Annotated in this window: 52 protein-coding genes and 1 pseudogene (1 of these 53 cut by a window edge); 27 read left to right on the top strand and 26 right to left on the bottom strand. The window is 71.6% G+C overall.

Going from position 1 to position 53899, the window contains the following annotated elements:
- Window positions 1-123 precede the first annotated feature (123 nt).
- The gene (locus ACFYOH_RS04930) at window positions 124-891 is read right to left on the bottom strand and encodes an RNA-binding S4 domain-containing protein (protein WP_388621271.1); all 768 of its coding nucleotides are present in this window, start codon (window positions 889-891) and stop codon (window positions 124-126) included.
- 325 nt (window positions 892-1216) lie between these two features.
- On the opposite strand from ACFYOH_RS04930, the gene ACFYOH_RS04925 reads away from it, so the two are divergent.
- Window positions 1217-1912 carry a uracil-DNA glycosylase gene (locus ACFYOH_RS04925; RefSeq protein WP_388621269.1) on the top strand — a complete coding sequence of 232 codons (696 nt, stop codon included), beginning with the start codon at window positions 1217-1219 and terminating at the stop codon, window positions 1910-1912.
- 59 nt (window positions 1913-1971) lie between these two features.
- Here the strand turns inward: ACFYOH_RS04925 and ACFYOH_RS04920 are convergent, their stop codons facing one another.
- A complete protein-coding gene (locus ACFYOH_RS04920) occupies window positions 1972-2583 on the bottom strand; it encodes a GntR family transcriptional regulator (protein ID WP_388621267.1) in 612 nt (203 codons plus the stop codon).
- Here ACFYOH_RS04920 and ACFYOH_RS04915 point away from each other — a divergent pair.
- A pseudogene (locus ACFYOH_RS04915) lies at window positions 2534-2854 on the top strand (cytosine permease); the annotation flags it as partial. The gene ACFYOH_RS04920 and the pseudogene ACFYOH_RS04915 sit on opposite strands and share 50 nt — an antisense overlap.
- 5 nt (window positions 2855-2859) lie before the next feature.
- Complete coding sequence (locus ACFYOH_RS04910) at window positions 2860-3582, top strand: aspartate/glutamate racemase family protein (protein WP_388621265.1); 723 nt, start codon at window positions 2860-2862, stop codon at window positions 3580-3582.
- A gap of 47 nt (window positions 3583-3629) precedes the next feature.
- Here the strand turns inward: ACFYOH_RS04910 and ACFYOH_RS04905 are convergent, their stop codons facing one another.
- Both ACFYOH_RS04905 and ACFYOH_RS04900 read right to left on the bottom strand, forming a co-directional pair.
- Entirely contained in the window at window positions 3630-4085 is a 456-nt protein-coding gene (locus ACFYOH_RS04905) for a GNAT family N-acetyltransferase (protein WP_388621263.1), read from the bottom strand.
- Window positions 4082-4525, bottom strand: coding sequence for a RidA family protein (locus ACFYOH_RS04900; RefSeq protein ID WP_388621261.1), 444 nt, complete (start codon window positions 4523-4525; stop codon window positions 4082-4084). Before ACFYOH_RS04900 ends, ACFYOH_RS04905 begins: the two co-directional genes overlap by 4 nt.
- A 728-nt stretch (window positions 4526-5253) precedes the next feature.
- Between ACFYOH_RS04900 and ACFYOH_RS04895 the strand changes: the two genes are divergently transcribed.
- The 4 genes from ACFYOH_RS04895 to ACFYOH_RS04880 all read left to right on the top strand — a co-directional run bounded on the left by ACFYOH_RS04895 (window position 5254) and on the right by ACFYOH_RS04880 (window position 9175).
- Window positions 5254-6027: a nucleotidyltransferase domain-containing protein gene (locus ACFYOH_RS04895; RefSeq protein ID WP_388622312.1), complete on the top strand. Its 774-nt coding sequence runs from the start codon at window positions 5254-5256 to the stop codon at window positions 6025-6027.
- A gap of 148 nt (window positions 6028-6175) precedes the next feature.
- Window positions 6176-8026, top strand: coding sequence for an FUSC family protein (locus tag ACFYOH_RS04890; protein ID WP_388621259.1), 1851 nt, complete (start codon window positions 6176-6178; stop codon window positions 8024-8026).
- 162 nt (window positions 8027-8188) lie between these two features.
- Window positions 8189-8845 carry a DUF899 domain-containing protein gene (locus ACFYOH_RS04885; RefSeq protein WP_388621257.1) on the top strand — a complete coding sequence of 219 codons (657 nt, stop codon included), beginning with the start codon at window positions 8189-8191 and terminating at the stop codon, window positions 8843-8845.
- Window positions 8846-8998: 153 nt separating this feature from the next.
- Window positions 8999-9175 carry a hypothetical protein gene (locus tag ACFYOH_RS04880; RefSeq protein WP_388621255.1) on the top strand — a complete coding sequence of 59 codons (177 nt, stop codon included), beginning with the start codon at window positions 8999-9001 and terminating at the stop codon, window positions 9173-9175.
- Window positions 9176-9199: 24 nt separating this feature from the next.
- Here ACFYOH_RS04880 and ACFYOH_RS04875 read toward each other — a convergent pair whose 3' ends face one another.
- From ACFYOH_RS04875 to ACFYOH_RS04865, 3 genes are all read right to left on the bottom strand, one after another.
- Entirely contained in the window at window positions 9200-11212 is a 2013-nt protein-coding gene (locus tag ACFYOH_RS04875) for an ABC transporter ATP-binding protein (RefSeq protein ID WP_388621253.1), read from the bottom strand.
- 146 nt (window positions 11213-11358) lie between these two features.
- Entirely contained in the window at window positions 11359-11745 is a 387-nt protein-coding gene (locus ACFYOH_RS04870; protein ID WP_388622311.1) for a hypothetical protein, read from the bottom strand.
- 179 nt (window positions 11746-11924) lie between these two features.
- Window positions 11925-12671 (bottom strand): ATP-binding protein, encoded by a 747-nt coding sequence (locus tag ACFYOH_RS04865; protein WP_388621251.1) that lies wholly within the window; start codon window positions 12669-12671, stop codon window positions 11925-11927.
- A gap of 248 nt (window positions 12672-12919) precedes the next feature.
- On the opposite strand from ACFYOH_RS04865, the gene ACFYOH_RS04860 reads away from it, so the two are divergent.
- From ACFYOH_RS04860 to ACFYOH_RS04850, 3 genes are all read left to right on the top strand, one after another.
- On the top strand, window positions 12920-13780 hold the full coding sequence (locus ACFYOH_RS04860; RefSeq protein ID WP_388621249.1) for a helix-turn-helix domain-containing protein: 861 nt from the start codon (window positions 12920-12922) through the stop codon (window positions 13778-13780).
- On the top strand, window positions 13781-14035 hold the full coding sequence (locus tag ACFYOH_RS04855; RefSeq protein ID WP_388621247.1) for a DUF397 domain-containing protein: 255 nt from the start codon (window positions 13781-13783) through the stop codon (window positions 14033-14035).
- 97 nt (window positions 14036-14132) lie between these two features.
- Complete coding sequence (locus tag ACFYOH_RS04850) at window positions 14133-14942, top strand: SAM-dependent methyltransferase (protein WP_388621245.1); 810 nt, start codon at window positions 14133-14135, stop codon at window positions 14940-14942.
- A 103-nt stretch (window positions 14943-15045) separates the two neighbouring features.
- On the opposite strand, the gene ACFYOH_RS04845 is transcribed toward ACFYOH_RS04850, so the two are convergent.
- Window positions 15046-16467 carry a PLP-dependent aminotransferase family protein gene (locus tag ACFYOH_RS04845; protein ID WP_388621243.1) on the bottom strand — a complete coding sequence of 474 codons (1422 nt, stop codon included), beginning with the start codon at window positions 16465-16467 and terminating at the stop codon, window positions 15046-15048.
- A 46-nt stretch (window positions 16468-16513) separates the two neighbouring features.
- Here ACFYOH_RS04845 and ACFYOH_RS04840 point away from each other — a divergent pair, with 46 nt between their 5' ends.
- Window positions 16514-17032 (top strand): carboxymuconolactone decarboxylase family protein, encoded by a 519-nt coding sequence (locus ACFYOH_RS04840; RefSeq protein ID WP_388621240.1) that lies wholly within the window; start codon window positions 16514-16516, stop codon window positions 17030-17032.
- Between the two features lie 183 nt (window positions 17033-17215).
- Here the strand turns inward: ACFYOH_RS04840 and ACFYOH_RS04835 are convergent, their stop codons facing one another.
- From ACFYOH_RS04835 to ACFYOH_RS04820, 4 genes are all read right to left on the bottom strand, one after another.
- The gene (locus ACFYOH_RS04835) at window positions 17216-18703 is read right to left on the bottom strand and encodes a glutamate synthase subunit beta (protein WP_388621238.1); all 1488 of its coding nucleotides are present in this window, start codon (window positions 18701-18703) and stop codon (window positions 17216-17218) included.
- A 201-nt stretch (window positions 18704-18904) separates the two neighbouring features.
- Window positions 18905-19384, bottom strand: a complete 480-nt coding sequence (locus tag ACFYOH_RS04830) for a DUF1772 domain-containing protein (protein WP_388622309.1) — start codon at window positions 19382-19384, stop codon at window positions 18905-18907.
- Window positions 19385-19497: 113 nt separating this feature from the next.
- Window positions 19498-20193 (bottom strand): DUF2293 domain-containing protein, encoded by a 696-nt coding sequence (locus ACFYOH_RS04825; protein ID WP_388621236.1) that lies wholly within the window; start codon window positions 20191-20193, stop codon window positions 19498-19500.
- 44 nt (window positions 20194-20237) lie between these two features.
- On the bottom strand, window positions 20238-20618 hold the full coding sequence (locus ACFYOH_RS04820) for a hypothetical protein (protein WP_388621234.1): 381 nt from the start codon (window positions 20616-20618) through the stop codon (window positions 20238-20240).
- 232 nt (window positions 20619-20850) lie between these two features.
- Here ACFYOH_RS04820 and ACFYOH_RS04815 point away from each other — a divergent pair, with 232 nt between their 5' ends.
- Complete coding sequence (locus ACFYOH_RS04815) at window positions 20851-21483, top strand: uridine kinase (RefSeq protein ID WP_388621232.1); 633 nt, start codon at window positions 20851-20853, stop codon at window positions 21481-21483.
- 34 nt (window positions 21484-21517) lie between these two features.
- On the opposite strand, the gene corA is transcribed toward ACFYOH_RS04815, so the two are convergent.
- On the bottom strand, window positions 21518-22645 hold the full coding sequence (gene corA / locus ACFYOH_RS04810) for a magnesium/cobalt transporter CorA (RefSeq protein WP_388621230.1): 1128 nt from the start codon (window positions 22643-22645) through the stop codon (window positions 21518-21520).
- Between the two features lie 217 nt (window positions 22646-22862).
- Here corA and ACFYOH_RS04805 point away from each other — a divergent pair, with 217 nt between their 5' ends.
- On the top strand, window positions 22863-23660 hold the full coding sequence (locus ACFYOH_RS04805; RefSeq protein WP_388621228.1) for a methyltransferase domain-containing protein: 798 nt from the start codon (window positions 22863-22865) through the stop codon (window positions 23658-23660).
- Between the two features lie 179 nt (window positions 23661-23839).
- On the opposite strand, the gene ACFYOH_RS04800 is transcribed toward ACFYOH_RS04805, so the two are convergent.
- The gene (locus ACFYOH_RS04800) at window positions 23840-24775 is read right to left on the bottom strand and encodes a carbohydrate kinase family protein (RefSeq protein WP_388621226.1); all 936 of its coding nucleotides are present in this window, start codon (window positions 24773-24775) and stop codon (window positions 23840-23842) included.
- On the bottom strand, window positions 24760-25668 hold the full coding sequence (locus ACFYOH_RS04795) for a pseudouridine-5'-phosphate glycosidase (RefSeq protein ID WP_388621224.1): 909 nt from the start codon (window positions 25666-25668) through the stop codon (window positions 24760-24762). Before ACFYOH_RS04795 ends, ACFYOH_RS04800 begins: the two co-directional genes overlap by 16 nt.
- A gap of 116 nt (window positions 25669-25784) precedes the next feature.
- Here ACFYOH_RS04795 and ACFYOH_RS04790 point away from each other — a divergent pair, with 116 nt between their 5' ends.
- Window positions 25785-26216, top strand: a complete 432-nt coding sequence (locus ACFYOH_RS04790) for a VOC family protein (RefSeq protein ID WP_388621222.1) — start codon at window positions 25785-25787, stop codon at window positions 26214-26216.
- Between the two features lie 48 nt (window positions 26217-26264).
- On the opposite strand, the gene ACFYOH_RS04785 is transcribed toward ACFYOH_RS04790, so the two are convergent.
- Window positions 26265-26819 carry a methylated-DNA--[protein]-cysteine S-methyltransferase gene (locus ACFYOH_RS04785; protein ID WP_388621220.1) on the bottom strand — a complete coding sequence of 185 codons (555 nt, stop codon included), beginning with the start codon at window positions 26817-26819 and terminating at the stop codon, window positions 26265-26267.
- Window positions 26820-26860: 41 nt separating this feature from the next.
- A complete protein-coding gene (locus ACFYOH_RS04780; protein WP_388621218.1) occupies window positions 26861-27730 on the bottom strand; it encodes a glycerophosphodiester phosphodiesterase in 870 nt (289 codons plus the stop codon).
- A gap of 277 nt (window positions 27731-28007) precedes the next feature.
- Here ACFYOH_RS04780 and ACFYOH_RS04775 point away from each other — a divergent pair, with 277 nt between their 5' ends.
- The 6 genes from ACFYOH_RS04775 (at window position 28008) to ACFYOH_RS04750 (ending at window position 36353) form a co-directional block, all read left to right on the top strand.
- A complete protein-coding gene (locus ACFYOH_RS04775) occupies window positions 28008-28874 on the top strand; it encodes an MHYT domain-containing protein (protein WP_388621216.1) in 867 nt (288 codons plus the stop codon).
- Between the two features lie 40 nt (window positions 28875-28914).
- Window positions 28915-31053, top strand: a complete 2139-nt coding sequence (gene uvrB, locus ACFYOH_RS04770; RefSeq protein ID WP_388621214.1) for an excinuclease ABC subunit UvrB — start codon at window positions 28915-28917, stop codon at window positions 31051-31053.
- Window positions 31054-31210: 157 nt separating this feature from the next.
- Window positions 31211-31789, top strand: coding sequence for a TerD family protein (locus ACFYOH_RS04765; protein ID WP_388621212.1), 579 nt, complete (start codon window positions 31211-31213; stop codon window positions 31787-31789).
- Between the two features lie 60 nt (window positions 31790-31849).
- A complete protein-coding gene (locus tag ACFYOH_RS04760) occupies window positions 31850-33940 on the top strand; it encodes a TerD family protein (protein WP_388621210.1) in 2091 nt (696 codons plus the stop codon).
- A 222-nt stretch (window positions 33941-34162) separates the two neighbouring features.
- Window positions 34163-35164 carry a TerC family protein gene (locus ACFYOH_RS04755; RefSeq protein ID WP_388621208.1) on the top strand — a complete coding sequence of 334 codons (1002 nt, stop codon included), beginning with the start codon at window positions 34163-34165 and terminating at the stop codon, window positions 35162-35164.
- Window positions 35165-35252: 88 nt separating this feature from the next.
- Window positions 35253-36353, top strand: a complete 1101-nt coding sequence (locus tag ACFYOH_RS04750) for a calcium:proton antiporter (RefSeq protein ID WP_388621206.1) — start codon at window positions 35253-35255, stop codon at window positions 36351-36353.
- A 65-nt stretch (window positions 36354-36418) separates the two neighbouring features.
- Here the strand turns inward: ACFYOH_RS04750 and ACFYOH_RS04745 are convergent, their stop codons facing one another.
- Window positions 36419-37690: an MFS transporter gene (locus ACFYOH_RS04745; protein ID WP_388622307.1), complete on the bottom strand. Its 1272-nt coding sequence runs from the start codon at window positions 37688-37690 to the stop codon at window positions 36419-36421.
- A 211-nt stretch (window positions 37691-37901) separates the two neighbouring features.
- On the opposite strand from ACFYOH_RS04745, the gene aroQ reads away from it, so the two are divergent.
- Entirely contained in the window at window positions 37902-38375 is a 474-nt protein-coding gene (gene aroQ / locus ACFYOH_RS04740; protein ID WP_388621204.1) for a type II 3-dehydroquinate dehydratase, read from the top strand.
- A 22-nt stretch (window positions 38376-38397) separates the two neighbouring features.
- On the opposite strand, the gene ACFYOH_RS04735 is transcribed toward aroQ, so the two are convergent.
- The 5 genes from ACFYOH_RS04735 to ACFYOH_RS04715 form a co-directional block, all read right to left on the bottom strand.
- A complete protein-coding gene (locus ACFYOH_RS04735) occupies window positions 38398-39156 on the bottom strand; it encodes an amino acid ABC transporter ATP-binding protein (RefSeq protein WP_388621202.1) in 759 nt (252 codons plus the stop codon).
- Window positions 39153-40055, bottom strand: coding sequence for an amino acid ABC transporter permease (locus ACFYOH_RS04730; RefSeq protein ID WP_388621199.1), 903 nt, complete (start codon window positions 40053-40055; stop codon window positions 39153-39155). The genes ACFYOH_RS04735 and ACFYOH_RS04730 overlap by 4 nt, the downstream gene beginning before the upstream one ends.
- On the bottom strand, window positions 40052-40936 hold the full coding sequence (locus ACFYOH_RS04725) for an ABC transporter substrate-binding protein (RefSeq protein WP_388621196.1): 885 nt from the start codon (window positions 40934-40936) through the stop codon (window positions 40052-40054). The genes ACFYOH_RS04730 and ACFYOH_RS04725 overlap by 4 nt, the downstream gene beginning before the upstream one ends.
- Window positions 40937-41277: 341 nt before the next feature.
- Window positions 41278-41934, bottom strand: coding sequence for an MBL fold metallo-hydrolase (locus ACFYOH_RS04720; protein ID WP_388621194.1), 657 nt, complete (start codon window positions 41932-41934; stop codon window positions 41278-41280).
- Between the two features lie 45 nt (window positions 41935-41979).
- A complete protein-coding gene (locus ACFYOH_RS04715) occupies window positions 41980-42666 on the bottom strand; it encodes a maleylpyruvate isomerase family mycothiol-dependent enzyme (protein WP_388621192.1) in 687 nt (228 codons plus the stop codon).
- Window positions 42667-42890: 224 nt separating this feature from the next.
- Between ACFYOH_RS04715 and uvrA the strand changes: the two genes are divergently transcribed.
- Entirely contained in the window at window positions 42891-45935 is a 3045-nt protein-coding gene (uvrA, locus tag ACFYOH_RS04710; protein WP_388621190.1) for an excinuclease ABC subunit UvrA, read from the top strand.
- A 162-nt stretch (window positions 45936-46097) separates the two neighbouring features.
- Here uvrA and ACFYOH_RS04705 read toward each other — a convergent pair whose 3' ends face one another.
- Together ACFYOH_RS04705 and ACFYOH_RS04700 are read right to left on the bottom strand one after the other, a co-directional pair.
- Window positions 46098-47009 carry a carbohydrate kinase gene (locus ACFYOH_RS04705; protein ID WP_388621188.1) on the bottom strand — a complete coding sequence of 304 codons (912 nt, stop codon included), beginning with the start codon at window positions 47007-47009 and terminating at the stop codon, window positions 46098-46100.
- Complete coding sequence (locus ACFYOH_RS04700; RefSeq protein ID WP_388621186.1) at window positions 47006-48136, bottom strand: LacI family DNA-binding transcriptional regulator; 1131 nt, start codon at window positions 48134-48136, stop codon at window positions 47006-47008. Before ACFYOH_RS04700 ends, ACFYOH_RS04705 begins: the two co-directional genes overlap by 4 nt.
- Before the next feature lie 261 nt (window positions 48137-48397).
- On the opposite strand from ACFYOH_RS04700, the gene ACFYOH_RS04695 reads away from it, so the two are divergent.
- Window positions 48398-48826, top strand: coding sequence for a Rieske (2Fe-2S) protein (locus tag ACFYOH_RS04695; protein ID WP_388621184.1), 429 nt, complete (start codon window positions 48398-48400; stop codon window positions 48824-48826).
- A 93-nt stretch (window positions 48827-48919) separates the two neighbouring features.
- Here ACFYOH_RS04695 and ACFYOH_RS04690 read toward each other — a convergent pair whose 3' ends face one another.
- On the bottom strand, window positions 48920-49867 hold the full coding sequence (locus ACFYOH_RS04690; protein ID WP_388621182.1) for a hypothetical protein: 948 nt from the start codon (window positions 49865-49867) through the stop codon (window positions 48920-48922).
- Window positions 49868-50150: 283 nt separating this feature from the next.
- Here ACFYOH_RS04690 and ACFYOH_RS04685 point away from each other — a divergent pair, with 283 nt between their 5' ends.
- The 4 genes from ACFYOH_RS04685 to yvcK form a co-directional block, all read left to right on the top strand.
- Entirely contained in the window at window positions 50151-50525 is a 375-nt protein-coding gene (locus ACFYOH_RS04685; protein ID WP_388621180.1) for a hypothetical protein, read from the top strand.
- Window positions 50526-50592: 67 nt separating this feature from the next.
- Window positions 50593-52689, top strand: coding sequence for an excinuclease ABC subunit UvrC (uvrC, locus tag ACFYOH_RS04680; protein WP_388621178.1), 2097 nt, complete (start codon window positions 50593-50595; stop codon window positions 52687-52689).
- The gene (rapZ, locus tag ACFYOH_RS04675) at window positions 52686-53705 is read left to right on the top strand and encodes an RNase adapter RapZ (protein ID WP_388621176.1); all 1020 of its coding nucleotides are present in this window, start codon (window positions 52686-52688) and stop codon (window positions 53703-53705) included. Before uvrC ends, rapZ begins: the two co-directional genes overlap by 4 nt.
- Window positions 53702-53899 carry the 5' end (the start) of a uridine diphosphate-N-acetylglucosamine-binding protein YvcK gene (yvcK, locus tag ACFYOH_RS04670; RefSeq protein WP_388621174.1) on the top strand. Its footprint extends 894 nt past the window's final position, so only the first 198 of its 1092 coding nucleotides appear in the window; it begins with the start codon at window positions 53702-53704; the stop codon falls past the right edge of the window. Before rapZ ends, yvcK begins: the two co-directional genes overlap by 4 nt.

Raw genomic sequence — 53899 nt, 5'->3', positions numbered from 1 at the left:
GGGGCTTGCGGGCCGCTGTCCACGGTGATGCCCGTTGGCCGTGTGGGATCCGGATCCGTGTCGGCCGGTCGAGGGCTTTCGGTCGGCGGTGCGGATCGGTTCCTGCGAGGTGCCGCTTTCGGGTCACCGTCCCCGGGGATGCCCACCGGTCCCGCCGGACCCGGGTCCACCGCGCCTGCCGGACCCGCCGGATCCACCGCGCCCACCGGATCCGCCGCGGCCGCCCGATCTGGGCCCACCGCGGCCCCCGGACCCACTGGGGCTGCCGGGCCCACCCGGGCTGGCGAAACCGCCGGGGGCTGGGGCGGCGCCGAAGGCGCCGGAGGCGCCTGGAAGGCTCGGGCCCGCGAGGCCGCGTAGCCGCTCCATCTCGCGGCGGTCGCGCTTGGTCGGGCGGCCGGTGCCGCGGTCGCGAAGGCCGGCGGGGGCGACGGCCTCACGGGGCGGAGGCGGCGGGGAGTTGTCGATGTAGCACTGGGCGGCCACGGGAGCGCCGACCCGCTTGCGGATCAGGCGCTTGACGATCACGATCCGTTCCCGGCCCTCGTGCCGCAGGCGCACCTCGTCGCCGACGCGCACGGAGTAGGCGGGCTTCACCCGCTCGCCGTTCACATGGACGTGGCCGCCCCGGCAGGCGGTGGCGCCCAGGGAACGCGTCTTGATCAGACGCACGGCCCAGATCCAGCTGTCGATCCGGACCGTCTCACCCTTGCCCGGCCCCGCGGCCTCGGCAGCGGCCACCGCGGCGGCGATCTTCGGATCGGCCGGCTGCTCGGTGGAGGCGCCGGACCCGAGGACGTCCTGTGAGCCCTGGGCGTCCTCGGCGGGGCGGGGCCCGTCCGGTCCGCCGGTCCCACGGTTCACGTTCTCGTCCGCATCCTCGGAAGCCATGCCCCCGACCTTAACTCCCCGGGCCGGGTGAGCCGGAGGCGATTTTCCCTGGACGGTGGGGTGCCGGGTGCCGGGTGCCGGGTGCCGGGTGTCCTGGGTGCCGGTGCAGCGCAGGGCCCGGCTGCTCCCGCCTGGCGGACCCCGGATGAATGCGCCGTGCCTCGCCGGTGCCGTAGTCCCCAGCCCCTCCCGCAGCCGGCTGCGGCGGACATCCGCAGTGCGTGTGGGCGGCGGCCGGCCGCCCGTGCCGGTGGCGATCCGCGGGTTCGCGGCGGCGGCCCCGGGCGCGGCGTGCACGAGCGCCGATGGGGCATACGGTGGCCGTATGGACGACAGAAGCGCCCTCGCCCGGCTCGACCGGCGCGTCGCGGACTGCAGGGCCTGTCCTCGGCTGGTCGAATGGCGCGAGGAGGTGGCCCGGACGAAACGGGCCGCGTTCGCCGACTGGACGTACTGGGGCCGGCCGGTGCCCGGCTTCGGCCCCGCCGACGCACGGCTGGTGATCATCGGGCTGGCCCCCGCCGCGCACGGCGGCAACCGCACCGGCCGGATGTTCACCGGCGACCGCTCCGGAGACGTGCTCTACCAGGCACTGTACGACGAGGGGCTCGCCTCGCAGCCCACGTCCGTCAGCGCCGACGACGGGCTGGCGCTGTACGGCGTCCGTGTCACCGCGCCCGTGCACTGCGCCCCACCCGCCAACAAGCCGGCCCCCGGCGAGCGGGACACCTGCCGCCCCTGGCTGGTCCAGGAGCTGAGGCTGCTGCGCCCGACGCTGAGGGCCGCGGTCGTGCTCGGCGCCTTCGGCTGGCAGGCCGCGCTGCCCGCGTTCAGCGAGGCGGGCTGGACCGTGCCCAGGCCCCGCCCGGCCTTCGCCCACGGCACCCGGGTCGCGCTCGACGGCCTGGACCTCTTCGGCTGCTTCCATGTCAGCCAGCGCAACACCTTCACCGGCCGGCTCACCGCGGAGATGCTCCGCGAAGTACTGCGCACGGCAGCGGAGGCAGCCGGCCTGCGGTGACCGATCTCCAGCCGCCGCCCTTCGCCCGCCATCCGCCCGCCAGAGCCCGCAGTGGTCCTTCAGTCAGCGTCGCTGGGGTCGGTTCCGAACAGGTGCCGTACCGTCGAGCGGTAGTTGGCGCGGACGTGGTCGAGCGCGTGAGCGCGGGCGCGGTCGGGGTCGCCGGAGGCGATCGCCTCGTACAACTCGCGGTGCTCGGTGAGGAGTTGGGGCCATTCCTCGTTCCGCCGGGTGAGCCAGCGCAGGCGGCCGTCGACCGGCTCCATGACCGAGATCAGCAGGCTGTTGCCGGCCAGGGCGCGGATGCCGTCGTGGAAGCGCGTGTTGATGTCCGTGATCGCCTCGGCGTCGCCCTCCTTCGTCGCCCGCGCCGCCTGGTCGAGCAGGTCCCGCAGCTCCGCCAGGGCCCCGGGAGTCACCCGGGACGCCGCCAGCCCCGCCGCGTACACCTCCAGCGCCTCGCGCAGCTCGAAGAGTTCTCTGACGTCGGTCGGATCCAGCCGGCGTACCACCGTGCGGCGGGCCGACTCGAAGAGGACGAAGCCCTCGGCGACCAGCGCACGGATCGCCTCCCGCACCGGCACCCGGGAGACCCCGAACCGCTCGGCGAGCTCCCGTTCCTTCCTCGGCGGCCTCGGCGCCTTCCTGGGCCCGCTGTTCGGCGTGATCATGGTCGACTACTACTGGGTCAAGCGCGGCAAGGTCGACGTCGACGCGCTGTTCGACGCCCGGCCGGGCACCCCGTACCACTACCGCAAGGGCGTCAACCCGACGGCGCTGTGGGCGTTCCTGCCCTCCGCCGCGGTGGCGGCCGTGGTGGCGCTGGTGAAGAGCTTCAGTGATGTCGCGCCGTACTCCTGGTTCATCGGCACGGCACTCGCCGCCGGCCTGTACGCCCTGCTGACCCGCCGGGAGCGCGCGACGACGGCGAGGGAGGTCTGACCGGCGTGCGGATCATCGTCACCAACTGCAACACCACGCAGGAGATGACCGAGGAGATCGTCCGCGGCGCCCGCGCCGCCGCGGGCCCGGCCACCACGGTGACCGGTCTGACCCCCGCCTGGGGCCCGGCGTCCGCCGAGGGCTGGCTCGACAGCTATCTCTCGGCCGCCGCCGTCCTCGACACCCTGCGGACGTACGACGGACCCGCGTACGACGCCGTCGTCCTGGCCGGCTTCGGTGAGCACGGCCGGGAAGGTGTACGGGAGTTGGTGGACGTCCCGGTCGTGGACATCACCGAGGCCGCCGCCCACCTCGCGTGTCTCCTCGGCCGCCGCTACGGCGTGGTCACCACCCTCGACCGCTCCCGCGGCCAGATCGAGGACAGCCTGGAGACGGCCGGTGTGGCCCGGAACTGCGCCGCCGTCGTCGGCACCGGCCTCGGCGTCCTCGACCTCGCCGACGATCCGGGCCGCACCGAGGCCGCGTTCCTGACGGCGGCCGAGCGGGCCCGGGACGCGGGCGCCGAGGTGCTGGTCCTGGGCTGCGCCGGGATGACCGGACTGCAGCAGACGGTGGGGGAGAAGCTCGGGGTCCCCGTGGTCGACGGCGTGGCGGCGGCGGTCAAGCTCGCCGAGTCCCTGGTCGCCCTGGGCCTGACCACCAGCCGCGCGGGCAGCTACGACAGACCGCTGCCCAAGGGGAGGGTGTGGGGACGGCCGGCGCGGTGAGCCGCCAGGTGTGGCTTCCCGTCGCCACAGTGGGAGGCCGGCCGGGCTCAGGGCCGCCAGACGTACCGCACGTCCGGCTCCCGCTCCTCGTTCCCGCTGCCGTCGGTGAACTCGACCGCGGCGAAACCATGGCGCTCGTAGAAGCGGTGGGCGGGTCTGTTGACCTGGAAGGTCCACAGGTTCAGCCCGCCCGGGCTGCGCTCCTTGGCCAGGGCCACGAACCGGTCACCGACACCGCGCCCCCGCCACTCCGGGTCCAGGTACAGCTGCGACAGCAACTCCCCGTCCAGCACCATCAGTCCGACGATCCCGCCGTCGGCGGCCTCCGCCACCCAGGTCTCCCGGAACGGCACCACGACATCCCGGATGTACTCCCGGACCTCGTCGTCGGTGTGCGGCCGGACGACGGTGGGCAGGGCGGTGTCGAAGGACCGCAGATACACATCCGCGGTGGCACGGGCGTCCGCCGCCACGGCCCGGCGCAGCACGACCTCGTCCGTCACCGGTTCCCCTCCGGCTCCGGCACCACGGCCGTGCCCCGTTCCTCCGGCACCACGGCCGTGGCCGTGATCTCCACCAGCTGCCCGGTGTAGCCGAGGCAGGCGACCCCGAGCAGCGTGGACGAGTGCGGACCCGCGCTCAGCCCGGAGGCCTCCACCACCTCCCACACCGCGGACAGTACCGAGGTCTCGCTGCTCACCACGTACACATCCGTCGTGACGACGTGTGCCAAGTCGCTGCCGACGGCGGCCAGTTGCTCCCGGAGGTTGGCGAGCACCTGCTCGGCCTGCCGCACCGGATCCCCCGGGCCGACGATCTCCCCCTTCTCGTCGAGCGGCACGGATCCCGCGAGGAAGGCCAGCTTCGTCCCGGCCTCGACGACGGAGGCGTGGGAGTAGCGGGGCGGTGGGAAGAGGACCGGGACGGTTACGCGCTGGATCACTGGGACTGCTCTCCTGAAACGGCGGTGGACGACTTCCCGACGAATCCCGATGATCGGGCCCCTAGGCCCTGCTCGCATCCGAATTACCAGGACGCCTCCGCCGACGGGACGCCGACGGCGGAGGCGTCGGCGTACGGACGCGTCGGCGTAAGGACCCTCCACTCGCCAACCGTCCTCGCGGGCCACGCGTCCGCCGTCGATGGGTTCCGCCGCGATCCGCGCCGGCACCTCCCGACGCCGCCGGAGCGCGGCCGCCCGCGGCGCCGCGGACCGGCGGGCCGCGGCGGCCGAAACGGCCCGGAACTCCTCGCTGTCCTCGGCTGTCTCGACCCGGTCGAGGCGATACAACCGTGTCCGCGGTGCCGAGTCGAAGTGCGGGTTGCTCCGCAGCAGATCGGGCTCCCCGAGCAGGTGACGGGCCATGCCCGGTATCCATCCCCGAGCGCGCAGCCCCGCCATCGACACATGCGTGCGCGGCTGCGGCGCGACCGCCCGGTCTTCCTGCTGCCGTGGGGCTTCCCCAGCCCGCTCGTGCCCGCTCTCGCCCCTGTGCCTGCCGTCCTGGATCGTCACGACTGCCTCCCCCGTCGTAACACTGCCTCACGATTCCTTGATAACGCGTGCCACTGACAACGGGCTGTGACCAGGTTGTCGAAGCGGGAAGCCTCGCGGAATTTCGGGAGCGGACTCCGTGACGGCTGCGGCAGGCTGAGCCCGTGCCGACGCCCATGCCCTCGCCCCGGTTTCCCGATTCCCTCTTCCTCGACCGTACCGCCGACCGCCTCGCCGCCCTCCCCGCCGTCCGGGCGGTCGCGCTCGGCGGATCCCGGGCCCAGGGCACTCACCGGGACGACAGCGACTGGGACCTGGCGATCTACTACCGGGGCTCCTTCGACCCCGGCGACCTGCGGGCCGTCGGCTGGGAGGGCGAGGTGTCCGAGGTCGGCGGCTGGGGCGGCGGGGTCTTCAACGGCGGGGCCTGGCTGACCATCGACGGACGCCGGGTCGATGTGCACTACCGGGACCTGGACGTGGTCGAGCACGAGCTGGCGGAGGCGCGGGCGGGACGGTTCCGGGTGGAGCCGCTGCTCTTCCATCTCGCCGGCATCCCCACCTATCTGATCGTGGCCGAACTGGCCGTCAACCAGGTGCTGCGAGGCACCCTGCCCCGCCCGGCGGACTACCCGGCCAGGCTGCGCGTCACCGCCGCCGAGCGCTGGCAGGGCACCGCCCGCGCCACCCTCGCCTATGCAAAGGCCAACCACGCCTCCCACGGCCGCCTCACGGAGACCGCCGGGTCCGTCGCGACGGCCGCCGCCCAGGCCGCGCACGGAGTGCTCGCGGCACGCGGCGAGTGGGTGACGAACGAGAAACGGCTGCTGGAGCGGGCCGGGCTGCGGCGGATCGACGCGGTGGTGGGTGCGCTGCGGGCTCAACCCGAGGCCCTCGTCGCCGCCGTGACCGAGGCCGAGGAGATCGTCGCCGGCGCATTGCGTTCATAAAGAAACCGGCCCGCCCGGCCACCTTTCACGTGCCGGAAACGTGAGCGTCCAGTTCGCACCGAGAACGCCCCCTACCGTGGAAGCACAGCCATCCGGCCGCCGTCGTCCGAAGGCAAGGCACGTCCCGCCCGCGTACGACAGGAGTCCCGTGTCCCGGCCCGCCGCCCCCCTCTGGCTCGCCCATGCCCTGCGCGCCCAGCGCGGTCCCGTTCCCTGGAGCGCGGTGACCCGGGGCGCGCTCGCCGCCGGTCCGCTGCTGCTCGCCGGCGTCGGTACGGGACACACCGCCCCCGGCGTCCTCGCCGCCATCGCCGCCATGCTCGCCGGCATCAACGACCGGCCGGGCAGCCGGCGCGCCTCCGTCAAGCGGCTCGGGGTGCCCGCGCTCGCCGGGGCGCTCGGGCTTGTCACGGGGACGTATGCGGGGCATGCGCTGGCCGCCGTTCCGCTGACCCTGACGCTCACCCTGCTCGGACTGCTCGCCGGTGGCATCAGCGCGGTCGGGCCTGTCGCCTCCGCCGCGGGAACGCAACTGCTCGTCGGCGCCGCGATCGGCGCCGGGATGCCGGCGGCCGAGAGCGGCTGGCAGCGGGCCCTCGCCTTCCTCGCCGGGGCCGGTTGGCTGCTTCTGCTGCGGCTCGCACTGCCCACGCCCGGTTCGCTCGCCGGGGACTTCCGGTTCGACGGGGAGCGGGAGGCCGTGGCCGATGTGTACGACGCCGTCGCCGCCCTCCTCGACGCCGTGGGCGGTGACCACGCCACGGCCCGGCGGGCCGCGCTCACCGCCGCCCTCGACCAGGCCCAGGACGCCCTCGCCGGGCCCCGGCTGCGCCGGTACGCCAGTTCCGCCGCGGAGCGCCGGCTGCATGCGCAGTACGTGGCCGCCCTCCCGCTCGCCGAGGCCGCCACCGCGCTGTTCTGGGCGGGGGAGCCCGTCTCCCCGCGGACCGCGGCAGGGCCCCGGCGGCTCGCCGCCGCCGTCCGCGGCAACACCGGCACCGGCCCGCTGCCCGCCCCCCATCGCTCGGCCCCCGCCCTGCGCGCCCTCGACGACGCCCTGCTGCGCGCGGCCGAGGCCTTCGACCGGGCCGAGGACGCACCACACCGGCCGCTCGCCCGCCGCCGGGACGTACGACACGCCGTACGCGCCGCGCTCGGCACCGGCGGACGCGAGTACGGGCTGCGGGTCGCCCTCTGCTTCGGGGCCAGCGCGGCCATCGCCCAGGCGCTGCACCACGCCCGCTGGTACGGACAGCACCAGCACTGGTACTGGCTGCCCGCCACCGCCGTGTTCCTCGTCAAGCCCGACCTCGGGCCGCTCGCCTCCCGCGTGCTGTGCCGGGCCGCCGGGACCGTGCTGGGCGCCCTGGTGTTCGCCGGGCTCGCCACGCTGCTGCCACGCCCGGCCGGGCTGATCGCGCTGGTCGCGGTCTGCGGGGCGCTCGTGCCGGTCGCCACCCGGCACTTCGCCGCGCTGACCGCCGTCGTCACCGTCCTCGTCCTCGCCCTGGTCATGGCCGGCGGTGAGCCGCAGGCCTCCCTCAGCCGGATCGGCGAGACCGTGCTGGCCTGCGCGCTCGTACTGGTCGTCGGGCATCTGCCGATGCCGGGGCAGCGCGGCGGCAGGGTACGGGAGCGGCTCGCCACGGCCGGGAGTGCCGCGCACACCTATCTGGCGCACGTCCTCGCCGAGTCCGACGACCGCGCCGAGCGGTGGGCGCTGCGCCGGGAGGCCTACCGCACCCTCGCCGAGGCGCGCACCGCCATCGCGCTCGCCGCCGCCGAACTGCCCGCCCTGGCCCGGCACACCGCGGGCACCGACGCCGTCGCGGACGTCCTGGAGCGACTTGTCGACACGACCACGGCCTGCGCCGTACACCTCGACGACACGGGCCGGCTCACACCCCGGCACATCGGGCAACTCCAGTGCGTGCTGGGGGAGTTGCGGCTTCAGGCAGTCGAAGTACGGCTGCCCGCCGTGCAGCGGATCGAGGTGTAATCCCTCACCCTCGACCGCCCCTCCCGTAAGGGAGTTGGAGTACGGGAGCCGGACGCCGGCGACACGCGGGTCCGGGTGCCGGAAAAAATCTTCGCGCGCGGCGATGAGTTCCACGCCCGGCGGCGGTCACCACCCCGAACCGACCGCAGGACAGGAGGGCCCATGTCGCTACCGGAGATCGTCTCACGCGAGCAGTGGCGCGCGGCGCGCGAGGAATTGCTGCGCAAGGAGGAGGCGGTCAGACGGGCCCGCGAGGTGCTCGGGGAGGAGCGGCGGCGGCTGCCCATGGTCGAGGTCGACGCGGAGTACGTCTTCGAGGGCGGTGACGGCAAGGCCACCCTCCTGGACCTCTTCGAGGGCCGGGCCCAGCTCGTCGTCCACCACTTCGTGTTCGCCCCGGAGTGGGAGGCCGGCTGCCCGTGCTGCTCGGCCTTCCTGGACCAGGTCGGCCATCTCGCCCACCTGCGGGCCCGCAACACCTCCTTCGCGGCCGTCTCCCGGGCCCCGTTCACCCGGATCCTGCCGTTCAAGGCGCGGATGGGCTGGGTGGTGCCCTGGTACTCCTCGTCGTACCCCTCGTCCCACGGCGACTTCAACATCGACTTCGAGGCCACCGTGGAGTCGGACCGGGGCCTGGTCGAGCGGCCGGGCGTCAGCTGCTTCCTGCGGGACCGCGACCGGGTCTTCCACACCTACTCGGTGTACGGCGAGGGGCTGGACGGCCTCGGCACCCTCGCCGGTCTGCTCGACCTCACCGCGCTCGGCCGCAGCCCAGCCGGCAGCGACCGGCCACGCCTTCACGACGAGTACGACTACTGACACGGAGGGTGCGGTTCATGTCTCCATGTGAACGGTTCCGCACGCTCCGCGCCGAACGAGTGTAGGTAATGTCTCAGTCCCGTCACCGAGCGAGGCGTTTCCCTTCTCCTGGGCGTTAACTCCTATGAGTACGACGCTTTCTGGAGGTGCGAGATGGTGAACGGGCGAACGGTGCTCGAGCGCTTTCCCGCCGGTGGTCCGCGGGGCTCCCGGCCCGCGGAGGAGTTCGCGCACGCGCGGCGTCTGGAAGGCCTGCCCGCCGAAGTGGTCATGGACCTCTCGACGGACACCTTCCTGGTGATCGTGCGGGGGACCGAGGCGGCCGAGTGAGCGCGCTGTCGCCGTCGGCCGTGCTCAGGCCGGCTTCGGCGCCGGTACCTGCGCCGTGAACTGTTCCGCCTGCAGCGCGTACAGCTCGGCGTAGACACCGCCCCTGGCCAGCAGCTCCTGAGGCGTGCCGGACTCCACCAGCCGCCCGTGCTCCAGCACATGCACCAGGTCGGCATGCCGGACCGAGGCCAGCCGGTGGGTGATCAGCACGACCGTCTGCCCGCCGCCGGCCAGCGCCCGGATCTTCTCGAACACCTCCAGCTCGGCCCGCGCGTCCAGCGCTGCCGTCGGCTCGTCCACGATCAGCACCCGCCCGCGCCGGTACGCCGCCCGGGCGATGCCGAGCCGCTGCCACTGACCGCCGGACAGCTCGTGCCCGCCGCTGAAGTCGCGGGCCAGCAGCGTGTCCAGGCCGCGCGGCAGATCCGCGACCACCTCCTCGGCCCCCGCTTCGGCGACGGCGGCGGCCAGCCGTTCCTCGGTGATGGGCGCGGCCGAGCGCCCGACGGCCACGTTCACCCGGGCGGTGAACGGCCAGCGTTTGAAGTCCTGGGCCACCATGGCGATCCGCTCGGCGAGCAGCCGCCGGTCGGCCCGCGCCGCGTCGACGCCGTCCCACAGGATCCGGCCGCGGTCCGGGGTGTACAGGCCCGCGAGCAGCTTGACCAGCGTGGACTTGCCCGAGCCGTTCTCGCCGACGAGCGCGATGATCCGGCCGAGCGGCAGCGTGAGGGTGACGTCGTCCAGGGCGGGGCGGGCTCGCAACTCGGCGGAGCCGGCTCGCAACTCACCGGTGGAGGCCTGCAACTCACCGGTGGAGGGGGCGGGCGTGTCACTCGGATAGCTGAAGGTGACGTGCTCGAACCGGATCTCCTTCGGGTCCTCCGGCAGGGCCTCGCCGCCCTTCGGGACGGCCCGCTCGGCCGCCTCCACGTACAGCCGCTGCAGATCCCCCACGAACAGGGCCTCCTCGTGCAGCTGGTTGATCTCCAGCACCAGTGTGTCCAGGCTCGACGCACCCGTGCGGATCGCGATCACCGCCGTACCCGCGACCGACAGGGCCATCGCGCCGGCCAGCAGCAGCGCCCCCAGCGTGGCGTAGGTCGCCAGCGTGGCGAGGCCCGTCCAGCCCGCCGCGATCAGTCCGGTCCGGGCGGCGAGCCGGGCCAGCCGGGCCTGCTCCGCCTCCGCCGTCTCCGACATGGACCGGAAGTGCCGCAGCAGGAACGGGCCGACCCCGTGCACCCGGATCTCCGGGGCCGCGGCCGGCTCGGTGAGCAGATGGCTGATCAGCCGGCCGGCGCGGGCGTGCTGCACCCAGACATGGAAGGACTCGTAGCGGCGCCGGGCGTTGGTCAGCGCGCTCCAGGCGCTCGGCAGGGTCATGGTGACCAGCAGCGGCAGCAGGAGCGGATGCAGCACCGCCAGCACGCCCGCGGCCGCGATCAGCGAGATCAGCGCGCCGATCACCCGGGCGCCGTAGGAGATCATGCGGCGCGCGGACTCGGCGCCGTACCGGGCGGTGTCCAGCAGTTTGTGGAAGGCGTGGTCCTCGATGGCGGCCAGCTCCACGTTCGCCGCCCGCTCCAGATACAGCTCCGTCGCCACGCGCTCCACCTTGGGCTCAAGCCGCCCGATGGCGTAGGTGGAGGCCGCCCGCAGCAGCGCGGCCACGAGCGATACGGCGGCCATGGCGAGCAGTGCGGGGGCCGCCGACCGGAGGCGCTGCTCGATGTCCGGGCCGGTCAGCAGCCTGGCGAGCGCGTTGTTCACGGCCAGCAGGCTCACCGCCTGGGCGGCGCCGCGCAGCGCCTCGGCGGCCAGGACGATCCGCGCGGCCCGCGCGTCGGCCTGCAGGGCAAGCCGCAGACTGGACGCCAGCATGCCGGGCAGCCGGATGACCATCGCCCGGAAGCTCAGTTCCAGGAAGGCGTCCGCATGCTCGTTCCAGCCCATGTCGTACCGCAGCGCTCCCCCGAACAGCAGCCGCTCCGACCCCGACACCACGGGCTCGGGCGTCCCCCGCTTCTTCGTCACATGGCCTCCCGGAGCATGACGGAACGGCCACTATCTCCGGGCGTACGGGTGGCGGGGGAGGGCGCGAGGGGGGAGTGCGGGGGAGCGAAGGGAGTGCAGGGCGAGCCCGCACTGCAGCGGGCGTCACCGCCGAGGCGAGCGCGGCCTCACGCCGCCCGGGACCAGTCCGGAGTCGTCCCGGTCACCCGACACAGGGCCAGGTACAGCGGGATCGGCGGGGTGTACGGAACCGTACCCTCCGGACGGTGGATGAGCCGTGCGGTGCCGGTGACCAGGGCGCCGGGGGCGTAGTGCGCCGGAGAGGGCCAGGGCAGGGCGTAGTCGGAGTCCGACGGAACGATCCACCACCAGCGGGCGCCGTCGGTGTACACACAGCCCAGCCGCGGCAGCCGGGGTACGACGAGCGGGCCGAGGCGGTCGGGCACGGCCACGGCGTCGCAGCCGAGCGGTGCGGTCATGCCCTCCGGCACCGCGAGCCGGCGGGGTGCGTCCGGGACGGACCTGTGTCGTTGCAGCCGCACCAGGGTGTCCAGACCGAGGGACCGCTCGGGGCCCTGGCCGACGGCACTGACGGCAAGGGCGGTACGGGGGGCGCGCGCGGCGCCGGGTCGGAAGGGGCTCGTGACGTCGTGACTGTTGTCGTGCCCGTCTGACTCGTGCCCATCTGACTCGCGCCCGTCCGGGCCGTAGCCGCCGGAGCCGTGCCGTGCGGTCACGGGCGCTCCCCGGCGCGGTGCTGCTCGGGGGCGTGGTGCAGAGACTGGTGGGGTGGCCGGTCCAGGAATCGGTGGCGGTGGGGGTCCGGTGCCCCGGGGCGGTGCTGGGGCTCGGGTGCGAGAGCGGGGAGGTGCCCGGCGGCCCGTTCTCGGCCCTCCGGTGCCTCGTCCTCGCCGGAGTCGTCCGGGCGGCCCGGCTTGGGACGGGCGCCCCAGCCCAGGTCGGCTCGCGGAGCGGCGGTGTCGCGGTCCGCGTCGTCCCCCCGGGTCAGCTCGGCCCATACCAGCAGCCCGGGCCCGTGTTCCTGCGCGCCCCAGGCCCGGCACAGCGCGTCGACGAGGAGCAATCCCCTCCCGTGCTCCTCATCGGGCCGCTGCGGGGACGGGTGGGGTTCGCCCGGGGCGCAGCCCTCGTCGCGTACGGCTATGCGCACGGTGTCGTCGTGATCCTGCAGCTCGCACACCACCCGACTGCTCGCGGTGTGCACGATCGCGTTGGTGACCAGCTCGGATATGACCAGGGCCGCGCTGTCGCAGGTGTCCGCGCACACCGACCAGCCGGTCAGCCGGGCATGCGCGAGGCGTCTCGCCTGGGCGACGGAACCCGGATGTGCGGCCAGCTCGAAGCGGAACCGGCGCCCGGCAGCGCCCCCGTCAGGGGCTGTTCCCGTGGCCGCACCGAGACCGGGGTGGTCTGCGGCGGCGTCTGTTCCTAAGGGCGCGGACGGAATCACGCTTGCCACTATCTCCTCGCCGTGAACACTTGGCAAGTGTCACTCTGAAAGTTGCAGAGTGCTGTGTGACTCGGTCAGGGGCCGTGGCACACTGCTCGCAACAGCACGTCGAGCGGCGCCAATTGGGGTCATCGGAGGTCCGTCCCGGTCTTCGAATGCATCTTCGAATGGCGCCGCAGGGCTGTCGGGAGACATCTGTCAGGAAACTTTCGGTTGTCAGAAGACGTTCGGTGGAGGCGTTCGGTGGAGGTGAGAGCGTGAGCGAACCGCGGTCCGCGCCGACGGTGGGCCAGGTCGTCCTCGGCCGACGCCTGTTGGACCTGAGGGAACGTGCCGGACTGAAGCGTGAGGAGGCCGCCCGCGTCCTGCGTGTCGCGCCCGCCACCGTCCGCCGTATGGAGATGGCCGAGGTCGCCCTCAAGATCCCGTACCTGCAACTGCTGCTGAAGTCCTACGGCGTGGCCGACGACGAGGCCGAACTCTTCGTCCGGCTGGCCGAGGAGGCCAACAAACCCGGCTGGTGGCAGCGCTTCCACGACATCCTGCCCGGCTGGTTCTCGATGTACGTCAGCCTGGAGGGCGCGGCCGGCCTCATCCGCTCCTACGAGCCGCACTTCGTCCCCGGCCTGCTCCAGACCGAGGACTATGCGCGCGGTGTGCTCAAGTCCGGTGCCATCGGCCAGACCAGCCCGGACGACATCGAGCGGCACGTCGCCCTGCGCATGCAACGCCAGCAACTCCTCACCCGTCCCGACGCCCCGCGCTTCTGGGCGGTGATGGACGAGACCGCCCTGCGCCGCCCGGTCGGCCCTCCGGAGGTGATGCGCGCGCAGATCGACAAGTTGCTCGAGGCCACGAAGCTGCCCCATGTGACGCTCCAGGTCGCCCCGTTCGCGAGCGGGCCGCACCCGGGGACGTACGGGCCCTTCGTGCTGTTCCGATTCGCCATGCCGGAGCTGCCGGACATGGTCTACAGCGAGTACCTCACCGGCGCCGTCTATCTGGACGCGCGCACTGAGGTGGCGACCCACCTCGAGGTCATGGACCGCATGGCGGCGCAGGCCGCTACGGCACAACGCACGAAGGAGATCCTCCGGGATCTCCGCAAGGAGCTGTGAATGGATCGCATCACGCCGCGCGGACACGTCTACAACGGCATGCCGGCGCGGGAGTTGGGCAGCGAGGGCTGGCACAAGCCCTGGAGCGGCGGCAACGGAGGGAACTGTCTGGAGGCGATGAAGCTCGCCGACGGCCGGATAGCCGTGCGGCAGTCCACCGACCCGGACGGGCCGGCGCTGATCTACACCACCGCCGAGATGACCGCGTTCATCGAGGGTGCCAAGGCGGGGGAGGCCGACTTCCTGCTGTCCTGACCTTGAACCGCATGTTGCTTCTCGCTCAACTTCCTTATCTTGGTACCGACTTGATCATTCATTGCGCCGAACGCTCATGACGCTCATGGAGTGCCGCATGACAGGGCAGGACCCGACGGCCGTGGCGATCGACACCAGCAAGCCGCATCCCGCGCGGATGTACGACTGGTATCTCGGCGGCAAGGACAACTACCCCGTCGACGAGGCGATGGGCCGTCAGATGCTGGCCCTCGACCCCCGGGTGCCGGTGATGGCCAGGGTCAACCGCGCGTTCATGCACCGCGCCACCCGGTGGCTCGCCCAGCAGGGCGTACGGCAGTTCCTGGACATCGGCACCGGCATCCCCACCGAGCCGAACCTGCACCAGATCGCCCAGCAGGTCGCGCCCGAGGCCCGGGTCGTCTACTGCGACCACGACCCGGTCGTGCTGGCCCACGCCGCGGCCCTGCTGCGCAGCACACCGGAGGGCGCGACCGAGTACCTGCAGGCGGACGTGCGCGATCCGGACGCGATCGTCGCCGGCGCCCGGCGGGTCCTGGACCTCGACCGGCCGGTCGCGCTCTCCCTGGTCGCCCTGCTGCACTTCATTCCCGACGAGGACGGCGCGCACGACCTGGTCGGCCGGCTGCTGGCCGAACTTCCCTCCGGCAGCTACCTGACGATGACCCACGCCACGGCCGACTTCACCCCCGATGAGTCGTCGGCCTCCACCGCGAAGCTGAAGGCGGCCGGCGTCACCCTCGCCCTGCGCTCCCGCGACGAGTTCACCCGCTTCTTCACCGGCCTCGACCTGGTCGAGCCCGGCGTCGAGATCGTCCACAAGTGGCACCCGGAACTGGGCGAGCCGGTCCCGGGCCAGGACGACGGGGTGATCCCGGGGTACGGGGCGGTGGCCCGGAAGCGGTAGACCCGCGCGCCGCGCCTGTTCAGCGCCAGGGCCGGCCACTGAACCGTCCCCGCGCCGCGCGCGCCGGGGGCAACTACGCCGCACGCCGGAGGCGCCCCGCTCCTCACCCGGGAGGCAGCACCCCGCACAGCGCCTCCAGTGCCGCGCCGTAGGCGTGTTCCGCGGCGGCCGCGTACCCCACCACCAATCCGTCACCCATCGTCGCGGCCGCCTGCGGATGCCGGAACGCGTCGAGTCCGTCCACGGCGACGCCCTGCCATGCGGCGGCCTTCACCGTGGACCGCTCGGTGCCGGGCGGCAGCCGCAGCACCGCGTGCAGCCCGGCCGCGATGCCCGTCACCTCGACCTGCGGCGCGTGTTCGGTGAGCGCGGCGACGAGCCGGTCACGCCGGTGCCGGTAGCGCTGCCGCATGCGCCGCACATGACGGTCGTACGACCCGGAGACGATGAACTCCGCCAAGGCCAGCTGGTCCAGGACGCTCGCCCAGCCCTCCCGCTCGCCCTTCGCCGCCAGCACGGGCCCCACATATCGCTCCGGCAGCACCATCCAGCCCAGCCGCAGCGCCGGCGACAGGCTCTTGCTGACCGACCCGAGGTGGATCACCCGCTCCGGATCGAGACCCTGGAGCGCACCGACCGGCTTGCGGTCGTATCGGAACTCGCCGTCGTAGTCGTCCTCCAGTACCACCGTCCCACGCGCGCGTGCCCAGCCGATCACGGCCGCCCGGCGCTCCGGGTGCAGCGGGCCGCCGGTCGGGAACTGGTGCGCCGGCGTGAGCAGCACGGCCCGCTCCCGCCCGAGTACGTCCACTCGCGCGCCGTGCTCGTCCAGCGGCAGCGGCACCGTGCGCACCCCGGCCGTGGTGAGCAGCCCCCGGTGGAAGTCCAGCCCGTACGCCTCCACGCCCAGCGGACCGCGCAGCACCCCGCCCGCGCCCTGGCCGAACAGCAGCCGCAGCGCATGCGCGAAGCCCGAGCAGATCACGATCCGGTCCGGCTCGGTCCGCACGCCACGCGCGCGTGCCAGATATTCGGTCAGAGCCTCCCGCAGCTCACGCCGCCCGGCCGGATTCCCGGGCCCGAACGCCTCGTTCGGCGCTGTCTGGAGCGCCCGCCGATAGCAGGCCGACCAGGCCACCCGCGGGAACGCCGACGCGTCCGGCGCGCCCTGCCGCAGATCGTGTCGCGGGCCACGCTCGCGTGGAGGTGTTTTCACGGGCGTCCGTACGGCGTCCCGCAGCGGCTCCGCCCGGTCGGCGACCCGGGTGCCCGAACCCTGGCGGGCGGTCAGCCAGCCCTCCGCGACCAGTTCCGCATACGCGTCGGCCACCGTGTTGCGGGCCACGCCCAGATCGGCGGCGAGCGACCGGTACGGCGGCAACCGGGTGCCCGGCGCCAGCCGCCCGCCGCGCACGGCCTCGCGCAGCGCCCGGGTCAGCGCGGCCCGCCGCCCACCCGGACCCGACAGCTCCAGATGCAGATCGGCGCCGATCCGCTCCGCGGAATTGACCCACGATTTCGTCATGGAAATGCACCCTACAACCGGTCTATCGGGCCCCTAGGTTGAGGCCATGACGACGAACACGAACACCGCCGCAGCCGACATCACCACCGCGATCGCCGAGGTCGAGGCCGCGCGCACCCGACTGGACTTCGCGAAGTCCGCCCCCAAGGTCTTCCGCGCCATCGTCGGCTTCGACGCCGCCGCCCGCGCCGGCCTGGACCCGGCGCTGGTGGAGCTGATCCAGATCCGCTCCTCCCTCCTCAACCACTGCGCCTACTGCCTGCACATGCACACCAACCAGGCCCGCAAGGCAGGCGAGAGCGAGGACCGGCTGCACATGGTCGCCGTCTGGCGCGAGGCACGGCACTTCTTCACACCCAAGGAACAGGCCGCGCTCGCGCTCACCGAGGCCCTGACCCTCGTCGCCGACGCGGGCGTCCCCGACGCCGTCTACGCCGAGGCCGCGGCCCACTTCGACGAGGAGGAACTGGCCCACGTCATCGCCGTGATCTGCACGATCAACACGTGGAACCGGGTGGCCCTGTCGACGGGGAAGGTGGCGGGGACGGACGAGCGGAAGGGCTGAGCGGCGACGACAGAGGCGGGCGGCGATCGCCCTGCCTCGCCGGCCACTCCACCTGCGGCAGCCGATCTCGCCGGTAACCTCATACCGGCATACCGGCAATCACAATGGCGTATCCCGGCGGTGCGAACCGGACGTCACCACAGCCGAGGACAGCCGACGGCGACAAGTAGCCGTCGGTCACGCCTACACCCTCATCGGCCGATCCCTCGGAGAGACCGGCGCAGGCAACCGTGAACTCCCGGTCAGCCAGCGGTCGACGGCCGCCGCCACCGCCCGCCCCTCCGCGATCGCCCAGACGATGAGCGACTGCCCGCGCGCCGCGTCCCCGGCCGCGAACACCCCGGGGACGCTGGTCGCGAAGCCGTCGTCCCGGGCAATCGTGCCGCGCGTTTCGAGCTCCAGCCCCAACTGCCCGATCAGCCCGTCCTTCTGGTCCGGCCCGGAGAACCCGAGGGCGAGCAGCACGAGATCGGCGGGCAGCGCCCGCCCGGTGCCCGGCACGGGGCGGCGCGACTCGTCGACCTCTACCAGGTGCAGCGACCGCACCCGCCCGCTGCCGTCCCCCTCGAAGTGGAGCGTTGACGCGGCGAACAGCCGCGCGTCCGCGTCCGCCGCCGGTGCCGTACGCAGGTCCCGGGCCTCCTCGTGCGCGGCCGACAGCCGGTAGACCTTCGGGTATGTCGGCCATGGCTCGGTTTCCTCGTCGCGCTCGGTGCCCGGCTGCGCGTAGATGTCCAGCTGGGTCACGGACGCGGCCCCCTCGCGCACCGCCGTGCCCAGACAGTCCGCCCCGGTGTCCCCGCCGCCGACGATCACCACGTGCTTGCCGGCCGCGGACAGCGGTGAAACCTCCAGATCCCCCTCACACACCCTGTTGGCCAGCGGCAGATACTCCATCGCCTGGTGTATCCCGTACAACTCCCGACCCGGCACCGGAAGTTCCCGCCACGCCGTGGCCCCCGTGGCGATGACCACGGCGTCGTACCGTCCGCGCAGCTCCACCGCCCCGACATCCCGCCCGACGGCCGTCGACGTACGGAACTTCGTCCCCTCGGCCCGCATCTGCTCGATCCGTCGCTCCAGATGCCGTTTCTCCATCTTGAACTCGGGGATGCCGTACCGCATCAGCCCGCCGATCCGGTCGTCCTTCTCGTACACGGCGACGGTGTGTCCGGCCCGGGTCAGCTGCTGCGCCGCGGCGAGCCCGGTGGGCCCGGAGCCGATGACGGCGACCGTCTTCCCGGACAGCCGCTCGGGCGGACGCGCCTGGGCGAAACCTTCCTCCCAGGCCCGGTCGGCGATCGCGCACTCGACGTTCTTGATGGTGACGGCCGGCTGGTTGATCGCCAGCACGCATCCCGCCTCGCACGGTGCCGGACACAACCGCCCGGTGAACTCGGGGAAGTTGTTGGTGGCGTGCAGCCGGTCGCTCGCCGCCCGCCAGTCCTCCCGGGAGACCAGGTCGTTCCACTCCGGGATCAGATTGCCCAGCGGGCAGGCGTCGTGGCAGAACGGGATGCCGCAGTCCATGCACCGATCGGCCTGCTTGCTGATGATGGGCAGCAGCGCTCCCGGGACATACACCTCGTCCCAGTCCCGCACCCGCTCCTCGACGGGCCGCCGCGGCCACTCCCGGCGCGGCGTGTTCATGAACCCCTTGGGATCGGCCATGGTCGTCTTCCTCGCGTACGGATACCGCGCGGGTATCGGTGTACGACGGGCCGTACGCCATTCGGGCGGCGTCCTTCGGCACTCTTTCGGCCACGATACGTCCGCCCCGGCCACCGCGCAGAGTGGTGGACAGCGCTTTCTCCATGGCTTGTCAGAGCGGGGGCTTGTCAGGAGCCGGCCGCCCCGGGGCCCGCACGCAGATCAGGCGAGGGCCAGTACGTAGACCAGTGCGGCCGCTGCCGAGGCGCCGGTGCGGACGTGGTTCCAGAACGTCCACTCGCGTACGTACGCCGGCCAGTACTCGGCGGCCTCCGCGGCGCCCGGGGTCAGCCGGGCCAGCCGGTCGTTGCGGGGGACGTTGGCGACGATCGTCAGCCCGAACGAACCGAAGAGATACAGCGCGCTGCCCAGCAGCAGTTCGAGCTTCCCTTCGTCCGGCCACACCACGAACGTCACCACCGCGATCATCGAGCTCAGCACCGCCGAGCCGTTGAACACCGTCATGAAGGCGGGCCGGACGGCGGCGACATTGATCGCGTTCATCGCCGCGACACCCTGCGCGGGCGGCAGCCCGGCGAGCCCCCGCATCACAAAGGTCGAGAACGCGCAGAACACCCCGGCCATCAGCCCGGTGCCGAGTACCCCCACCACGACCAGCACGAAGAACGGCCCGTCGATCATCTCCACGCCCCATCCCGTCTCGTTCCGCCCGGTACGCGCCCGGCAGCACCTCTTTTTCTCCTCCTTCCTTCTCCCCCCACCCCCCACCCCCCCACCCCCCCGCCCCCTCCCGCTCAGCCTGCCTCCGCCCCGGCGTCCTGCCAGGCCCGCAGCACACTCTCCACAGCCGGGGCGATGCGGCGCCGTGCCTCGTACCGTGGCACCCCGCTCATCAGCAGCTGGTCGTACGGTGTGTCCACATGCCGTACGGCCGCCACGACCGCCGAGACCACCGCTCCCTCCGACAGCGCCCGCCCGGCCGCACTGCGCCCGACCCGTCCACTGCCGCGCACGGACGCGTGCGCCGCGACGGCCCGCGCGCGATCGGCAGGGCAGCCCGGAAAGAGCCGCAGGATCTCGGCCGCGAACGCCGCCGCGAACCGCTCGTCCTCCGCCGCCCGGCGCCGCGCGTCCCGCGCCCGCCGCCTGCGCCGCGCCTCCGCGTCCGCCAGGCAGCGGGCCTCGGCCCGGGCCAGCGCCGCCTCCTCCACCAGCACGCCCTGCCGCTCGTAACGTCCCTTGCGCCGGTTGAACCGCACCACGACGACCGACAGCCCGCTCTCCTCTCTCGACCTGCGGGTCAGTGCGGTGTCCCCGCGCGGCAGGAACACCAGGTGCCCGAGGTCCGTGCAGTGCAGACAGCGCGGTGCCCCGTCCTCCAGCACGAGCAGCGACAGCGGCCCGCGCCGGCACGTGGCGCACCGCTTGGGCTTCTGCGCCTGGATGACGACAAGCCGTCCGGGTGAGTGGGGAGTTGAGGGAAGCGCCATACGCGGTACTTTCCCCGCCGCCACCCTCGCCTCCCACGCCTTGCCTACTCCGTCTTGTCCATTGCCTCCTCCTTCCGGCTCCGGACGTTGACCACCGGCACCCGGATACGGTGCCGCGCCGAAGCCTGGATCTCGTCCACCGCCGCCACGGCGAGCTCGGCGTACGACAGCCACGGCTCAGCCCCGCCGTCGCCACTCTCGGCACGGGGCAGCCGCTCCCCGCCGACGCGGTACCGCCCCGTCCGCGGTCCGCCGTGCTCCAGGTGTCCGGCGGGCGTGAGCATCACCCAGTCGACGGGGCCGTCCACCCGTTTCCGCAGGCGGTCCAGTCCCGCGGTGTGGGCCCGGGCGAAAGGAAGGAGCTCCGGCGGGAAGGCCACCAGGTCGTCCACCACCCCGGCCGTCCTCGCCGACCAGATTCGCACCCAGCCCCACCGCGACGAGCCGGCCCACCTCGGCCGCGGCGAGCCCGTCGAGCAGCGCGTCGGCCGCCTTCACGAAGAACCCGGCGTCGAGCGTCTCGAACCCCTGCTCGGGCCCGCCGAGCGTCCGGACACCGCAACTGATCCGCCCCTCCGAACCCGGTCAGCCCTGGCGCCGGGCCCGTCCCCGACAGGCACTGTCACCTCACCTTCCGCCACCCGGCATCATGGCCCTGTGCGACTCGAAGCGATCACCTGGGACCGGCTCGCGGAGCAGCTCGCCGATCGGCTGGCCGGGCTGGAACCGGCCGACGGAAGCGCCTGGCCGCGTGTCGGCTTCGACGGGGCCCCGGCCGCCCGGCCCGGCGACCTCGCGGAACGGGTCGGGGAAGCGCTGCGGGTGCGTGGCCGGCCCTCACTCGTGGTCGGCGTGGAGGGTTTCCTGCGCCCCGCCTCGCTGCGCCTGGAGCACGGGCGGCGCGACGCGGAGTCGTACTACGGCGGTTGGTTCGACACCGGCGCCCTGTGGCGCGAGGTCTTCGGCCCGCTCGACCCCGGTGGCAGCGGGCGGGTCCTGCCCGACCTGTGGGATCCGGCCACCGACCGGGCCACCCGCAGCCCGTATGTCCAACTCCCGCCCGGAGGAGTCCTGTTGCTCCACGGCCCCCTCCTGTTGCGGCACTGGTTCCCCTTCGACCTGACCGTGCACCTCCTCCTCTCCCCGGGTGCCCTGCGCCGCCGTACCCCTGAGAGCGAGCACTGGACGCTCCCCGCCTTCGAGCGCTACGAGTCCGAGACGGACCCCGCGGGCACGGCGGACGTGCTGGTGCGCGCCGACGACCCGCGCCATCCCGCCTGGAGCGGCTGATCCGGGCGGCCGCCCGGCAGCGTGCCCCCGCCGCTCAGAGCCAGCCGTTGCGCCTGAAGCCCCGGTACAGCACCAGACACGCCGCCGCCATGACGGCCATGACCAGCGGATAGCCGAACCGCCAGTGCAGTTCCGGCATGTGGTCGAAGTTCATGCCGTACACCCCGCACACCATCGTCGGTACGGCGATCACTGCGGCCCAGGCCGTGATCTTCCGCATGTCCTCGTTCTGCGCGACGGTCACCTGCGCGAGGTGGGCCTGCAGAATGGAGTTGAGCAGTTCGTCGAAGGCGGCGATCTGTTCCTTGGCGCGTATCAGGTGGTCGAGCACGTCCCGGAAGTAGGTCTGTATCTCCGGGGCGATGACCCGTATGGGCCGGGTGGCAAGGTCCTCCACCGGGCGGCCGAGCGGCACCACCGCCCGCTTCAGCTCCAGCAGTTCACGCTTCATCTGGTAGATGCGCCCGGGGTCGAGCCGCGCACCGTTCTCCGAGAACACCTCCGTTTCGACCTGGTCGATGTCGGCCTGCACCGCGTCCGTGACGTTCAGATAGTCGTCGACGACATGGTCGGCGATCGCGTGCAGCACCGCCGCCGGCCCCTTGGCGAGCTGGTGCGGATGCGCCTCCAGCTCCTCGCGCAGCGGGCCCAGTGAGCCGTGCCGGCCGTGCCGCACCGTGATGACGAAGTCCTCACCGACGAACACCATGATCTCACCGGTGTCGACCACCTCGCTGGTCGCCGTCAGTTGTTCGTGCTCCACGTAGCAGACCGTCTTGAACACCGCGAAGAGCGTGTCGCCGTAGTGCTCCAGCTTCGGCCGCTGATGGGCCTCGACCGCGTCCTCCACCGCCAAGGGGTGCAGGTCGAAGAGTTCGGCGATGCCGGCGAACTCACGGTCCGTCGGCTCGTGCAGCCCGAGCCAGACGAAGCCCTCCCCCGTCTTGCGCACCATCCGCACGGCATCCACCAGGTCCGTGCACTGCGGGACGCGCACACCGTCCTGGTACGTCACACAGTTGACCACCGAGGAGCCCAGCGGTGACCGGGCGGGATGGCTCAGGTCCACGCGCGGCCGCCGCCTGGCCAGCCGCGCCACCTTGCGCAGGCCGCCGACCCTGTCCAGCCCCGTGACCTTCCGCAGATTCCCCGCCATCGACATCTGGATCTCCTTGCCTGGATCTCCTCACGCAACGCTTTCGCGCCCTGCCCGGCAAGTCTGCCAGCCGAGGGCAAAGCGCGGGTAAGCCTGTGGGAACGGGAGGTTCCGCTTGGTTCCCGACTGTGGACGGAGCACCGATGCCGCGGCCTCGGCCCCGGCCGCCCCTGGCCGGAGCGCCGGCGGACCGGCCAGAGCCGGGTGACTGCGATGATCGGGCATGACCTCATCCGACGGATATCTCCTGGACAACCGGCAGAACGAGGCCGCGGAGCGCTTCGACGCCTTCGCCGCCCTCTTCGATCCCACGACCTTCCGGCACATCGAGGCGCTGGGCATCGGGCTGGGCCGGCGCTGCTGGGAAGTCGGGGCCGGCGGCACCTCCGTGGTGTCCTGGCTCGCCAGGAAGGTGGGCCCCACCGGACAGGTCGTCGCCACTGACATCGACACCTCGCGGCTCGCCGCCGCGGCGGCGAGTGCGCCGGTGGAGGTGCGGGTCCACGACGTGGGTGCCGAGGAACCACCGGGTGAGGGCTTCGACCTGGTCCACGCCCGGCTCGTCCTCGTCCATGTGCCGGACCGGGAAAGGGCGTTGCGGTCCATGATCCAGGCCCTCCGGCCCGGCGGGCATCTGCTGATCGAGGATGCCGACCCCGCTCTCCAGCCCCTGATCTGCCCCGACGAGTACGGTCCCGAGCAGCGGCTCGCCAACCGCCTGCGTCAGGGCTTCCGCACGCTGCTCGCCCAACGTGGCGCCGACCTCTCGTACGGCCGCAAACTCCCGCGTCTGCTCCGCGAGGCCGGACTGAGCGGGGTGGAGGCCGATGCGTTCTTTCCGGTGGCATCACCTGCCTGCACCGCTCTCGAGGCCGCGACGGTCCGTCAGATCCGGAACCGGCTGGTTGCCGCCGGGCTCGCCACCGACGAGGACGTCGACCAGCACCTGGCCAACGTCGAGGCCGGCAGCATGGACCTGGCCACCGCGCCGATGATCTCGGCGTGGGGGAGGAAGGACTAAAGGACTAGAGGAAGGACTAGCGGGGGGAAAGGCCTGGGCTCCCGCGCCGGTACGGCGCCGGCCTCAGCCGCCCCGGCCGGGCTCGGCGCGGATCCCAGCCAACCACCCCCGCGACGGCGTTCGCGACGCGGCGCGAGCCGAGCCTCCGCTGCCGGTGCCCCCATGGCGCCCGCCGGGCGCTAGCCGTCGCGCCCCGGACACGGCGGTCTGGCCCCCAACCGTTCGACCGCCTCCGCACCTGCCCGGCAGCCGCGTGCCGCCGCCTCCTCGGGGTCCGCTCCCGTGAGCAGGGCGGCGAGGAACGCACCGGTGAAGGCGTCACCGGCGCCCGTGGTGTCCCGAGGAGCCGCCGGCACGGCCGGGACCCTGACCGGTCCGCTGCCGGAACGGGCCACCAGCGCACCGTCCGCACCCGCCTTGGTGACCACCAGCGGGACGAGACGGCTCAACTTGTCCGCCGCGTCCACCGGATCCGGCAGCCCCGTCAGCAGACATGCCTCGTCCCGGCTGGGCAGCAGCACGTCCAGCCCCTCCGCGAAGGCCAGGAAGCGGTCCACCCCCAGCCGCACCAGGAAGCCGGCCGACGCCGGATCGAGGCTGACCGGCACGCCACGCGCGCGTGCCGCCGCGAGCGCCGTCCGTGCGAGCTCCCGGCTCGGCTCCGTGAACAGCAGATACCCCGACAGGTGCAGCCGTCCGACGCCGTCGAGCAATGCGTCCGACCAGTCGGCGGGTTCGAGCCGCAAAGACGCCCCGCTGTCCGTGAGGAACGTACGCTCCGCCGCAGCACCCGCATCGACCAGGCAGATGACCGTCCCGGTCGCCGCTGTCGGATCGATCACCAGCCGGGGCCGCACACCGGCCGCGATCAGCTCACGCTCGTGCCATGCGGCCGCGTCCGCGCCCACCCGCCCCAGCAGCCGTACGTCCGCACAGCCCGCGTGCGCGGCCCAGCAGGCCACGTTCGCGCCCGCGCCGCCCGGCAGGGTGCGGATCGACGCGGCGGTGTCGGTGCCGGCCGCGAGCGGCCCCTGGTGCCGGGCGACCACATCCGTGACCACGTCACCGACGACCAGCAGGGCCCCGTCCCGGCCCGTGGTCACCTCCTGGTCCACGCCGTGGCGATCCGTGCCGCCAGCCGTACGTTGCCGCGTACTGCTGCCAGATTGGCGCTCAGGGAGGCCCCTGCGGTGTGCCGGACCAGGTAGTCCAGCAGGAACGGGGTCACCGCCTGACCGGAGACGCCCTGGTCCGTGCAGGCGCGCAGGCCGTCGGCCAGCACGCGCGCGTGCAGCTCGGGATCGAGCTGCTCCGCCTCCGGGACGGGCTGGGCGACGATCAGCGCCGACGGCGGCGCGTCGAGCGCCTCCTGGGCCCGCATGACGTCCGCGACCTGCTCCGGGGTGTCCAGTGTCCAGTCGACCGGATGCCCCGAGTCGGACAGGTAGAAGCCGGGGAACCGGTTCGTGCCGTACCCGGCGACGGCCACGCCCAGCGTCTCCAGCCGCTGCAGGGTCGCCGGTACGTCCAGGATCGACTTCACGCCTGCGCAGACCACCGTGATCCGGGTGCGGGCCAGCAGACCGAGGTCGGCCGACTCGTCCTGGGTCGCGGTCCACTCCCGGTGCACACCGCCCAGCCCGCCGGTGGCGAACACCCGGAGGCCCGCGAGCGCGGCCAGCTGTGCCGTCGCCGACACGGTGGTCGCCCCGCTCACGCCTGCCGCCACGGCGAGCGGCAGATCGCGATGACCCAGCTTGCGGATGCCGTCCTCGTTCGCGACCCGCTCCAGCTGCTCCTTGTCCAGACCGACCAGGGGACGGCCGTCGAGCACGGCGATGGTCGCCGGGACGGCCCCCTCCCGGCGCACCGCGTCCTCCAGCTCCAGCGCCACCTGCAGATTGCGCGGGCGGGGCAGGCCGTGCGCGATGATCGTGGACTCCAGGGCCACCACCGGCCGCCGTTCGTCGATCGCTTCCCGGACCTCTTCCGACACCACCAGCACCACGCGCACCGCCTCCTGTCCGTCGGCCTTTCCTCATCTCTGGCGGGCGCCGGCCGCCGTTAAACGCTTATGGCCTGTTGCCCTTGCGGACTGTGGCGGACGCCACCAGCCTGGGGCGCATGACCACGAACAGCATGCGTCTCGACCATGTCGTCCTGTGGGTGGCCGATCCCGTGGCCGCGGCCGGCTTCTACCAGGAGGCAGTCGGTCTGGAGCCGATCAGGGTCGCCGAGTTCGCCGAGGGAATGGTGGCCTTCCCCTCGGTGCGCGTCAACGAGGAGACCATCTTCGACCTCGCCCCGCTCACCATGGCCGCACGCATGAAGATGCTGCCCGGTGCGGCCGAGAGCGCGGGTCACCCGGTGAACCACGTCTGCCTGTCCCTGCCGTCCGACGCCTTCGACGCCCTGCGCGCCCGCCTGGAGGAACATGGCGTCGCCGTCTCGGGCGTCGACCACAACCTCTCCGGTGCCCGCGGCAACGCCACGAGCAGCTTCTACTTCCGCGACCCCGACGGCAACGTCTTCGAGGCCCGGCACTACGGCGAGTAGCCTGGGCCGGTGTCCGGGGCCCGCCGGAGACGGGTGTCCGGGGCGCGGTCAGAACAGCGGCTCGGGCAGTACGCCCTCCAGGGCGAGCAGCTTCCGCTTGGTCTCCAGTCCGCCCCCGAAGCCGCCGATCCCGCCGTCGCTCTCCACCACCCGGTGACACGGAACGACCACCGGCAACGGATTGGCACCCATGGCCGCGCCGACCGCCTGCGCCGCGCCGGGCTGTCCGACCCGCCCGGCGAGATCGCCGTACCCCACCACCGTGCCGTAGGGCACACCGGTCGCGAGCTCGCGCAGCACCTGCCGGTTGAAGCCCGAGATCAGCGACCAGTCCAGCGGCAGGTCGAAGTCGTGCCGCTCGCCCGCGAAGTAGGCCCGCAGCTGGCGTATCGCCTCCGCCAGCAGCGGTGAGCCGGGATCCTCCACGGGAGCGGCGCCCAGCCGGGCCGCCAGCCGCTCCACGGCGCGGTCGCGCACCGCGTCCGTGGCGTGGAAGACGACGTTGACCAGGCCGTCACGGGTCGCCGCCAGCATCAGCGGCCCGATGTCCGTGCCCACCACGGCCCACACGACCCGCTGCTCGTCCTGCACATGGCTGTCCATGCGCCCACGGTACGGCCCGCCAGTGACAACGCCCGCCGCGCTCACTCGGAGCCGAGCGCCGCCCGCACCACGTCGGGCTTGTTGGTGATGATCCCGTCCACGCCGTAGCCCGTGGCCTTGCGCGCGGTGGTCGCGTCGTTCACCGTCCAGGTGAACACCCTGAGCGGCCTGCCGTGCGGCCCGTCGAAGGCGTGCACGGCCGAGACGTACCCCTTGGAGAGCGACCCATACGAGGGGTTGATGAGATCAGTGAAGCGCGCGTACTGGTGCAGCTGCGCCACGGTGGGTGTCCCGAGGCAGGCGGTGGTGATCGCGGGCTTCAGTTCGTGCACGGTCCGGATGCTGTCGGCGCTGAAGCTCTGCACGATCAGCCGGTCCAGGTGTTCGTGGTCCAGCCAGCCCTCGTTGCCGAGGAGCTTCAGGGTCTGCTGCTCGATGCCCGGATACAGCTCCGGGTTCTTGATCTCCAGGAGCAGTTCCTCGTGGTTGTGCTCGACCCGGCGCATGTACTGCTGCAGCGTCGGCACGCGCGTGCCCGCATAGGCGGGCGAGTACCAGCTGCCCGCGTCCAGCCGGGCGATCTCGGCCGCCGTGAAGTCCTTCACCTTCCACCGCGCCCGGCCGGGGAAGACCTGCGCGACGTTCGTGGTGCGCTGCAGGCTGTCGTCGTGGATGACGACCAGCTCGCCGTCCTTGGTGCGCTGGACGTCGTTCTCGACCCAGGTGAAGCCCAGCTGCGCTGCCTTGTCGATCGAGGCCAGCGTGTTCTCGGGAGCGTAGGCGGAGGCACCGCGGTGGGCGATCACCGTCGGCTCGCCGACGCCGCCGGCCCGGGCGTCGGAGCCGGGGCTCAGCAGGGGCGCCGTCCCCAGGACCGCGGCGACCGTGGCGGCAACTACGCGCGCGTGCATGCAGACTCCTCACATCGACGAACACGGACAGCAACAGACTGACAGCAGAATGTCACGGCACCCGGCGCACGATGACCACAGACGGAATGGATATGTCCCAAGTCCGCTCACCGGTGCCGCACAACTGCGGCAAGGCCGTGTTTCTTTGCCGGAAAATCGTTCGACCATTCCGGTGGGGGTCATACTCTCTGCGACAACCCTGACCGCCCCGGCGGTCCTGGGCCGGGGGAACATTTCAAGGATTCCGGGACGCAAGAGGGCGGAAGGGCAGCCGCGGATGCAAGGCACGGTCGACGGATTCAGCTACGGGGCCGTCACTCCATTGGTGGCCTATCTGATGGCCTGCCTCGGCGGCGCCCTCGGCCTGCGCTGCACCACCCGGTCCCTGCTGGTCACGCACTCCCGGCGGCCCGCCTGGCTGGCCCTCGGCTCGGCCGCGATCGGCTCCGGCATCTGGACCATGCACTTCGTCGCCATGATGGGCTTCGCCATCAAGGAGACGCCGATCCACTACGACAAGCCGATCACCTATGCGAGCCTCGGCCTCGCCATCGTGATGGTCGGCCTCGGGATCTTCATCGTCGGCTACCGGGGTGCCACCGGCACCGCGCTGTTCACCGGTGGCACGGTCACCGGTCTGGGCGTCGCCTCGATGCACTACCTCGGCATGGCCGGCGTGCACTTCCACGGGCGGTTCACCTACAACACGCTCACCGTCGCCGTATCCGTCGTCATAGCGGTCGTGGCCGCCACCGCGGCGCTGTGGGCCGCCGGACGCGTCCGGGGCTTCATGTGGAGCGTGGGGGCGAGCCTCGTGATGGGGCTCGCGGTCAGCGGCATGCACTACACGGGCATGGCCGCCCTCGGCGTTCACCTCGACGACACCTCCCACACCGGCGGAGGCGCGCCGGAACCGTCCGTGCTCGCGCCCATGCTGATCGGTCCGCTCGCCTTCCTGCTCCTCGCGGGCGTCGTGGTGATCTTCGACCCGCTGATGATCACGGGCCGGCCCGTCCCCAGGCCCGTCGAGCACAAACCGGGTGTCCCGGCCTCCACCGTCGCCTCCCACCCGCCCCGGCGTCCCGCCCTCCACGAGGGGTCACGGTCCGAGCACCACCTCTCCCGGACCCCGCAGAACCGCTGATCCGGACCCGTTGTCAGTGCGGGGTCGTACGGTGGATGACATGCGGCCCGTTTCCCAGATCGAACGCACGGTGGCGCCCTTCGAGGTCGTCAGCCCCTACCAGCCCAGCGGCGACCAGCCGACGGCCATCGCCGACCTCGCCAGGCGCATCCAGGCCGGTGAGAAGGACGTCGTCCTGCTGGGCGCGACCGGCACCGGCAAGTCCGCCACCACGGCATGGATGATCGAGAAGCTCCAGCGCCCCACGCTCGTGATGGCGCCGAACAAGACGCTGGCCGCCCAGTTGGCCAACGAGTTCCGCGAGCTGTTGCCGAACAACGCGGTCGAATACTTCGTCTCGTACTACGACTACTACCAGCCCGAGGCCTACGTCCCGCAGTCGGACACCTACATCGAGAAGGACTCCTCGATCAACGAGGAGGTCGAGCGGCTGCGCCACTCGGCGACGAACTCGCTGCTCACCCGCCGCGACGTCATCGTGGTCGCCTCGGTGTCCTGCATCTACGGTCTCGGTACCCCGCAGGAGTACGTGGACCGGATGGTCCCCCTCAGGGTCGGCGACGAGATGGACCGCGACGAGCTGCTGCGCCGCTTCGTCGACATCCAGTACACGCGCAACGACATGGCCTTCACCCGCGGCACCTTCCGGGTCCGCGGCGACACCATCGAGATCTTCCCGGTCTACGAGGAGCTGGCCGTCCGCATCGAGATGTTCGGCGACGAGATCGAAGCGCTGTCCACGCTGCACCCGCTCACCGGTGAGATCATCAGCGACGACCAGCAGCTGTACGTCTTCCCCGCCTCCCACTACGTCGCCGGCCCCGAGCGCATGGAGCGGGCCGTCAACGACATCGAGAAGGAGCTGGGGGAGCGCCTTGCCGAGCTGGAGAAGCAGGGCAAGCTCCTGGAGGCCCAGCGCCTGCGGATGCGCACCACGTACGACATCGAGATGCTCCGCCAGATCGGCACCTGCTCCGGTGTGGAGAACTACTCGATGCACTTCGACGGCCGCTCGCCGGGCTCCCCGCCCAACACCCTGCTGGACTACTTCCCGGACGACTTCCTGCTCGTCATCGACGAGTCGCACGTCACCGTCCCGCAGATCGGCGCCATGTATGAGGGCGACGCCTCCCGCAAGCGCACCCTCGTGGAGCACGGCTTCCGCCTGCCCTCCGCGCTGGACAACCGCCCCCTGAAGTGGGAGGAGTTCCAGGAGCGCATCGGCCAGACCGTCTACCTGTCCGCCACCCCGGGCACCTACGAGCTGTCCCGCGGGGACGGCGTCGTCGAGCAGATCATCCGCCCCACCGGTCTGGTCGACCCGCAGGTCGTGGTCAAGCCCACCGAGGGGCAGATCGACGACCTGGTGCACGAGATCCGCAAGCGCACCGAGAAGGACGAGCGGGTCCTCGTCACCACGCTCACCAAGAAGATGGCCGAGGACCTCACCGACTACTTCCTGGAGCTCGGCATCCAGGTGCGCTATCTGCACAGCGACGTCGACACCCTGCGCCGCGTCGAACTGCTGCGCGAGCTGCGCTCCGGTGAGTACGACGTCCTCGTCGGCATCAACCTTCTCCGGGAGGGCCTCGACCTGCCCGAGGTGTCCCTGGTGGCGATCCTGGACGCCGACAAGGAAGGCTTCCTGCGGTCGGGCACCTCTCTGATCCAGACCATCGGCCGCGCGGCGCGCAACGTCTCCGGCCAGGTCCATATGTACGCCGACAAGATCACCCCGGCGATGGAGAAGGCCATCGAGGAGACCAACCGCCGCCGGGAGAAGCAGATCGCCTACAACAAGGCCAACGGCATCGACCCGCAGCCGCTGCGCAAGAAGATCAACGACATCGTCGCGCAGATCGCCCGCGAGGAGGTCGACACCGAGCAGCTCCTCGGCACCGGCTACCGCAAGTCCAAGGACGGCAAGGGCGCCAAGGCACCCGTCCCGGCGCTGGGCGAGAAGGCGGCCAAGGCCGGCAAGTCGGCGAAGGGCAAGGCGGCGGCCGCGGTTCCCACGGACCGACCGGCGGCCGAACTCGCCGAGCAGATCGAGGAGATGACCGAGCGCATGCGCGCCGCCGCCGCGGAGCTGCAGTTCGAGATCGCGGCCCGGCTGCGTGACGAGGTCTCGGAGATGAAGAAGGAACTGCGCCAGATGCGGGAAGCCGGTCTCGCCTGAACCCTCGCCACCCTGCCGGACCTCGGTATATGCGCCAAGTGTTGCAACACCGACACAAAGCGCGGACCGGGGTTCGGCACTGTCGGTGGCCCTGCGTAGGGTTCTGGACAACCGCGCACTGCGCGGCAACAGGGGACTTTCGAGAGGGGATTCAGCGGTGTCCGTCAACTTGAGCAAGGGTCAGGCCATCAGCCTGGAGAAGAAGGACGGGGGCACCCTGACCGCGGTCCGTATGGGGCTCGGCTGGCAGGCGGCGAAGCGGCGCGGTCTGTTCGGCTCCCGCACGCGCGAGATCGACCTGGACGCGTCGGCCGTACTGTTCGCCGAGACCCAGCCGGTCGATGTCGTGTTCTTCCGCCACCTGGTGAGCGACGACGGTTCCGTCCGCCACACCGGCGACAACCTCGTCGGCGGCGCCGGACAGGGCGGTGACGACGAGGCGATCCTCGTGGACCTGCAGCGCGTCCCGGTCCACATCGACCAGATCGTCTTCACCGTGAACTCCTTCACGGGCCAGACCTTCCAGGAGGTGCAGAACGCGTTCTGCCGCCTGGTGGACGAGACCAACGGCCAGGAACTGGCCCGCTACACGCTGGACGGCGGCGGCGACTACACCGCCCAGATCATGGCGAAGGTGCACCGCGCGGGCGCCGGCTGGACGATGACCGCCCTGGGCGCTCCGGCCAACGGACGTACGTTCCAGGACCTGATGCCGGCGATCCAGCAGCACCTGTAGGGCCGCCCGCTCGACCGGCGGCGCAGGACCGAACGACAAGAACGCAGGGGGGCGACGGCGATGACGGCCGAGCTGGTACGGGGGCAGAACCACCCGCTGTCCCAGGTCCGGCTGGCGATCCGGGTCTCGGCCGGGGTGCCGGTCCTGGCCGGCGCCACGCTCGGCGACGAGAACGGCACGGTCCACGGCCCCCAGTGGGTGGCTCACCCCGGCGCCCCCGCCCTGCCCGGTGTCGAGGTGCCCCGGCAGGCCGCCACCGGACATCGGCTCGCGGTCGACCTGGGCGCTCTGCCCGAAACCGTCCACCGCGTCGACATCTTCCTCGCCCTGCCCACCGGGGCCGGGGCACCGCTCCGGTTCGGTGCCGTGGCCGCCCCGCACACGACGGTCGAGGGCCTCGACGGCACCGAACTCGCCTGCTTCACCCTGACCGGCCTGGACGGCGAGACGGCCGTGGTCGCCCTGGAGTTCTACCGCAGACAGGGCGCCTGGAAGGTGCGTGCCGTGGGCCAGGGCTACGCGGCCGGGCTCACCGCACTGCTTGCCGACCAGGGCCTGCACGAGGCCGTCGACGTGGCTGCCGCGGCCCATGCGGCGTCGGCCCCTGGCGAGGCGGCGGCTCCCGGCGAGGCGGCCGCCCACGACCCGTCCCGCCCGCTGCCGACACCGGCCTCCGCAGCGTCAGCGCACGGGACCACGGCTCGCGCGCCGCAGGACACCTCTGCGGCTCCACCGCACGGCGCGTCCGCCTCCACCGCGCGCGTCACGTCGGACCCCGGGCCGTACGACACCGACGTACCCGATCCTCAGGACACCCCCGCGTCCGGGACGCCCGGACAGACGCCTTCCCGTGCCCCGCAGCAGCCGGAGCCCGTGCAGCCGTACGCCGCGCGGAATCCGTACGACACGCAGGAATCCGACGCGGCCTCGCGAGAGCCCGGCACCGGGGTCGACTACACGCACCCCGGCCGCCGCCCACACGGCACACCGCCGTCGGCGGCTCCGGCCGCCGTCGGCGCGCCCGCGCAGCCCGTGGCGGGGGACGCAGTGGGCTGGTCGATGGAGGAGCGGCTGTACAACCAGGTCTGGGGCATGTTCGAGGACCTGGCCCGTACGACCGCCGCTTACCGCAGCGCCGTCGACTTCGCCGACTCCCGCTTGGAAAAGGAGCTCGACCAGGCCCTCACCGACCCCCGCGGCAGGCTCGGCGCCGCGAGCGACGCCGCGCGCGAGGCGGCCCACGCCCGCCGGACCCAACTGGTGGATCAGGCGCGTGCGGTCCTCGACCGCGACCTCGCCCAGCTCACCGCCGAGTCCGAGGTGGTCGAGCCCGCGCTTCCGCCCGCCTACGCCCGCTGGGACAACCCCGTCTGGCACGGCTACCGCGTGCCCGCCGCGCCCCCGATGGCCCTGCGCCTCGGCGATCTCCATCTGCCCGAGAGCGTGCCGCTGCGCATCCCCCTGCTGGTCAGGCTGCCGCTGGAACGCGGTCTGTGGGTCGACAGCGGCCCGGCGGCGGCATCCGGCGGCTTCCCGGACTCCGCCGAGCTGCGGCACCTGGCCGTGGAGGCAGCGGTGGCACTCGCGGCGCGGCTGCTCGCCGTGCATCCGGCGGGGGACTTCGCCGTGCAGGTCATCGATCCGGCCGGCACCGCGTCCACGGCGTTCGCCCCGCTCACGCGGACCGGCGTGCTCGCCATGCCTCCCGCGACCGGCGCGGGCGGGGTGACGCAGATGCTGGAGCGGCTCACCCGACGGGTGGACCTCGTGCAGATGGCGATGCGTGGCAGTGCGCCCGAATCGCTGCCGGCCGACGTCGACACCGCGCGTCAGCTGCTGATCGTCAACGACTTCCCGCACGGTTTCGACGACCGGGCGGTCACCCGGCTGCGCTATCTCGCCGACGAGGGGCCCGACGTCGGTGTCCACCTCCTGCTGGTGGCGGACCGGGAGGACGCCGCCGCCTACGGCCCTCTCCTCGATCCGCTGTGGCGTTCGCTGATGCGACTCACCCCCGTACCCGACGATCACTTCGCCGACCCCTGGGTCGGGCACGCCTGGACATATGAACCATCGCTGGTGCCGGTCGGGAGCCAGATCGTGCACCAGGTGCTCACCGAGGTGGCCAGAGCAAGGACCAAGTACAGCTAAAGTCCTCCCACCAGCACTCTTGGTCTTTGTTTTACTTTTCTCTTTACCTTTCCTTGGTGATTGGGGTACAGTCTTCCGTACGGAGGGGAGTACTTCCTGACTGTGGCGCACCCGTCAGTACGGACCGGTTCCGGTCCCGGGGCGTCGGCCCGACGCGGGTGGAGGAGACCTCCGGCAGCGACGACGCTGATGTGTTTGCCGTTACGTAATGCCGGAGGTGCGGTGGAAGTCTCCATGACCCTGTGGGTCCTGACCATCGTGGGCCTCGCCGCCCTGATCGCGGTCGATTTCCTCATCGGGCGCAGGCCGCATGAGGTGTCCATCAAGGAAGCCGGTATCTGGACCGTCGTCTGGATTGCGCTGGCCGGGCTGTTCGGCCTCGGTCTCCTCGCCTTCGGCGGTGGACAGCCGGCCGGCGAGTTTCTCGCGGGATTCATCACCGAGAAGTCGCTGAGCGTCGACAACCTCTTCGTCTTCGTCCTCATCATGGCGAAGTTCGCGGTGCCCGCGCGGTACCAGCAGCGCGTTCTGCTCGTCGGTGTCCTCATAGCCCTGGTCCTGCGGGCCGTCTTCATCGCCGCAGGAGCCGCGATCATCGCCAGTTTCTCCTGGATCTTCTACCTGTTCGGCGCGTTCCTCATCTGGACCGCCTGGAAGCTCGTCCAGGGGACCCGCGCGGACCAAGAGGACGAGGAGTACGAGGAGAACAAACTGCTGAAGGCCGCGGAGCGCAAGTTCGGTGTGGCTGACCGGTATCACGGCACCAAGCTGTGGATACGGCAGAACGGCAAGCGGGTCATGACCCCGATGCTGGTCGTGATGCTCGCCATCGGCACCACGGACGTCCTGTTCGCCCTGGACTCCATCCCCGCGATCTTCGGCTTGACACAGGACCCGTACATCGTCTTCACCGCCAACGCCTTCGCCCTCATGGGCCTGCGACAGCTGTACTTCCTCATCGGCGGCCTGCTGAAGAAGCTCGTGCACCTCTCGTACGGCCTGTCGGTCATCCTCGGTTTCATCGGCGTCAAGCTGGTGCTGCACGCCCTGCACGAGTCCGGCGTCCACGTGCCCGAGATCAGCATCCCGGTCTCGCTCGGCGTGATCTGCGCGGTCCTGATCGTCACCACAGTCACCAGCCTGATGGCCAACAGTAGGCAGGCTGCCGCCGAGGCAGCCCGCACCGGCGGCGAAGCCGCCCCGAAGGACGGCGTCGACGCCTGACCAAGCCCGAGGTCCCACACCGCAAAGGACCAGAAGTATCGGAAAACAGAGGAATGCGAATCCTGTACGCCTCTGCGACCATCCCCGCATGATCACTCGGCTCCGGGCCTTCGCTCGGCAATGGACGGTCCTCGTGCCCGTCTTCGCGGTCGTCATCCTGGTCTTCACCTGGGGCCGCAGCCTGCCGGGCGCGGTCGTCGCCGTGGTGACGCTGGTGCTCGCCGGTTCCGTCCTGGCGGCCGTCCACCACGCCGAGGTCATTGCCCACCGCGTCGGCGAGCCCTTCGGCTCCCTGGTGCTCGCCATAGCCGTCACGATCATCGAGGTGGCCCTGATCGTCACTCTCATGGCGGACGGCGGGGACAAGAGTTCCACCCTGGCCAGGGACACCGTCTTCGCCGCCGTGATGATCACCTGCAACGGCATCGTCGGGCTCTGTCTGCTCGTCGGGTCCCTGCGGCACGGTACCGCGATCTTCAACCCCGAGGGCACCGGCGCCGCCCTGGCCACCGTGGCGACGCTCGCCACGCTCAGCCTGGCGCTGCCCACCTTCACCACCAGTAGGCCCGGACCCGAGTTCTCCTCGGTGCAGCTGACCTTCGCCGCGCTGTCCTCACTGATCCTGTACGGACTGTTCGTGGCCACCCAGACCGTGCGCCACCGCGACTACTTCCTGCCGATCACCCGGCAGCGCGTGGTCGTCACCGCCGACGACCACGCCCAGCCCCCGTCCGCGCGCACCGCCTGGATCAGCCTCGGCCTGCTCGGCCTGGCCCTGATCGGCGTGGTCGGCCTGGCCAAGGGCGTGTCGCCGACCATCGAGTCGGGCGTGGTGGCGGCCGGGCTGCACCAAGCTGTCGTCGGTGTGATCATCGCCCTGCTCGTGCTGCTGCCGGAGACGATCGCCGCGCTGCGCGCCGCACGTCGCGACCGCGTGCAGACCAGCCTCAACCTCGCACTCGGCTCGGCCATGGCCAGCATCGGCCTGACCATCCCGGTCGTCGCCCTCGCCTCCGTCTGGCTGTCCGGACCGCTCGTGCTCGGCCTCGGCTCGACGCACATGCTGCTGCTCGCACTGACCATCGTGGTCAGCTCCCTCACCGTGGTGCCGGGACGGGCCACGCCCCTGCAGGGCGGGGTCCACCTGGTGCTCTTCGCGGCCTACCTGGAGCTGGCCATCAGCCCGTAGCCCGCCCGTCCGGCCCCTCTTCGGGAGGCCTGTGAGGCGTCGCCGCCGTTCCGGGCCCCGGCCCGTCAACCCGTCGCAGGTTCCACCGCCGGCACGGGCACCGGCCGCGTCTCCGGAAGCAGCGCGAAGCACACCAGGCTGATCAGCCCGATGCCCGTGAGATACACGCCTACGGCCCAGGGCACACGCCCGCTCTGCTCCGCGAGCGCCGTGGCCACGATCGGGGTGAGCGCGCCACCGAGGACCCCGCCGAGGTTGTAGCCCACCGCGGCGCCCGTGCAGCGCACCCGCGCCTCGTACAGTTCCGGCAGGTAGGCGGCGATGACCGCGAACATGGTGACAAAGGCGATCAGCGCGCCCAGGATGCCCAGGAACATCAGCAGCGGCTGACCGGTGGCCAGCAGGGACACCATCGGGAGCATCCACACGACGCAGGCCGCGCAACCCGTCAGACACATCGGCCGCCGCCCGTAGCGGTCGCCGAGGAGCGCCACCAAGGGCGTGAGGGCCCCTTTCACGACCACCGCGGCCATGACACACGTCAGCATCACCGTCCGGCTCACCCCTAGCCGCTCCGTCGCATACGCCAGCGACCAGGTCGTCACCGCGTAGAACACCGCGTACCCGATGGCCAGCGCGCCGGCCGTCAGCAGCACCAGCCGCCCGTGATGCCGTACGACCTCCACGAGCGGCACGCGCGCGTGGTCGTCGATTTCGAGGAACCGGGGGCTCTCGGCGAGCGACGAGCGCAACCACAGCCCGGCGAGCGCCGGCACACCGGCGACCCAGAACGGCACGCGCCAGCCCCACCCGGCGAACTCCGCGTCGGACAGGCCCGCCGACAGTGCGAGCATCACCCCGTTGGCCAGCACGAAGCCGACCGCGGGCCCCACTTGAGGGAAGCTCGACCACAGAGCGCGTCGCGCGGCCGGCGCGTGCTCGGCGGTCAACAACACCGCCCCGCCCCACTCCCCGCCGAGCCCGAGGCCCTGCAGGAAGCGCAGCATGAGCAGCAGCAGGGGCGCGGCGACGCCGATGGTCCCGTACGAAGGCACACAGCCCACCGCGACCGTCGAGGCGCCCGTGAGCAGCAGTGAGGCGACGAGCACCGGCCGCCGCCCGTGGCGGTCGCCGAGATGCCCGAACACCACCGAGCCCAGCGGCCGGGCCACGAAGCCCACCCCGAACGTCACGAACGCCGCCAGCGTCCCCGCGACCGGCGAGAACGTCGGGAAGAACAGCGGCCCCAGGACCAGGGCCGCCGCCGTTCCGTAGACGAAGAAGTCGTAGAACTCGATCGCGGTCCCCGCCAGGGACGCGGCGGCGAGTCTCGGCATCGAAGGGGTGCTCACGGCACGCACAGGCTGCATGCCGCGTCAACCACCCACCGTGATCAACAGTTACGGGGCGCGCGGAGGTGATCGGGCGACGTGGCGTGCGCCGCCGGGGCTTCCGGCGCACGCGGCCCGCCATGTGCTCCGGCCACCGTGATAGACCGGGTGCGAGCGGCGGTCGTCGACGTACCGCCCCGAACGGACCGGAGGAAACGTGCCCCGCACCCTGGCCAACGCCCCGATCATGATCCTCAACGGGCCCAATCTGAACCTGCTCGGCCAGCGCCAGCCCGAGATCTACGGCACGGACACCCTGGCCGACGTCGAGGCGATGTGCGCAAAGGCCGCGGCCGCGCACGGCGGCACCGTGGACTTCCGGCAGTCCAACCACGAGGGTCAGTTGGTCGACTGGATCCATGAGGCGCGCCTGAACCACAGCGGGATCGTCATCAACCCCGGCGCCTACTCCCACACGTCGGTCGCGATTCTGGACGCACTCAACACCTGCGACGGCATGCCCGTGCTGGAGGTGCACATCTCCAACATCCACCGGCGCGAATCGTTCCGGCACCATTCGTACGTCTCGTTGCGTGCCGACGGTGTGATCGCCGGCTGCGGAGTGCAGGGCTATGTGTTCGGTGTGGAGCGGGTCGCCGCCCTGCTGGGGGCGGCCGAGGCCGAGGCTTAGGCCATGGCGTAGTGCGATGCCGTCACAGCCTGCCCGCCTCAACGATCCGCCGCAGGAAGCGCCGCGTCCGCTCCTGCTGCGGGTCGCCGAAGACCTGCTCTGCGGTGCCGCGCTCCAGCACGACGCCACCGTCCAGAAAACAAACCTGGTCGGCGACGTCCCGCGCGAAGCCCATCTCGTGCGTCGCCAGCACCATGGTCATGCCGTCTTCCTTCAGGTCGCGGACCACCTCCAGCACCTCGCCCACGAGTTCGGGATCGAGCGCCGCCGTGATCTCGTCCAGCAGCAACAGCCGAGGCCGTACGGCGAGCGCCCGCACGATCGCCACACGCTGCTGCTGGCCGCCGCTGAGCCGGTCCGGATAGGCATCCGCCTTGGCACCCAGTCCGAGGCGCTCCAGCAGCTCCCTGGCCCGTTCCTCGGCCTCCGCGCGGGCGACGCCGTGCACCCGGCGGGGCGCCAGCGTGATGTTGTCCAGCACGGTCATGTGCGGGAAGAGGTTGTACGCCTGGAAGACCACGCCGATCCGGCGCCGGACCGCGTCCTGGTCGACGCGGGGATCGGTGATCTCCTCGCCGTCCAGCCAGATCGCGCCGTCGTCGATCTCTTCCAGGAGGTTGGCGCAGCGCAGCAGCGTGGACTTGCCCGAGCCGGAGGCGCCGATCAGCGCGGTCACCGTGTGCGGGGCGACCTCCAGACCGACGTCCCGCAGCACGACGGAGCCGCCGAAGGTCTTGCGAACGGACTCCATGCGCAGCACGGGCGTGACTGCGTCGCTCATAGCGATCCTCCCTGGGCCCGCTGCCGGTCCATCCGGGCCGTCACCCAGTCCGTGAAGCGGGTCATCGGAATGGTCAGTGCCACGAAGACCAGGCCCGCGACGATGTACGGCGTGTAGTTGAGGCTGCGCTGGGCGATGATGTCGGCCGCCCGTACGGCGTCGACCGCGCCGCCGATCGACACGAGCCCGGTGTCCTTCTGGAGGGACACGAGGTCGTTCAGCAGAGGCGGCACCTGACGCCGTACCGCCTGGGGAAGCACCACGTACCGCAGCGCCTGACGGTTGGTCAGCCCCAGCGAGCGGGCGGCGGCTCGCTGCGAGGGGTGCACGGACTCGATGCCGGCGCGGAACACCTCGGCGACGTAAGCGGAGTAGGTCAGTGTCAGTGCCGTACCACCGAGCAGCACGGGATCGACGGTCACGCCCTGGAGACGCAGCGCGGGCACGCCGAAGACCACGATCATCAGGTTGATGATCAGCGGCAGACCGCGGAAGAAGTCCGTGTACGCGGCCGCGAGCACCCGAAGGGGGAAGAACACCGGCCCGGGCAGGGTGCGCGCGATGGCGATCAGCATGCCCAGGACGAGCACCAGCACGCCGCAGATCAGCAACAGCCGGATGTTCAGCCACAGCCCGTCGAGGACCTTGGGGAAGGCCTCGCGCGCGTACTGCCCGTCGAAGAAAGTCTCCTTGGTGCGCGGCCAGCCGGGCGCGCTGACGACGACCAGGTAGAGGACGACGCCGGTGACCAGGGTCGAGAGGGCCGCGATCGCCGTCGCGCGGCGGGCACGCGCGCGCTTGTGGCGCTCGCGCTCCAGCCGCCGCGCGGACGGGACGTACCCGTCTCGCATGTCGCCCTTGCCGGAGTCCTCCCCGGCCTCCTCCTTCGTGACCGTCACTTGAGAACCGGAGCGTCGACGGCGTCGGACAGCCACTGCTTCTCCAGCTTCGCCAGTGTGCCGTCCTTGCGCAGGGCGTCCACGGCCGACGTCACGCACGAAGTGAGACCGCTGCCCTTGTCCAGGACAAGCCCGAACTGCTCGGGTGTGCCGCCCTGGTTCTCGAACTGGCCGACGATCCTGGCGTTGGTCACCTGGGCCGAGGTGACGTAGAAGGCGGTCGGCAGGTCGGTGACGATCGCGTCGACCTGGCCGTTCCTGAGCGCGGAGATGGCCTGGTCGTTCTTGGAGTACGCGGCCGCCTCCTGCGACGGCTTCACCACGTCGCTGATGTAGTTGAGGCTCGTGGTGCCCACCTGGGCACCCAGCTTGAGGTCCTTCAGGTCCGCGATGCTCGTCGCCTTGGCGGCCTTGCTGCCCTTCAGCGCGATGACGGCCTGGCGCACGTCGTAGTAGCCGGAGGAGAAGTCGACGGCCTTCTTGCGCTCGGAGCTGATCGACACCTGGTTGATGTCGAAGTCGAAGCTCTTCACGCCGGGCGCGAACGCCTTGTTGAACGGCACGCTCTGCCAGACGACCGCGCTCTTGCCATAGCCCAGTTGCTGGGCCACGGCGTAGGCGACCGCCGACTCGAAGCCCTTGCCGTCCGCGGGCTTGTCGTCCTTGAACCAGGGCTCGTACGCCGGTTCGTCCGTCGCGATCGTCAGCTTCCCGGACGTTTTGGTGGCCAACTTGCCCTTGGCGCAGCTCTTCGCGGCCGAGCCGGAGGGTGAGGCCGACGCCTTCTGCTCCGGCTGCGGAGCACAGCCGACGGCGAGGGCGAGCAGGGCTACGGTGGCGGCGGCAGCCGCACGGCGCAGGACACGAGGGGCTGTGTACATGGCGGGAGATTGGCAGCGAACCCCGCGTTTGTCCAGGTCACGACCATAACTGTCCGCATACTGGGAACGGGTGTTGCGGGCGTGTGAACATCCCTCATGGCGCGCGGCTTCGGCCTGGGCCGCCGACCGAGGGCGGGGTTGGAGGCCGGCGGCCCTGCCGCAGAGGAGCCGTCATCCTCCGCGGGGTTGCCACCAGTTGACCGCGTGACTGGGCACGCGGGGAGAGCGCACGCGCCCCCAGCATGTGCGAGACGTTCACACGGGGCGCGCGCGGCCGAAACGTCCCCGGGGCGCGCGACGCGAAACGTGCCCGGCGCTCAGGAGAGAAACGCGCCCGGCGCTCACCATCCGCGCGCGTGCCACTCCGGCAGATGCGGTCGCTCCGCACCCAGGGTCGTGTCGTTGCCGTGCCCGGGGTAGACCCAGGTCTCATCGGGGAGTACGTCGAAGATCTTCGTCTTCACGTCGTGGATCAGACTGGCGAAGGCCTTCGGATCCTTACGCGTGTTGCCGACACCGCCCGGGAAGAGGCAGTCGCCGGTGAAGACGTGCGGGTGGCCGTGCGGGTCGTCGTAGACCAGCGCGATCGAACCCGGGGTGTGCCCGACGAGGTGCCGTGCGGTGAGCTCCACCTGTCCCACCCTGATGACGTCGCCGTCGTCCACGAGGACATCGGTGGGCACGGGGATGCCGGAGGCGTCCTCGCGGCCGGCGTACGTACGCGCTCCCGTGGCCGCGACGACCTCGGCGAGCGCCTGCCAGTGGTCGCCGTGCTGATGCGTGGTGACGACGGAGGCGATGCCGTCGTCACCGATCATCCCGAGGAGCGTCTGCGCCTCGTTGGCGGCGTCGATCAGAAGCTGCTCGTCGGTGGCCCGGCAGCGCAACAGGTAGGCGTTGTTGTCCATCGGGCCGACCGCGATCTTCGTGATCATCAGGTCCTTGAGCTCGTGCACATCCGCCGGTCCGCCGACCCTGACCTCTCCGGTGTACGTCATGGTGATCAGCCTATAGCGGGGGAGGACCGGCGGACCGTAGCGGACCTACAACGGGGGCAGCTTCGGCAGCGGGCCGTTCGTGGTGAGGCCGGAGCCGTCGCGTCGCCCGGCGAGCCAGCCGAGCAGGTCAGCGGCCGTACCCTCGACCTGGACCGGTCCGCCCTCCGCTCCGCCGCCCGTGGTCCAGGTCCGGCCGTTGCCTGCGCTCAGGCCGGTCGAGGGCACCTCCTCGTGTCCGGCGAAGCGCTTCGCCAGGAAGTCGATCTCCCGGTCCGTGAACTCGGCCGGAAGATCCTCCAGCTCGTACCCGATGCCGAGATCGACATGGTGCAGCTCGACCTCGATCCACCGCCGGAACGGCACGCGGGACGCCGAGTCGGTGACCCCGTTGCGCAGCTCCACCGTGCGCGTCCAGTCCGCCGGCGCGTCCCCCGCGGCCTGGAAGCGGGCCGCGCTCTCGCGCAGGTCGGCGAGCTGGGCGTCGAGGCCGCGTGGGGCGTCGCGTTCGATGTCGGCGTCCCGTGCCTCGGCGCTCGCGTACATGGGCCGGCCCTCGAGAACGTTCACGAGCGCTTCCGCGTTGCGCGCGAGGTGGGCGAGGACATGCCCGCGGGTCCACCCCGGAAGCCGTGACGGCTCGGCGAGCGACGCGTTGTCCAGTTTGGCGACCGCGGTGAGGAGCCGTTCGGTCGCGTCACGTACACATGCCAGGTCATGAGCGTGATCAATCATGGGCCTGACACTAGCTCCACCACACCTTTGGGTGAAGGTGGTGAAGCTCGGCCGCAAATCGAAAGCACGTGCTATATCGTCGAGGGCGGCGTCGGGCATGCTGGATGGCCGGGGGTTGTTATGCAACCGGAGAATCCGACCGGCGTTGTCAGTGGCTCCCCCTAGTCTGAAGAAGCACGGGGGCCCCGCCCCTGTCACTTCTCTCAAGAAAGGTGCGGACCGGCGTGGCCGACCGTCTCATCGTCCGTGGCGCGCGCGAGCACAACCTGAAGAATGTCTCGCTCGACCTGCCGCGTGACTCGCTCATCGTCTTCACGGGCCTGTCCGGGTCGGGCAAGTCCTCCCTGGCCTTCGACACGATCTTCGCCGAGGGCCAGCGGCGCTACGTGGAGTCGCTCTCCTCGTACGCCCGGCAGTTCCTCGGCCAGATGGACAAGCCGGACGTCGACTTCATCGAGGGTCTGTCCCCGGCGGTCTCCATCGACCAGAAGTCGACCTCGCGCAACCCGCGCTCGACGGTCGGCACCATCACCGAGGTCTACGACTACCTGCGTCTGCTCTTCGCGCGTATCGGCAAGCCGCACTGCCCCGAGTGCGGCCGCCCGATCTCCCGCCAGTCGCCGCAGGCCATCGTCGACAGGGTCCTGGAGCTGCCGGAGGGGAGCCGCTTCCAGGTGCTGTCGCCGCTCGTGCGCGAGCGCAAGGGCGAGTTCGTCGACCTCTTCGCCGACCTGCAGACCAAGGGCTACTCCCGCGCGCGCGTGGACGGGCAGACCATCCAGCTGTCCGAGCCGCCGACGCTGAAGAAGCAGGAGAAGCACACCATCGAGGTGGTCGTGGACCGCCTCACGGTGAAGGAGTCCGCCAAGCGCCGCCTCACCGATTCTGTGGAGACCGCCCTCGGCCTGTCCGGCGGCATGATCGTGCTGGACTTCGTCGACCTCCCCGAGGACGACCCCGAGCGCGAGCGCATGTACTCCGAGCACCTGTACTGCCCGTACGACGACCTGTCCTTCGAGGAGCTGGAGCCCCGCTCCTTCTCCTTCAACTCGCCCTTCGGCGCCTGCCCCGACTGCACCGGCATCGGCACGCGGATGGAGGTCGACCCCGAGCTGATCGTTCCGGACGAGGACAGGTCCCTGGACGAAGGCGCCATCCACCCCTGGTCGCACGGGCACACCAAGGACTACTTCGGCCGGCTGATCGGCGCCCTCGCGGACGCGCTCGGCTTCCGCACGGACATCCCGTTCGCGGGCCTGCCCCAGCGCGCGAAGAAGGCCCTGCTCTACGGCCACAAGACCCAGATCGAGGTCCGCTACCGCAACCGGTACGGCCGTGAGCGCGTGTACACCACGCCCTTCGAGGGCGCGGTGCCGTTCGTGAAGCGCCGGCACAGCGAGGCCGAGAGCGACGCCAGCCGCGAGCGCTTCGAGGGCTACATGCGCGAGGTGCCCTGCCCCTCCTGTGAGGGCACGCGCCTGAAGCCCATCGTCCTCGCGGTCACGATCATGGAGAAGTCGATCGCCGAGGTCGCCGCGATGTCGATCAGTGACTGCGCGGACTTCCTGGGCCGGCTGAAGCTGAGTGCCCGTGACAAGAAGATCGCCGAGCGGGTGCTGAAGGAGGTCAACGAGCGACTGCGCTTCCTGGTCGACGTCGGCCTCGACTACCTCTCGCTGAACCGCGCGGCCGGCACGCTCTCCGGCGGCGAGGCCCAGCGCATCCGCCTGGCCACCCAGATCGGCTCCGGCCTCGTCGGCGTCCTGTACGTCCTGGACGAGCCGTCCATCGGTCTGCACCAGCGGGACAACCACCGGCTGATCGAGACCCTGGTCCGGCTGCGCGACATGGGCAACACGCTCATCGTCGTGGAGCACGACGAGGACACCATCAAGGTCGCCGACTGGGTCGTGGACATCGGCCCCGGCGCCGGTGAGCACGGCGGCAAGGTCGTGCACAGCGGCTCCCTCACGGAGTTGCTCACCAACACCGAGTCGCAGACCGGCGCCTATCTCTCGGGGCGCAAGGCGATTCCGCTTCCGGACATCCGCCGTCCCCGCGACCCGTCCCGGCAGCTCACCGTGCACGGCGCCCGTGAGAACAACCTGCAGGACATCGACGTGTCCTTCCCGCTGGGCGTGTTCACGGCCGTCACGGGCGTCTCCGGATCCGGAAAGTCGACGCTGGTCAACGACATCCTGTACACGCACCTGGCGCGTGAGCTGAACGGCGCGAGGAACGTCCCCGGACGGCACACGCGCGTGGACGGCGACGACCTGGTCGACAAGGTCGTGCATGTCGACCAGTCGCCGATCGGCCGCACCCCGCGGTCCAACCCGGCGACGTACACCGGCGTCTTCGACCACATCCGCAAGCTGTTCGCCGAGACCACCGAGGCGAAGGTCCGCGGCTACCAGCCCGGCCGCTTCTCCTTCAACGTCAAGGGCGGCCGCTGCGAGAACTGCGCGGGCGACGGCACGATCAAGATCGAGATGAACTTCCTCCCGGACGTCTACGTCCCGTGCGAGGTCTGCCACGGCGCCCGGTACAACCGGGAGACCCTGGAGGTCCACTACAAGGGCAAGTCCATCGCCGATGTGCTGAACATGCCGATCGAGGAGGCCACCGACTTCTTCGAGGCCGTCCCGGCCATCTCCCGGCACCTGAGGACGCTGAAGGACGTCGGCCTCGGCTACGTCCGCCTCGGCCAGTCCGCCACCACCCTCTCCGGCGGTGAGGCCCAGCGCGTGAAGCTGGCCAGCGAGCTGCAGAAGCGATCCACCGGACGCACGGTCTACGTCCTGGACGAGCCGACCACCGGTCTGCACTTCGAGGACATCAGCAAGCTGCTGAAGGTCCTCGGCGGCCTGGTCGACAAGGGCAACACGGTCATCGTCATCGAGCACAACCTCGATGTGATCAAGACCGCCGACTGGATCGTCGACATGGGTCCGGAGGGCGGCGCCGGCGGTGGCCTCGTGGTCGCCGAGGGCACCCCCGAGGAGGTCGCCGGGGTTCCGGCCAGCCACACCGGCAAGTTCCTGCGCGAGATCCTCGGCGCCGACCGCATCAGCGACGCCGAATCCGTGCCGGCGCAGCGCACCGCAACGGCCGGGAAGACGGCCGCGGCGAGGACGGCGGCGAAGAAGACGGTGACGGCGAAGGCCAACAGCACGGCGACCAAGAAGGCCGACGCGGTCACGAAGAAGGCGACGCCCACGAAGAAGACGACGCCCGCGAAGAAGACGACGCGGGCACGCAAGGCCTGACACATCACCAGAAAAGTGGCGCCCCGCGGGAACTCCCCGCGGGGCGCCACTCGTTCCACCATCAGCCACCCCGGCTCCGAGGTTCGCCAGCTCCCCGCACCCCGGGTCCGGTCGCACCTTCACAACAGCAGAGAGGGAAACCCCGGACAGAAAAGGGGCCGATCACAGTTCACCGAGCTCGGCCGCGAACGGCGGCTCGGCCCCCGCCCGCGAGCAGGTGATCGCAGCCGCGCGTGCCGCGAAGCGCAGCAGCCGCGTCCAGCCCTCCGTCCCGAGGGCGGCGAGTGCTTCCTCCGACAGCGCGTCCAGGGCGGACAGCCCGTGCAGCAAGGCCGCGTTGACCGTGTCACCGGCGCCGATGGTGTCCACCACGGTGACCTTCTCACCTGGTACGGAGTACTCCGCGCCGTCCCGGGTGAACGCGGTCAGACCGTCCCCGCCCCGGGTCACCACCACGGCCGCTGGTCCCGCGGCCAGCCACTCGCGCGGGGTGCCGCCCAGCCACTCGGCATCCTCAGCGGACAGCTTCAGCAGCGTCACCGAGGGCAGCCAGCTCTTGAAACGCGCCCGGTAGGCGTCCGCGTCCGGGATCAGCCCCGCCCGGATGTTGGGGTCGAGCGCGGTGAACAGCCCCTGCCCGGCCGCCGCGTGCATCAGCTCCTCATAGGCGCTCGCTCCCGGTTCCAGGACGAGCGAGCAGGTGCCGAAGGACACCGCGCGGGTACCGGCCGGCAGCGCGGCGGGGGCGGTGAACAGACGGTCGGCGGTGCCGTCCACATAGAAGGAGTAAGCGGCCGAGCCACTGTCGTCGATCGTGGCCACCGCCAGCGTCGTTGGCTCAGTCCCGCGCTGCACGCTCGACACGTCCACCCCCGCGCGCCGCAGCCCGTCGAGCAGGGCCTCGCCGAAGGCGTCGTGCGACGTCCGGGAGCAGAAAGCGGTGCGGGAACCGAGCCGGCCGAGGGCCACGGCGGCGTTGTAAGGGCCGCCGCCGAGCGCCGGCATCAGGGCCGCGAGGGCGCCGGAGCCCTGCGGTACCAGGTCGATCAGTGCCTCACCGGCGACGACGATCACGAGGCGGTTCCCTTCTCCGACGGCGTGGATGATGCGGTGTGCCCGGGCTCCTGGGACCCGCCGGGCTCCTCCGGGCACCCGCAGGACGTGCGATGGACGAACGCGCACGGCAGCCGGACCGTCCGGATCGGCCGACCTGGCTCGTCCAGACGGTCCAGGAGCACCCGGACGGCCTGCGCGCCCAACTCCCTGCTGGGCTGGGCGATGGCGGTGAGCCGGGGTGAGAACAGATCGGCCCAGGCGAAGTCGTCGAAGCAGCCCAGGGCGATGTCGTCCGGTACGGACAGGCCGTGCCGGCGCAGGGCGCGCAGGGCGCCGATCGTCATGGCGTTGTTGGCCGTGACGAGTGCCGTGGGCGGTTCAGGGAGGGCGAGCAGTGCGGCGGTGGCCTGCTCGGCACCGGTGGACTCGGAGTTGCCGGACACCAGGAGCCGTTCATCGAGCTCCAGGCCGGCTGCGCCGAGGCCGTGCCAGTAGCCGGAGACACGCTCACTGGTGGTGCTGAGGCCGGGCAGACCCGCGACCAGGCCGATCCTGTGATGGCCCAGCCCGGCGAGATGGGTGACCAGACGGGCGGTCGGCTCGGCGCTGTCGGCGCATACCTGGTCGTACCAGGGCGCGTTCTGATCGGGAGCGGCACCCGCTCCGCCACCCACCGCGGAGCCGCCCGGCACGCCGGCGTCGACCATCCGGTCCAGGAACACGGTCGGTACGGCGTGGCGGCGGAGATAGCCGACCAGTTCGTGCGGGCGCGCGGAGGGCGCGACGATCATGCCGTCCACCCGGCGCTCATGGAGGAGCTGCACGACCTTGCGTTCGTGCCCCGGGTCGTCGTGCGGGTCCGCGAGGAGCAGGCTGTAGCCCGCCTCCAGGGCGGCGGCCTCCACGCCCTGGAGGATCTCCGTGAAGTACGGGTTGCTGATCGCCGACACCGCGAGCCCGATGGAGCGGGTGCGGGAGGTCACCAGGGACCGTGCCAGCGTGTTGGGGGTGTAGCCGAGGGCGTCGATGGCGTCGAGCACGGCCTGGCGGGTGTGGGGCAGCACGGGGCGGGTGCCGTTCAGGACGTGGGACACGGTCGCCACGGAGACCCCGGCGCTCCGTGCGACATCCGCCATGGTGGGCATCGCGGCTCCCTCCTGAACCGATCGAGCGCAGTCCTTCCGCGCGGGACGGTATCCCATGGACCGACCTGGCGTAAACGCTTGCGCAATCGTTTACGTCGACTCCCTCGCCCACCCTCCCCAACAGCCCTCCCCTGGCGCTCCCTCTCTCTCCTGTGCCGCGCCGGACACAACCTCCCGCCGCAGTCGTCGCCCCCGCCCCGAGGCCGGCCCTTGTGCCCGGGTATCGTCGCCCTGCACACCCCTTGAGCAGTGGAGTCCCAGATGCCCGCCCGACCGTCCGCGAGCCGTCGTACCGTCCTTCGAGGGGCCGCCGCGGTCCCGGTCGCCGGTCTCGGCCTGACCGCGTGCGCGGGGCCCGGTCAGGGTGGTTCGGTGGCGGCCACCCCGACCGCGCCGGTGGACCTCGGTGCCGAGAGCGAGGTCTCGAAGGGCGGCGCCAAGCTCTACCGGGACCACAACGTGGTCGTCAGCCGCGACGGGAGCGGCGCGCTGAAGGCCTACAGCACGATCTGCACGCACGCCGGGTGCCCCATCAACAAGCTCCAGGGGACGACCCTGATCTGCCCCTGCCACGGCAGCCAGTTCGACGCCGCGACGGGCAAGGTGGTCCAGTCACCGGCCACCGAGCCCCTGGCCGAGCTGCCGGTGAAGACCACGAACGGCAGGATCATCGCCGGCCCGGGCGCCTGACCCGACAGTCACGCTGACACGCCGGGTGCGAGAACGGGCTGTACGGCGGCCCCGCGCCACACTTCCCGGCCGGGACTCACACCCGAGGCGAGTTCACTCCCATTCCCACGCGATCCCGACGATCCCCGGGCGGATCCGTGGCTCGACCACGTGGACGCAGTGGTGGGGGCCGGTGACCGACAGCTGGTGGCGGCCGCTGCGGGGGGCCGCCGTCGAGTGCTGGGTGAACCGATGGCAGTGGGCCGGCAGCGCGGCTGCGTCGAATCGCACCTGGAGGGCGTACTGGCCGCCGGGGAAGCCGAAGCGGTGGAGGAACTCGCGGCTCGGGCCGGCCGTGCCGTCCTCGATCCCGTACCGGAAGAGGTAGGTCTCGCCGGCGCGCAGCCGGGTGTCGAAGAGCAGCTCCGCGGCCAGCACGCCGGTGCCCTGGTCCCAGCGGACGCGTCCGGTGCGACAGTTCTCCAGCGCCCGCACCCTGATGTCGTGCGGGCGGCAGCCGGGGTCGCCGTGGTGCACGGCGATGAAGCGGTCGACGCCGTCACGGTGGGCCCGCACGATGTGATGGGCCTCGCGGCCGGCCAGCTCGCGCCGGGCGCCGATGCGGACGCATTCGTGGTGCCCCAGAGTGTGCAGACCGCCGTCGAGGGACCAGCCGAGCTCGGCCCGGAGCCGGTCCAGGACGTCCGAGGCCTCGATCAGGGAGCGGTAGGAGCGCCCCGCCGGGCGACCGGCCGCGGCGGACCCGTCGGCCTCGGCGAGCAGCCGGATCAGCGACTCGTCCGGCAGCTGGAGGATCTCCTCCAGCGCCCGTACGGCCCGCAGAGACTCCGGGCGCTGGGGGCGGCGGGCACCCTGCTGCCAGTAACTCAGGCTGGTGACGCCGACCTTGACCCCGTGCCGGGACAGATGGTGCTGGACGCGCTGGAGCGGCAGCCCGCGCGCGGCGATCGCGGCGCGCAGCGCCACATGGAAGGGGCCGCCCCGCAGGGCCGTGTCCAGTTCCGCGGTGGGGAGGTGCGCGTGCTCCGTGGCATGCCGCATACCGGGGCGCCTTTCTGTGAGGTGTCGCTACGGCTGGTCAGACCGCCTGCGCTGGTGTGCGGGGCCACCCCCGTGGACGTCGTGGACGCCCCTGGCTGAGCACGCCTCGCCTGTCCGCGTGCGTGCACGGCCCCGAGTTCCCCCGCATTGAAGCGTGTTGACCAGACCCCGACAACACCTCGAACCCGCCATGGCCACCCCTGGCCGGGCCGTTGCTCTGCGCCGGGGGCCTGCGGCCGCGAGCGTCAGGCGCGCCGGAGCCGGCCGATGGGAAGATCGCCGCGTGACGGAGACCTGGACCTTCGGCGGTGATCGCACGGCCGTGACGGCGCAGGAGGCGGTCGCGGTGCTGCGGCGACGGATCGGCGAGGGCCGTCGCGAAACCTGGCTGACCGGCTCCACCGGGCGCCTGCTGTCCGTGGTGAGCAACACCGAACGCGCGCTGGTGATGCTTCTCGACGGAGCGGACGACCCCGGATCCCACGCCGTCTCCGTGGGATCCGCAGGGGCGAGCGGGGGTTTTGTCCTGGCCGATGGGCAGTGCGACACGTACCCGGACCAGGACACCGTGCCGCTCGACGAGGCGTTCCGGATCGTCCGGCACCTGATCGGGACGGGCCTGCCGCCGACGGACACCGGATGGGTTGTGGACGGCTGAGCGGCACGCCGCGGGCGTTGTCCACAGGCCCGACGCGGTGTCGGTGGTCGCCAGTAGGGTGTGAGACATGGCCGATCCCTCCAGCTACCGCCCCAGGCCGGGTGAGATCCCGGACTCCCCGGGGGTGTACAGGTTCCGTGACGAGCACCGCCGGGTGATCTACGTCGGAAAGGCGAAAAGCCTGCGCCAGCGCCTGGCGAACTACTTCCAGGACCTGGCGCACCTGCACCCGCGCACCCGGACGATGGTGACCACCGCCGCGTCCGTGGAGTGGACCGTGGTGTCCACGGAGGTCGAGGCCCTCCAGCTGGAGTACTCCTGGATCAAGGAGTACGACCCCCGGTTCAACGTCAAGTACCGCGACGACAAGAGCTACCCGTACCTCGCGGTGACGATGAACGAGGAGTTCCCGCGCGTGCAGGTGATGCGCGGTCACAAGAAGAAGGGCGTCCGGTACTTCGGGCCGTACGGGCACGCGTGGGCCATCCGGGACACCGTCGACCTGCTGCTGCGCGTGTTCCCGGTGCGCACCTGCTCGGCCGGCGTGTTCAAGAACGCCGCCCGCACCGGCCGCCCCTGCCTGCTCGGCTACATCGGCAAGTGCTCCGCCCCCTGCGTCGGCCGGATCAGCCCCGAGGACCACCGGGAGCTGGCCGAGGAGTTCTGCGACTTCATGGCCGGCCGCACCGGCACCTACCTCCGCCGTCTGGAGAAGCAGATGATGGAGGCGGCCGAGGAGATGGAGTACGAGCGGGCGGCCCGGCTGCGCGACGACGTCGAGGCCCTGAGGAAGGCCATGGAGAAGAACGCCGTCGTGCTCGCCGACGCGACGGACGCCGACCTCATCGCCGTCGCCGAGGACGAGCTGGAGGCGGCCGTGCAGATCTTCCATGTGCGCGGCGGCCGGGTGCGCGGCCAGCGCGGCTGGGTGACCGACAAGGTCGAGGAGATCACCACCGGCGCCCTGGTCGAGCACGCCCTGCAGCAGCTCTACGGCGAGGAGATGGGAGACGCCGTCCCCAAGGAGGTCCTGGTCCCGGCGCTGCCCGAGCCCGTCGAGCCGGTCCAGGAGTGGCTGACCGGCCGCCGCGGGGCGAACGTCTCGCTGCGCATCCCGCAGCGCGGCGACAAGAAGGCCCTCATGGAGACCGTGCAGCGCAACGCCCTGCAGGCGCTCGCGCTGCACAAGACCAAGCGCGCCTCCGACCTGACCACGCGCTCTCGCGCCCTGGAGGAGATCGCCGAGGCCCTCGACCTGGACAGCGCCCCGCTGCGCATCGAGTGCTACGACATCTCGCATCTCCAGGGGGACGACGTGGTCGCCTCCATGGTCGTCTTCGAGGACGGACTGCAGCGCAAGAGCGAGTACCGCCGCTTCCAGATCAAGGGCTTCGCGGGTCAGGACGACGTCCGCTCCATGCACGAGGTGATCACCCGCCGCTTCAGGCGGTACCTCGCGGAGAAGGAGAAGACGGGGGAGTGGGCCGACGGCTCCGGCAGCGAGGACGCCCTCACCGACGGCGACGGCACCCTCACCGACCCGGACGAGATCACCAACTCCCTCAAGGACGACGACGGCCGTCCGAAGAAGTTCGCCTATCCGCCCCAGCTCGTCGTGGTCGACGGCGGGCAGCCGCAGGTCGCCGCGGCCCGGCGCGCCCTGGACGAGCTGGGCATCGACGACATCGCCGTCTGCGGCCTCGCCAAGCGCCTGGAGGAGGTCTGGCTACCCGGCGACGACGACCCGGTGGTCCTGCCCCGCACCAGCGAGGGCCTCTATCTGCTCCAGCGCGTCCGTGACGAGGCCCACCGGTTCGCGATCACCTACCAGCGCACCAAACGCGCCAAGCGCTTCCGGGCCGGCCCCCTGGACGACGTTCCCGGCCTCGGCGAGACCCGCAAACAAGCGCTCATCAAGCATTTCGGCTCGGTGAAGCGGCTGCGGTCCGCCACAATCGAACAGATCCAGGAGGTGCCCGGGATAGGCCGGAAGACGGCCGAGACCATCGCCGCGGCCCTCGCCCAGGCGGCTCCGGCCGCACCCGCCGTGAACACGGCGACCGGGGAGATCATTGATGACGAGGAACCCGATACGACGGCGGGCTCCTCGGGGGAGCCCGTAACCGCGGGCCTCCCGGACGAACGACGGGGGCAGGAGAGATGACGGAGCACGACGCACAGCCCACAGCGGAGCGAGATCGGGCCCGCAAGGAAGCGGGGCGGGATTTGCCACCCCCCGCGGCGGGCGAACAGCCCGCGGCCCAGGAAAACGGAGCACAGGTGAGTACGGACGGTACGCCGGTCTCGGGCCAGGAAGCGGCCATCCCCGAGCTGGTGATCATCTCCGGCATGTCCGGAGCGGGACGGTCCACGGCGGCGAAGTGTCTGGAGGACCTCGGCTGGTTCGTCGTGGACAACCTCCCGCCCGCCCTCATCCCCACCATGGTCGAGCTGGGCGCCCGCTCGCAGGGCAACGTGGCGCGGATCGCGGTCGTCGTGGACGTGCGCGGCCGGCGCTTCTTCGACAATCTGCGCGAATCCCTCGCCGACCTCGACACCCGGGGCGTCACCCGGCGGATCGTGTTCCTGGAGTCCAGCGACGAGGCCCTGGTGCGCCGCTTCGAGTCGGTGCGCCGCCCGCACCCGCTGCAGGGCGACGGCCGCATCGTGGACGGCATCGCCGCCGAGCGCGAGCTGCTGCGCGAGCTGCGCGGCGACGCCGACCTGGTGATCGACACCTCCAGCCTCAACGTGCACGAGCTGCGCGCCAAGATGGACGCCCAGTTCGCCGGCGAGGAGGAGCCCGAGCTGCGGGCCACCGTGATGTCCTTCGGCTTCAAGTACGGGCTCCCGGTCGACGCCGACCTGGTCGCGGACATGCGCTTCCTGCCCAACCCGCACTGGGTCCCGGAGCTGCGCCCGTTCACGGGACTGAACGAGGAGGTGTCGGCGTATGTCTTCAACCAGCCCGGCGCGAAGGAGTTCCTCGACCGGTACGCCGAACTGCTGCGGCTCATCGCCGCCGGCTACCGGCGCGAGGGCAAGCGGTATGTGACCATCGCGATCGGCTGTACCGGCGGCAAGCACCGCTCGGTCGCGATGTCGGAGAAGCTCGCCGCGCGCCTCGCGGCCGAGGGCGTGGAGACGGTGGTCGTACACCGGGACATGGGACGGGAATGACGGAACGTACACGGCGGCTCGGCAGGCTGCGCCGGATGGTGCCGGAGGAGCGCTCCAGCCGTGCCACGGCCGAAGGGACGGCCCGCCCCGGCGAGGCCCGCGGCGGCCGGCCCCGGCGTCGGGGCGCTCAGCCGAAGGTCGTCGCGCTCGGCGGCGGCATGGGCCTGTCCGCCTCGCTCGCCGCGCTGCGCCGG

This window comes from Streptomyces sp. NPDC007856, assembly GCF_042868225.1.
GTDB lineage: Bacteria > Actinomycetota > Actinomycetes > Streptomycetales > Streptomycetaceae > Streptomyces.
This window is presented reverse-complemented; position numbering and strand designations above follow the sequence as displayed.

Excerpts from the sequence above, each read along its gene's own strand:
- ACFYOH_RS04805 (WP_388621228.1), top strand. The coding sequence starts at position 22,863 with ATGACCTCATCCGACGGATATCTCCTGGACAACCGGCAGAACGAGGCC.
- ACFYOH_RS04825 (WP_388621236.1), bottom strand. The coding sequence starts at position 20,193 with ATGGCGCTTCCCTCAACTCCCCACTCACCCGGACGGCTTGTCGTCATC.
- ACFYOH_RS04885 (WP_388621257.1), top strand. The coding sequence starts at position 8,189 with ATGTCGCTACCGGAGATCGTCTCACGCGAGCAGTGGCGCGCGGCGCGC.
- ACFYOH_RS04920 (WP_388621267.1), bottom strand. The coding sequence starts at position 2,583 with ATGATCACGCCGAACAGCGGGCCCAGGAAGGCGCCGAGGCCGCCGAGG.
- ACFYOH_RS04895 (WP_388622312.1), top strand. The coding sequence starts at position 5,254 with ATGCCCTCGCCCCGGTTTCCCGATTCCCTCTTCCTCGACCGTACCGCC.
- ACFYOH_RS04780 (WP_388621218.1), bottom strand. The coding sequence starts at position 27,730 with ATGCACGCGCGCGTAGTTGCCGCCACGGTCGCCGCGGTCCTGGGGACG.
- ACFYOH_RS04700 (WP_388621186.1), bottom strand. The coding sequence starts at position 48,136 with ATGCCCACCATGGCGGATGTCGCACGGAGCGCCGGGGTCTCCGTGGCG.
- ACFYOH_RS04845 (WP_388621243.1), bottom strand. The coding sequence starts at position 16,467 with ATGACGAAATCGTGGGTCAATTCCGCGGAGCGGATCGGCGCCGATCTG.
- ACFYOH_RS04930 (WP_388621271.1), bottom strand. The coding sequence starts at position 891 with ATGGCTTCCGAGGATGCGGACGAGAACGTGAACCGTGGGACCGGCGGA.
- ACFYOH_RS04925 (WP_388621269.1), top strand. The coding sequence starts at position 1,217 with ATGGACGACAGAAGCGCCCTCGCCCGGCTCGACCGGCGCGTCGCGGAC.
- ACFYOH_RS04735 (WP_388621202.1), bottom strand. The coding sequence starts at position 39,156 with ATGAGCGACGCAGTCACGCCCGTGCTGCGCATGGAGTCCGTTCGCAAG.
- ACFYOH_RS04880 (WP_388621255.1), top strand. The coding sequence starts at position 8,999 with ATGGTGAACGGGCGAACGGTGCTCGAGCGCTTTCCCGCCGGTGGTCCG.
- uvrC (WP_388621178.1), top strand. The coding sequence starts at position 50,593 with ATGGCCGATCCCTCCAGCTACCGCCCCAGGCCGGGTGAGATCCCGGAC.
- ACFYOH_RS04720 (WP_388621194.1), bottom strand. The coding sequence starts at position 41,934 with ATGACGTACACCGGAGAGGTCAGGGTCGGCGGACCGGCGGATGTGCAC.
- ACFYOH_RS04690 (WP_388621182.1), bottom strand. The coding sequence starts at position 49,867 with ATGCGGCATGCCACGGAGCACGCGCACCTCCCCACCGCGGAACTGGAC.
- rapZ (WP_388621176.1), top strand. The coding sequence starts at position 52,686 with ATGACGGAGCACGACGCACAGCCCACAGCGGAGCGAGATCGGGCCCGC.
- ACFYOH_RS04745 (WP_388622307.1), bottom strand. The coding sequence starts at position 37,690 with ATGCCGAGACTCGCCGCCGCGTCCCTGGCGGGGACCGCGATCGAGTTC.
- uvrB (WP_388621214.1), top strand. The coding sequence starts at position 28,915 with ATGCGGCCCGTTTCCCAGATCGAACGCACGGTGGCGCCCTTCGAGGTC.
- ACFYOH_RS04785 (WP_388621220.1), bottom strand. The coding sequence starts at position 26,819 with ATGGACAGCCATGTGCAGGACGAGCAGCGGGTCGTGTGGGCCGTGGTG.
- ACFYOH_RS04695 (WP_388621184.1), top strand. The coding sequence starts at position 48,398 with ATGCCCGCCCGACCGTCCGCGAGCCGTCGTACCGTCCTTCGAGGGGCC.
- corA (WP_388621230.1), bottom strand. The coding sequence starts at position 22,645 with ATGTCGATGGCGGGGAATCTGCGGAAGGTCACGGGGCTGGACAGGGTC.
- ACFYOH_RS04835 (WP_388621238.1), bottom strand. The coding sequence starts at position 18,703 with ATGGCCGATCCCAAGGGGTTCATGAACACGCCGCGCCGGGAGTGGCCG.
- ACFYOH_RS04760 (WP_388621210.1), top strand. The coding sequence starts at position 31,850 with ATGACGGCCGAGCTGGTACGGGGGCAGAACCACCCGCTGTCCCAGGTC.
- ACFYOH_RS04830 (WP_388622309.1), bottom strand. The coding sequence starts at position 19,384 with ATGATCGACGGGCCGTTCTTCGTGCTGGTCGTGGTGGGGGTACTCGGC.
- ACFYOH_RS04840 (WP_388621240.1), top strand. The coding sequence starts at position 16,514 with ATGACGACGAACACGAACACCGCCGCAGCCGACATCACCACCGCGATC.
- ACFYOH_RS04750 (WP_388621206.1), top strand. The coding sequence starts at position 35,253 with ATGATCACTCGGCTCCGGGCCTTCGCTCGGCAATGGACGGTCCTCGTG.
- ACFYOH_RS04725 (WP_388621196.1), bottom strand. The coding sequence starts at position 40,936 with ATGTACACAGCCCCTCGTGTCCTGCGCCGTGCGGCTGCCGCCGCCACC.
- ACFYOH_RS04850 (WP_388621245.1), top strand. The coding sequence starts at position 14,133 with ATGACAGGGCAGGACCCGACGGCCGTGGCGATCGACACCAGCAAGCCG.
- ACFYOH_RS04715 (WP_388621192.1), bottom strand. The coding sequence starts at position 42,666 with ATGATTGATCACGCTCATGACCTGGCATGTGTACGTGACGCGACCGAA.
- ACFYOH_RS04790 (WP_388621222.1), top strand. The coding sequence starts at position 25,785 with ATGACCACGAACAGCATGCGTCTCGACCATGTCGTCCTGTGGGTGGCC.
- ACFYOH_RS04775 (WP_388621216.1), top strand. The coding sequence starts at position 28,008 with ATGCAAGGCACGGTCGACGGATTCAGCTACGGGGCCGTCACTCCATTG.
- ACFYOH_RS04855 (WP_388621247.1), top strand. The coding sequence starts at position 13,781 with ATGGATCGCATCACGCCGCGCGGACACGTCTACAACGGCATGCCGGCG.